At 48.8% G+C, this 57,671-nt stretch carries 44 protein-coding genes, 1 CRISPR repeat array and 1 riboswitch (2 of these 46 cut by a window edge); of the genes, 18 read left to right on the top strand and 26 right to left on the bottom strand.

What is annotated here, in order from left to right:
- A CRISPR array of direct repeats spans positions 1-6,876; the repeat unit is 37 nt; unit sequence GTCTTAATCCTTGTTTTAGTGGAAGTTGGTTAGTGAG (it extends 5,246 nt beyond the left edge of the window).
- A gap of 524 nt (positions 6,877-7,400) precedes the next feature.
- The 15 genes from IPM52_03390 to IPM52_03460 all read right to left on the bottom strand — a co-directional run bounded on the left by IPM52_03390 (position 7,401) and on the right by IPM52_03460 (position 22,567).
- Positions 7,401-8,726, bottom strand: coding sequence for a hypothetical protein (locus IPM52_03390; GenBank protein ID MBK9290663.1), 1,326 nt, complete (start codon positions 8,724-8,726; stop codon positions 7,401-7,403).
- 2 nt (positions 8,727-8,728) lie between these two features.
- Positions 8,729-9,214, bottom strand: coding sequence for a CRISPR-associated endonuclease Cas2 (gene cas2 / locus IPM52_03395; GenBank protein ID MBK9290664.1), 486 nt, complete (start codon positions 9,212-9,214; stop codon positions 8,729-8,731).
- Positions 9,198-10,235, bottom strand: a complete 1,038-nt coding sequence (locus IPM52_03400) for a hypothetical protein (GenBank protein ID MBK9290665.1) — start codon at positions 10,233-10,235, stop codon at positions 9,198-9,200. The genes cas2 and IPM52_03400 overlap by 17 nt, the downstream gene beginning before the upstream one ends.
- Before the next feature lies 1 nt (position 10,236).
- On the bottom strand, positions 10,237-11,223 hold the full coding sequence (gene cas1, locus IPM52_03405; protein ID MBK9290666.1) for a CRISPR-associated endonuclease Cas1: 987 nt from the start codon (positions 11,221-11,223) through the stop codon (positions 10,237-10,239).
- Positions 11,224-11,246: 23 nt separating this feature from the next.
- Entirely contained in the window at positions 11,247-12,701 is a 1,455-nt protein-coding gene (locus IPM52_03410; GenBank protein MBK9290667.1) for an AAA family ATPase, read from the bottom strand.
- Positions 12,702-12,997: 296 nt separating this feature from the next.
- Positions 12,998-13,375, bottom strand: coding sequence for a hypothetical protein (locus IPM52_03415; protein ID MBK9290668.1), 378 nt, complete (start codon positions 13,373-13,375; stop codon positions 12,998-13,000).
- Positions 13,376-13,406: 31 nt separating this feature from the next.
- Complete coding sequence (locus IPM52_03420) at positions 13,407-13,754, bottom strand: hypothetical protein (GenBank protein MBK9290669.1); 348 nt, start codon at positions 13,752-13,754, stop codon at positions 13,407-13,409.
- 11 nt (positions 13,755-13,765) lie between these two features.
- Positions 13,766-14,908, bottom strand: coding sequence for a DUF1887 family protein (locus tag IPM52_03425; GenBank protein ID MBK9290670.1), 1,143 nt, complete (start codon positions 14,906-14,908; stop codon positions 13,766-13,768).
- Positions 14,905-15,942, bottom strand: coding sequence for a DUF1887 family protein (locus IPM52_03430; GenBank protein MBK9290671.1), 1,038 nt, complete (start codon positions 15,940-15,942; stop codon positions 14,905-14,907). The genes IPM52_03425 and IPM52_03430 overlap by 4 nt, the downstream gene beginning before the upstream one ends.
- A gap of 3 nt (positions 15,943-15,945) precedes the next feature.
- Positions 15,946-17,037, bottom strand: a complete 1,092-nt coding sequence (locus tag IPM52_03435) for a hypothetical protein (protein ID MBK9290672.1) — start codon at positions 17,035-17,037, stop codon at positions 15,946-15,948.
- Complete coding sequence (csm4, locus tag IPM52_03440) at positions 17,028-18,065, bottom strand: type III-A CRISPR-associated RAMP protein Csm4 (protein ID MBK9290673.1); 1,038 nt, start codon at positions 18,063-18,065, stop codon at positions 17,028-17,030. The genes IPM52_03435 and csm4 overlap by 10 nt, the downstream gene beginning before the upstream one ends.
- A 2-nt stretch (positions 18,066-18,067) precedes the next feature.
- Positions 18,068-18,700, bottom strand: coding sequence for a type III-A CRISPR-associated RAMP protein Csm3 (csm3, locus tag IPM52_03445; GenBank protein MBK9290674.1), 633 nt, complete (start codon positions 18,698-18,700; stop codon positions 18,068-18,070).
- A gap of 28 nt (positions 18,701-18,728) precedes the next feature.
- Positions 18,729-19,130, bottom strand: a complete 402-nt coding sequence (gene csm2, locus IPM52_03450; GenBank protein ID MBK9290675.1) for a type III-A CRISPR-associated protein Csm2 — start codon at positions 19,128-19,130, stop codon at positions 18,729-18,731.
- Between the two features lie 19 nt (positions 19,131-19,149).
- Positions 19,150-21,858, bottom strand: a complete 2,709-nt coding sequence (gene cas10, locus IPM52_03455; protein ID MBK9290676.1) for a type III-A CRISPR-associated protein Cas10/Csm1 — start codon at positions 21,856-21,858, stop codon at positions 19,150-19,152.
- Between the two features lie 13 nt (positions 21,859-21,871).
- Positions 21,872-22,567, bottom strand: coding sequence for a hypothetical protein (locus IPM52_03460; protein MBK9290677.1), 696 nt, complete (start codon positions 22,565-22,567; stop codon positions 21,872-21,874).
- Positions 22,568-22,759: 192 nt separating this feature from the next.
- Here IPM52_03460 and IPM52_03465 point away from each other — a divergent pair, with 192 nt between their 5' ends.
- Positions 22,760-23,767 (top strand): WYL domain-containing protein, encoded by a 1,008-nt coding sequence (locus tag IPM52_03465; protein ID MBK9290678.1) that lies wholly within the window; start codon positions 22,760-22,762, stop codon positions 23,765-23,767.
- A 53-nt stretch (positions 23,768-23,820) separates the two neighbouring features.
- Here IPM52_03465 and IPM52_03470 read toward each other — a convergent pair whose 3' ends face one another.
- From IPM52_03470 to IPM52_03480, 3 genes are read right to left on the bottom strand one after another with little or no spacing between them, the layout of a single operon-like run.
- Positions 23,821-24,828, bottom strand: a complete 1,008-nt coding sequence (locus IPM52_03470; protein ID MBK9290679.1) for a DUF4407 domain-containing protein — start codon at positions 24,826-24,828, stop codon at positions 23,821-23,823.
- Positions 24,825-25,460, bottom strand: coding sequence for a hypothetical protein (locus tag IPM52_03475; GenBank protein ID MBK9290680.1), 636 nt, complete (start codon positions 25,458-25,460; stop codon positions 24,825-24,827). The genes IPM52_03470 and IPM52_03475 overlap by 4 nt, the downstream gene beginning before the upstream one ends.
- A 12-nt stretch (positions 25,461-25,472) precedes the next feature.
- Positions 25,473-25,751 carry an HNH endonuclease gene (locus IPM52_03480; GenBank protein ID MBK9290681.1) on the bottom strand — a complete coding sequence of 93 codons (279 nt, stop codon included), beginning with the start codon at positions 25,749-25,751 and terminating at the stop codon, positions 25,473-25,475.
- 977 nt (positions 25,752-26,728) lie between these two features.
- On the opposite strand from IPM52_03480, the gene IPM52_03485 reads away from it, so the two are divergent.
- Positions 26,729-27,262 carry a hypothetical protein gene (locus IPM52_03485; GenBank protein MBK9290682.1) on the top strand — a complete coding sequence of 178 codons (534 nt, stop codon included), beginning with the start codon at positions 26,729-26,731 and terminating at the stop codon, positions 27,260-27,262.
- Positions 27,263-28,165: 903 nt separating this feature from the next.
- On the opposite strand, the gene IPM52_03490 is transcribed toward IPM52_03485, so the two are convergent.
- The 6 genes from IPM52_03490 to IPM52_03515 form a co-directional block, all read right to left on the bottom strand.
- Positions 28,166-28,534 carry a globin gene (locus tag IPM52_03490; protein MBK9290683.1) on the bottom strand — a complete coding sequence of 123 codons (369 nt, stop codon included), beginning with the start codon at positions 28,532-28,534 and terminating at the stop codon, positions 28,166-28,168.
- Between the two features lie 12 nt (positions 28,535-28,546).
- On the bottom strand, positions 28,547-30,466 hold the full coding sequence (gene yidC / locus IPM52_03495) for a membrane protein insertase YidC (protein MBK9290684.1): 1,920 nt from the start codon (positions 30,464-30,466) through the stop codon (positions 28,547-28,549).
- Between the two features lie 74 nt (positions 30,467-30,540).
- Entirely contained in the window at positions 30,541-32,157 is a 1,617-nt protein-coding gene (locus IPM52_03500; GenBank protein MBK9290685.1) for a CTP synthase, read from the bottom strand.
- A gap of 105 nt (positions 32,158-32,262) precedes the next feature.
- Positions 32,263-33,714, bottom strand: a complete 1,452-nt coding sequence (locus IPM52_03505) for a glyceraldehyde-3-phosphate dehydrogenase (protein MBK9290686.1) — start codon at positions 33,712-33,714, stop codon at positions 32,263-32,265.
- 144 nt (positions 33,715-33,858) lie between these two features.
- Positions 33,859-34,725, bottom strand: a complete 867-nt coding sequence (locus IPM52_03510) for an RNA polymerase sigma factor RpoD/SigA (GenBank protein MBK9290687.1) — start codon at positions 34,723-34,725, stop codon at positions 33,859-33,861.
- Positions 34,726-34,899: 174 nt separating this feature from the next.
- A complete protein-coding gene (locus IPM52_03515; GenBank protein ID MBK9290688.1) occupies positions 34,900-36,378 on the bottom strand; it encodes a trypsin-like peptidase domain-containing protein in 1,479 nt (492 codons plus the stop codon).
- A 174-nt stretch (positions 36,379-36,552) separates the two neighbouring features.
- Between IPM52_03515 and IPM52_03520 the strand changes: the two genes are divergently transcribed.
- Genes IPM52_03520 through IPM52_03540 form a run of 5 tightly spaced genes read left to right on the top strand, consistent with a single transcriptional unit; the run spans position 36,553 to position 40,750 of the window.
- A complete protein-coding gene (locus IPM52_03520) occupies positions 36,553-37,356 on the top strand; it encodes a diaminopimelate epimerase (GenBank protein ID MBK9290689.1) in 804 nt (267 codons plus the stop codon).
- Between the two features lie 11 nt (positions 37,357-37,367).
- Positions 37,368-37,907 (top strand): GNAT family N-acetyltransferase, encoded by a 540-nt coding sequence (locus IPM52_03525; GenBank protein MBK9290690.1) that lies wholly within the window; start codon positions 37,368-37,370, stop codon positions 37,905-37,907.
- The gene (mltG, locus tag IPM52_03530) at positions 37,904-38,977 is read left to right on the top strand and encodes an endolytic transglycosylase MltG (GenBank protein MBK9290691.1); all 1,074 of its coding nucleotides are present in this window, start codon (positions 37,904-37,906) and stop codon (positions 38,975-38,977) included. Before IPM52_03525 ends, mltG begins: the two co-directional genes overlap by 4 nt.
- Positions 38,978-38,986: 9 nt before the next feature.
- Positions 38,987-40,330: a phosphomannomutase/phosphoglucomutase gene (locus IPM52_03535; GenBank protein MBK9290692.1), complete on the top strand. Its 1,344-nt coding sequence runs from the start codon at positions 38,987-38,989 to the stop codon at positions 40,328-40,330.
- A gap of 3 nt (positions 40,331-40,333) precedes the next feature.
- Positions 40,334-40,750 (top strand): tetratricopeptide repeat protein, encoded by a 417-nt coding sequence (locus tag IPM52_03540; GenBank protein ID MBK9290693.1) that lies wholly within the window; start codon positions 40,334-40,336, stop codon positions 40,748-40,750.
- An 11-nt stretch (positions 40,751-40,761) separates the two neighbouring features.
- Here the strand turns inward: IPM52_03540 and IPM52_03545 are convergent, their stop codons facing one another.
- Positions 40,762-41,199, bottom strand: coding sequence for a transposase (locus IPM52_03545; GenBank protein ID MBK9290694.1), 438 nt, complete (start codon positions 41,197-41,199; stop codon positions 40,762-40,764).
- Positions 41,200-41,298: 99 nt separating this feature from the next.
- Between IPM52_03545 and IPM52_03550 the strand changes: the two genes are divergently transcribed.
- The 3 genes from IPM52_03550 to IPM52_03560 all read left to right on the top strand — a co-directional run bounded on the left by IPM52_03550 (position 41,299) and on the right by IPM52_03560 (position 42,875).
- The gene (locus IPM52_03550) at positions 41,299-41,775 is read left to right on the top strand and encodes a thiol reductase thioredoxin (protein ID MBK9290695.1); all 477 of its coding nucleotides are present in this window, start codon (positions 41,299-41,301) and stop codon (positions 41,773-41,775) included.
- Between the two features lie 14 nt (positions 41,776-41,789).
- Positions 41,790-42,146 carry a thioredoxin gene (trxA, locus tag IPM52_03555; protein MBK9290696.1) on the top strand — a complete coding sequence of 119 codons (357 nt, stop codon included), beginning with the start codon at positions 41,790-41,792 and terminating at the stop codon, positions 42,144-42,146.
- Positions 42,147-42,212: 66 nt separating this feature from the next.
- Positions 42,213-42,875, top strand: coding sequence for a WbqC family protein (locus tag IPM52_03560; GenBank protein ID MBK9290697.1), 663 nt, complete (start codon positions 42,213-42,215; stop codon positions 42,873-42,875).
- On the opposite strand, the gene IPM52_03565 is transcribed toward IPM52_03560, so the two are convergent.
- Positions 42,863-44,953 (bottom strand): HDIG domain-containing protein, encoded by a 2,091-nt coding sequence (locus IPM52_03565; protein MBK9290698.1) that lies wholly within the window; start codon positions 44,951-44,953, stop codon positions 42,863-42,865. The genes IPM52_03560 and IPM52_03565 overlap by 13 nt on opposite strands.
- Positions 44,954-45,059: 106 nt before the next feature.
- Here IPM52_03565 and IPM52_03570 point away from each other — a divergent pair, with 106 nt between their 5' ends.
- The 8 genes from IPM52_03570 to IPM52_03605 all read left to right on the top strand — a co-directional run.
- Positions 45,060-45,821: a C40 family peptidase gene (locus IPM52_03570; GenBank protein ID MBK9290699.1), complete on the top strand. Its 762-nt coding sequence runs from the start codon at positions 45,060-45,062 to the stop codon at positions 45,819-45,821.
- Positions 45,822-45,983: 162 nt separating this feature from the next.
- Positions 45,984-46,337, top strand: a complete 354-nt coding sequence (locus tag IPM52_03575; GenBank protein MBK9290700.1) for a thioredoxin — start codon at positions 45,984-45,986, stop codon at positions 46,335-46,337.
- Between the two features lie 59 nt (positions 46,338-46,396).
- Positions 46,397-47,347 (top strand): thioredoxin-disulfide reductase, encoded by a 951-nt coding sequence (gene trxB, locus IPM52_03580; GenBank protein ID MBK9290701.1) that lies wholly within the window; start codon positions 46,397-46,399, stop codon positions 47,345-47,347.
- Between the two features lie 94 nt (positions 47,348-47,441).
- Positions 47,442-47,564, top strand: a riboswitch (FMN riboswitch).
- A 164-nt stretch (positions 47,565-47,728) separates the two neighbouring features.
- Positions 47,729-50,290 (top strand): TonB-dependent receptor, encoded by a 2,562-nt coding sequence (locus tag IPM52_03585; GenBank protein MBK9290702.1) that lies wholly within the window; start codon positions 47,729-47,731, stop codon positions 50,288-50,290.
- A gap of 237 nt (positions 50,291-50,527) precedes the next feature.
- Positions 50,528-53,836, top strand: a complete 3,309-nt coding sequence (locus IPM52_03590; GenBank protein MBK9290703.1) for a TonB-dependent receptor — start codon at positions 50,528-50,530, stop codon at positions 53,834-53,836.
- 74 nt (positions 53,837-53,910) lie between these two features.
- Positions 53,911-55,143 (top strand): alkaline phosphatase family protein, encoded by a 1,233-nt coding sequence (locus IPM52_03595; protein ID MBK9290704.1) that lies wholly within the window; start codon positions 53,911-53,913, stop codon positions 55,141-55,143.
- 1 nt (position 55,144) lies between these two features.
- Entirely contained in the window at positions 55,145-56,479 is a 1,335-nt protein-coding gene (locus IPM52_03600) for an alkaline phosphatase family protein (GenBank protein ID MBK9290705.1), read from the top strand.
- A gap of 51 nt (positions 56,480-56,530) precedes the next feature.
- A protein-coding gene (locus tag IPM52_03605; protein ID MBK9290706.1) for an MFS transporter crosses the window boundary here: on the top strand, positions 56,531-57,671 show its 5' portion. Its footprint extends 29 nt past the window's final position; the window shows 1,141 of its 1,170 coding nt (coding positions 1-1,141); its start codon is at positions 56,531-56,533; its stop codon lies beyond the right edge, outside the window.

Consider the following 57,671-nt stretch of genomic DNA (forward strand, 5'->3'; position numbering starts at 1 on the left):
AATCCTTGTTTTAGTGGAAGTTGGTTAGTGAGTTTTTACCGACGAGGTCATTAGAGACCTCGGAGGTCTGTCTTAATCCTTGTTTTAGTGGAAGTTGGTTAGTGAGCGTGAGAACGGCGAGGTTATAAACCTCGTAGACGTGTCTTAATCCTTGTTTTAGTGGAAGTTGGTTAGTGAGAGGCCTGTCGTGCTTCACAACGACAAGGCCGTTGATGGTCTTAATCCTTGTTTTAGTGGAAGTTGGTTAGTGAGAAAAGCTTGTCGAGTACCTATGCTCGACAATCAAGGGGTCTTAATCCTTGTTTTAGTGGAAGTTGGTTAGTGAGACCTCGGAGGTAGAAAGAATCTAAACCCATGGAACAAGTCTTAATCCTTGTTTTAGTGGAAGTTGGTTAGTGAGCCATACAGCCGGTTCGGGATAATAAATGGTCTTCAGCGTCTTAATCCTTGTTTTAGTGGAAGTTGGTTAGTGAGCCGATAAGGAGTTCTGCATCGTTTGCGGGGTAGACAGGTCTTAATCCTTGTTTTAGTGGAAGTTGGTTAGTGAGGTGATGGCGTCGTTTCTCCTACCGGAAACGGCAGACCAGTCTTAATCCTTGTTTTAGTGGAAGTTGGTTAGTGAGCCTGTTCCATGCCTTAGGCATAGAATTTGGGGAAAGTAGTCTTAATCCTTGTTTTAGTGGAAGTTGGTTAGTGAGTAATGTGAACTGGAAACCCCTATTCTATGCCTTAGGCGTCTTAATCCTTGTTTTAGTGGAAGTTGGTTAGTGAGACAGTCATGCCCATCTACGAAAACTCCGGTTCACGTAATGGTCTTAATCCTTGTTTTAGTGGAAGTTGGTTAGTGAGTTGTCCGAAAACTGGGAAGAGAAAGACCTTAATGGTGTCTTAATCCTTGTTTTAGTGGAAGTTGGTTAGTGAGGATATTATGACAACTGTAAAGAACTTGAAAGAGAAGGTCTTAATCCTTGTTTTAGTGGAAGTTGGTTAGTGAGATTTGCGCAGGAAGCCGCAAAATTGGCGCGCGCAAAGTCTTAATCCTTGTTTTAGTGGAAGTTGGTTAGTGAGAGTACCAGGTTGGGGACTTCTTCTTGAAGGACGGGTCTTAATCCTTGTTTTAGTGGAAGTTGGTTAGTGAGAGACCCTTATGGTCTGCACTTCCTCTTACACGTCTGAGTCTTAATCCTTGTTTTAGTGGAAGTTGGTTAGTGAGACAATATTGAGATACTTCAATCAAGTAACTACTCTGAAAGGTCTTAATCCTTGTTTTAGTGGAAGTTGGTTAGTGAGTTACTTCCCAAAGAAATAGAAATAAGGGGAGTAAAATAGTCTTAATCCTTGTTTTAGTGGAAGTTGGTTAGTGAGAAATTAAAGCTATGATTGAAAAATTAAAAAAATTCCTGTCTTAATCCTTGTTTTAGTGGAAGTTGGTTAGTGAGAGTTTTAAGAAAAAATCAGACAATTATCTTAGTAAAGTCTTAATCCTTGTTTTAGTGGAAGTTGGTTAGTGAGACGTTGGTTACTGATACAAAACCGGCTGGATCATCCAGGTCTTAATCCTTGTTTTAGTGGAAGTTGGTTAGTGAGTCTGCACTTCCCAGTACTACTCCGAATCGAAAAAGAGTCTTAATCCTTGTTTTAGTGGAAGTTGGTTAGTGAGTGAATAATCGTCGCAGTGAGAATGCCGATCTGGTAATGTCTTAATCCTTGTTTTAGTGGAAGTTGGTTAGTGAGAAAGACCTGTCGGACACTTTTCAATGAATTTAAAGACCGGTCTTAATCCTTGTTTTAGTGGAAGTTGGTTAGTGAGAGTCAGAAAAAGTAAATACGGGATGGATATCATAAGGTCTTAATCCTTGTTTTAGTGGAAGTTGGTTAGTGAGCTAACTGCATTGAACCGGAAGAGCTTACCCTATTAGTCTTAATCCTTGTTTTAGTGGAAGTTGGTTAGTGAGGCCTGTTTAACACAAGTGATGAACCCCTGCTGATTGAGTCTTAATCCTTGTTTTAGTGGAAGTTGGTTAGTGAGTTTTAACTGAAGAGCAGTATCAACCAAAAGAAAAGACTGTCTTAATCCTTGTTTTAGTGGAAGTTGGTTAGTGAGGGGAGTATATCGGCCTGATGCTGTAAAAAGGAAACTGTCTTAATCCTTGTTTTAGTGGAAGTTGGTTAGTGAGGAGGATAAACGAGCTCGAGCAAGAGCTTGCACAACGGTCTTAATCCTTGTTTTAGTGGAAGTTGGTTAGTGAGGGAAACCAACCAAAGCGCAAAAGAGAGCCTTTGCCGGTCTTAATCCTTGTTTTAGTGGAAGTTGGTTAGTGAGGTTGATTTATAGCCATCAATAAGTTTTTTTTAATTGTCTTAATCCTTGTTTTAGTGGAAGTTGGTTAGTGAGCGACAGAAAAGAAAAGGTTAGCAAACAAAATCGCCCGGTCTTAATCCTTGTTTTAGTGGAAGTTGGTTAGTGAGACGCGTATCAATTACTGGTACGTTAAGGCCGAGTGGTCTTAATCCTTGTTTTAGTGGAAGTTGGTTAGTGAGCAACGCTACCAACCACCATAAGCACCCCCTTATTAGCAGTCTTAATCCTTGTTTTAGTGGAAGTTGGTTAGTGAGTTAGAAATCCCGACAGAAAAGAAAAGGTTAGCAAAGTCTTAATCCTTGTTTTAGTGGAAGTTGGTTAGTGAGGGTGCATGTCATTTACAAATGCGAAACACCTATAACCGTCTTAATCCTTGTTTTAGTGGAAGTTGGTTAGTGAGATCGCCAACACGCTGTCGAAAGACATGCCGCACCTGAAGTCTTAATCCTTGTTTTAGTGGAAGTTGGTTAGTGAGAACTACCAAAATCATACGCTACAGCCCTGCGCAAACTTGTCTTAATCCTTGTTTTAGTGGAAGTTGGTTAGTGAGTTCGTACGGCTGGGGCGCGCTGTTCGCCAACGATCCGTCTTAATCCTTGTTTTAGTGGAAGTTGGTTAGTGAGACAGAGCAGGTCGCACAGCTCGAAGCCGACGTTCAGGTCTTAATCCTTGTTTTAGTGGAAGTTGGTTAGTGAGTCGACCTACAACAGCTATATCGCCTACCAGCTCGGAGAGTCTTAATCCTTGTTTTAGTGGAAGTTGGTTAGTGAGTTTGAAATTAAAACCGTAGGGCTACGCAGGGCTGAGTCTTAATCCTTGTTTTAGTGGAAGTTGGTTAGTGAGGAGCCTGTTATGACGCAGGAGGCTATTAATGAAGCTGTCTTAATCCTTGTTTTAGTGGAAGTTGGTTAGTGAGTAAATCGCCAGTTTACAACGTAAGACCTGTGCCGATCGAAGTCTTAATCCTTGTTTTAGTGGAAGTTGGTTAGTGAGCAAACCCGAGCTGTGCGGTGGGCACAGTCCCATAGTCTTAATCCTTGTTTTAGTGGAAGTTGGTTAGTGAGGAAAGCCTGTTAAGGCAGCTGTTGCGCAAGCATCAGGTCTTAATCCTTGTTTTAGTGGAAGTTGGTTAGTGAGACTCTTAACAAGTTCTATAACTGGATGAATAAATAGTCTTAATCCTTGTTTTAGTGGAAGTTGGTTAGTGAGCTCTGAAATGTTTTCAGATACAATTCAACGGAAAGGTGAAAATGTCTTAATCCTTGTTTTAGTGGAAGTTGGTTAGTGAGACTTAACGTTCCTATAATAACAGATACTAAACTATCAGTCTTAATCCTTGTTTTAGTGGAAGTTGGTTAGTGAGCCTAATTACGGAATTGCTAACTGTGTATTACTACTTGTCTTAATCCTTGTTTTAGTGGAAGTTGGTTAGTGAGTATTTTATACTTTAATTCAAAGAGATTCTTATAAAGCGTCTTAATCCTTGTTTTAGTGGAAGTTGGTTAGTGAGGAAATTTCCTTTGAACATAAAGAGATATTTCCCAACAGTCTTAATCCTTGTTTTAGTGGAAGTTGGTTAGTGAGGCTTTTCAGATTTTATCAAAAAATGTTTTTAAAGCAGTCTTAATCCTTGTTTTAGTGGAAGTTGGTTAGTGAGAAAAGATGAAAAAACACAAGCAGAAGTAAAATCAAACAGTCTTAATCCTTGTTTTAGTGGAAGTTGGTTAGTGAGACATTTCTACAAAGCAAAAAGTGATGGCTGCCGTTGTCTTAATCCTTGTTTTAGTGGAAGTTGGTTAGTGAGTTAACAGATCAGCCTTCAAAGGGGCAAAGTTGAGTAGTGTCTTAATCCTTGTTTTAGTGGAAGTTGGTTAGTGAGAGGTCGCTTAGAACTTTATAAAAGTATGTTGGATAGTCTTAATCCTTGTTTTAGTGGAAGTTGGTTAGTGAGCCCTGCACGCCTGCGACAGAAGGTGATGGCCTGGGCAGTCTTAATCCTTGTTTTAGTGGAAGTTGGTTAGTGAGAGCTCCAGGTGGGGGATAAAGTACAGCTGCGTAGCTGTCTTAATCCTTGTTTTAGTGGAAGTTGGTTAGTGAGCGCGGCCGTTTGAGATTAAGATAGTGACCAGACAGGGGTCTTAATCCTTGTTTTAGTGGAAGTTGGTTAGTGACCAGGCAATACCGCCTGGTGACAGGGTCTTAATCCTTGTTTTAGTGGAAGTTGGTTAGTGAGTGCAGCTGGGCACAAGTATAGCAGCCCAGCTGCACCTGTCTTAATCCTTGTTTTAGTGGAAGTTGGTTAGTGAGCAGATTAATAAACCCGGTTACATGCCGTAACCGGGTTGTCTTAATCCTTGTTTTAGTGGAAGTTGGTTAGTGAGAGAACTGGGGACTGCTCTATGAGGGAGCAGTCCGCCGTCTTAATCCTTGTTTTAGTGGAAGTTGGTTAGTGAGTGAGCCTAGGTACAGGCTTACCTTAGTGGAGGTTACTGAGGTCTTAATCCTTGTTTTAGTGGAAGTTGGTTAGTGAGTTAACGCTAATACTATTAAACAGGCTTTAGTAGATTTGTCTTAATCCTTGTTTTAGTGGAAGTTGGTTAGTGAGTTTAATTATTTAATTTTAAAAGTATGGAGAGGATAGGTCTTAATCCTTGTTTTAGTGGAAGTTGGTTAGTGAGCGACATTCACGCAAATGCACAGCTACTGTGCATCAGGTCTTAATCCTTGTTTTAGTGGAAGTTGGTTAGTGAGACTGTGCATCTGCGTACCCTGGAGGCAACGCAGCTGTCTTAATCCTTGTTTTAGTGGAAGTTGGTTAGTGAGGGGTGCAGATTAACAACACCCGGTTACATGCCGTAGTCTTAATCCTTGTTTTAGTGGAAGTTGGTTAGTGAGTGTCATATTAAAAATCCATATGCACTTATAGGTACAGGTCTTAATCCTTGTTTTAGTGGAAGTTGGTTAGTGAGTCAATGGTTATATTTACCTTTCTAGGTCCTATAGTAGTCTTAATCCTTGTTTTAGTGGAAGTTGGTTAGTGAGACCTGCTGGACGAGTTCGTCCAGCAGAACTGGGGACTGGTCTTAATCCTTGTTTTAGTGGAAGTTGGTTAGTGAGCAAGCCCGTTGGGAGCAACGGGCCCGCTCAGTTGAGAGGTCTTAATCCTTGTTTTAGTGGAAGTTGGTTAGTGAGTCCGAGGCCATTTGAGATTAAGATAGTAAGCAGAAAGGTCTTAATCCTTGTTTTAGTGGAAGTTGGTTAGTGAGAGATCAGGATAGTGACCAGACAGGAATAATCCTGTCTGGTCTTAATCCTTGTTTTAGTGGAAGTTGGTTAGTGAGAAGAAATTCCGAGGCCATTTGAGATTAAGATAGTAAGGTCTTAATCCTTGTTTTAGTGGAAGTTGGTTAGTGAGAACTAACCCTAAAGCCCGTTGCTCCCAACGGGCGCGGTCTTAATCCTTGTTTTAGTGGAAGTTGGTTAGTGAGACATATGAAACTAACCCTAAAGCCCGTTGCTCCCAACGTCTTAATCCTTGTTTTAGTGGAAGTTGGTTAGTGAGACCAACGGGCGCGCTCAGTTGAGAGATCAACTGAGCGACGTCTTAATCCTTGTTTTAGTGGAAGTTGGTTAGTGAGAACTGAGCGATCTAGTGCTTCAGCACTGGGGGCTGCTCTGTCTTAATCCTTGTTTTAGTGGAAGTTGGTTAGTGAGCACTGGGGGCTGCTCTATGAGGGAGCAGCCAGACTCGTCTTAATCCTTGTTTTAGTGGAAGTTGGTTAGTGAGAGCTACCATCACAAATGATGGTAGCGCATTCATCAGTCTTAATCCTTGTTTTAGTGGAAGTTGGTTAGTGAGAGTGAGCTCCAGCATGGATAAGTGTATTGAGCAGTCTTAATCCTTGTTTTAGTGGAAGTTGGTTAGTGAGGCGGCTGCGGAAGAGATTCCGCGGCCGTTTGAACTCGTCTTAATCCTTGTTTTAGTGGAAGTTGGTTAGTGAGGGCTTAGCCAGTTAAGGAACATGCTGGACGAGTTCGGTCTTAATCCTTGTTTTAGTGGAAGTTGGTTAGTGAGACACGCCGTAACCGGGCTAAAATATGCAGCTGGGCAGTCTTAATCCTTGTTTTAGTGGAAGTTGGTTAGTGAGTGCTCTATGAAGGAGCAGCTCGCCTCGGGGTGCACATGTCTTAATCCTTGTTTTAGTGGAAGTTGGTTAGTGAGATTGGGAGCTGCTCTATGAAGGAGCAGCTCGCCTCGGTCTTAATCCTTGTTTTAGTGGAAGTTGGTTAGTGAGCCCAAAGGGTGCAGATCAATAAAAACCGGTTACACGCGTCTTAATCCTTGTTTTAGTGGAAGTTGGTTAGTGAGATATACTTCTGACCATACACGATATAACATTTTGTCGTCTTAATCCTTGTTTTAGTGGAAGTTGGTTAGTGAGTACTGGGCACCCCAACGGGTGCAAATCAATAAAACGTCTTAATCCTTGTTTTAGTGGAAGTTGGTTAGTGAGGGTCTTACCTGTTTTAGGGTGTCTTACCTTGTTTTAGGAAGGTGTCTCTTGTTTTAGGAAGTGGTTAGGAGCGCTGGAGGTCTTAATCCTTGTTTTAGTGGAAGTTGGTTAGTGAGGGAGAGGATAAGTCTTAATCCTTGTTTTAGTGGAAGTTGGTTAGTGAGTGGGAGCAACGGGCGCGCTCAGTTAAGAAATCTGCTGGTCTTAATCCTTGTTTTAGTGGAAGTTGGTTAGTGAGACATTCAGGTGTTTACAAAAGTAGCGAGTCTTAATCCTTGTTTTAGTGGAAGTTGGTTAGTGAGGGAGTATCCTTGTTTTAGTGGAAGTTGGTTAGTGAACTGGGAGCAACATGAGGTCTTAATCCTTGTTTTAGTGGAAGTTGGTTAGTGAGAGCAAAATTTTCAATGAACTGATATACAACACTATACCATTGCATTTTAGGTAAGTGGCCCTCAAAAAAAGCCAAAAACAGGTACATTTTTTGGGCATGCAAAATTACTCCTTTCATCTTAGCAAGATAATATTTATTCCTTACACGCAAAAACTTTTTTTGCCCGCCAGGTCTCCTTCCCTTTCCGCATCTCTTTCACCGCCTTAAAGCTATACCTGGCACCCTCGATGAGCTGGTCGGCGGGCACCTTGCTTTGCGCAAACCTGAAATAAACCGTGCGACCATCATCCGAGGTAATAAACCCGTCGCCATTCTCCCCGGCATGCAGTATGCGCGTCAGCCTGCCCGTCCCAACCCATTCTTCTTCAGCAGCTGTTTGTTTCAACAACCCGGCATGCTCCATCAGAGCCTGATACATCTGCGCTGCAGTCGTGTTTTCGGGCAAAGGCACAGCCTGCAATTCGTACGACAATCGCCAGCCTGCCTCTATCCTGCTTCTGGCTGCAAGCGCATACCACTGCACCGACTTTTCCCCATCGCTGTCTTTGAGCATCCTGCCCAGGAGTTCGAACAAACCTGTTTTGTAAGCAGAGTAACCTCCCAGTCCTGCCGCTGAGGTGGCCAGCGCAATGGCTTTTGGTATCTGCCGCACTTGCTCGTATAGCTCTGCCAGCTCCTTCATCACAAACCATTCCCTGCGTTTGCGAAGCACAAGCTCAAGGTGATGTATGGCCTCATCGAGCTTACCTGTCTGACGGTACGAAAGCGCCATATACCGGGCAATCCAGATCTGGTTGCCATAGTGAAATTCAATACCCGATTGCAGGGTTTTGTTGCAAACCTCAATGCATTCGCCATACTGCCTTAGGGCATATAATGCCTTGATAAGCAGCATCATGGCCTGTTCGCGCGCCGAAGCCAGTTCAACCTCTTTTTCTTTCCCCTTAAGCCGGATACTGATCTGCCTTGTCTGGGTATCAAAGGTTTCCGGCCCCAGCATCTGCAACACTTCCAATAGTTTTGAATATCCAGCCTCTCCCCTGCCCTTTTGTTTTTCGGTCCAGGCAAAAAACAATCGCTCAGCAATTGACCTCGACGCTCCTGCCCCAAGCTTAACGATCAACATCTCCGCAAATTCAAGTTCACTGTCGGCCACCTGCTGATCCGGTTGCTGAAAGTAAAAAAACAGCAGCCAGGCCATATTGACTCCCAGTTCGTTCTGAACCACCATTTCAGCATCCATTCCTAACCAGTTGAGCACAAAATGCACAGCCTCCCTGGTTTTTCCGGTTTCGCGCAGGCAGTCGCATATGGCTGAAATCAGGCGCGGATGTTCCATAATTTGTTTACGTCCAAGGGGCGCCAGCTTTGTTTTAAAAAGATCGAGCGCCTGCTGAAATTCCTTGTTCCAGCGGTGGTTGATTACTGCGCGGACTACATCCTGAAGTTCATGCTCCATAGCTAAAAAAATAAGGTTGTCCGGTTTCCGATCACCAAATCAAAATCCATACTTTGGCCCACTATCTTCATTGCACGGAGCTGATCGGCCGAAACAGGCACAAAAAAGATGCTGTCGGTATTGTCGTACAGCTCCTGTATCGTCTTCAGGTCGTGATAGATACGGTCGAAAAGCTGCCGTTCGGATTCGGCAAAAAAGACAGATTTCTGCACCCTGAGGCAACCGTTCCGGATCAGGTATTTGGCTATCTGGTTGCGCACTTTGTTGTTTTCGATGTCGTAGAAAATAAAATACAACATACGCTCGGGATTTGCGTGATGACGTCTGTGAATTTCGAGCAATGCGGCTATGCGTTCGTCGAGGGGTGCCAGCGGATCGGCAGGCGGTGGCGTTTTGAGACCAGCTGAACGATGGGTCAATCCGGCCCGTTTCATGCCCAGCATATGCTCCACAAAGCTGACTTCCTTACGTTTACGCCTGGGGCTCATCGTACAACAAATTCATAATGACTAAAGCCACAGCCTCTGTGATGCGGTCGTCGCTGCCCGACTTGGTGCTCTTGACAACCGAAAATCCTTTCTTACCATAATGCAGGTTTACCTCACCCCACAGGTTGCCCAGGTTCACCTTGATTTGTTTACCGTAGTGGATATTCTTCACTTCGGTCATGGTGAGTTTTTGCGCCTGAAGTGCCGATGCTATCCGTGGCAACAACTGCTCTACCTCCGGTGGCACATAGATGCGCTTTTCTTTCTGGGCCGCACGTGCAGGGTTGAGCTGATCCTTTATTTTTTGCAATATCTCGTCGGGCAGGTCCTGGGCCGTCAATGTGCGTTCGTCCTTCACTTCGGGTGCCACCATTCTGGCCTTTTGCTGCGCTTCATCCGTGGCATCGAGCAACTCGTTCAGGCTCAGGTGATTTTCAAAATCCACATACAATGCCCACTTCACAGGTTCGGCCTCAGGATTAAAATAAACCTCCGGATCGTAACTTACAAAGCAGGCCCGGCTGACATCCGAAGTACTTTTGTCAATCACCTGATGCACATTGTATTCGGCAGCCAGACGCGTCGCAAACAGCTTGTAGAAGATGCTGTATCTGGCAGGGTCGGTAAATTTTGGTTCGAACCTGAACATCACCTTGAGTCCATCGCCCGAGGGCGAACAGAAAGACAGAAGCACCCGCGGGTCGGCATTGATTTTGCGCCTGAGCTCCTGCATATTGATGCCTTTGGCCTGCAGATGGTCGAGGTCGATGATCAACGCACTGCACGAAGCAAAGTTTTCGATGCGCCGGTATGGCGGATTGAAGCTTGCCGCCACCACATAGGGAAGATGGGTCTTCATGTCACGATATCTCCGTGGGTCGATCGACAGCAATATGCGCAACTGGTTGATAAAATCCACAAAAGCCTTGTCGGGCTGGCGGATTCGTCGCGCCAGATCGGCTACTTCTACCGTACGCAACACATCGTTGGGTTGTTTGATGTTGTATCCGATGCTGATCATATCATCCCGGGATTGTTTTCTGTACCCTGCTGGCTAATTTTTGGGCATACAAACTGATGTGGTTCTGCCTGCTTCGGCTGGCCCCATCCATCTGGATCACTTCGTCGAAGTAGTCGTTAATGCTTTGAATCAGAATGCGTTTGCCAAGCGCCTCCAGCCAGTGGCTCCCGTCCTCGCGCACGCTGTAGCAATCGCTGTTTATCGCCTTTTGCATCAGCAGTTTCATCACCACATAGTCAACCCACACGCGGTATTTTTCAATCACATCAAACACCAAAACCGGCCGGTTGTAATCTTCGCGGTGCATCACCCCCACATAGGGGTCGAGGCCTGCCTTGATGAGCTCGCCTTCAATTTTGCCATAAAGTATGCCGTATCCGTAGTTGAGCATGCAATTGAACACATCCATAGCCGGGTGTTGGGTGCGGCCTTCCGAGCGGTATTCTTCGGGCAGGAGCAAATTGAGCACTTCAAAATAGCGCCTTGTGGCCACACCTTCCCATCCGCGCAAGCTCGGCGCAATGTCGCTGATCACTTCACCCTTGATGGCCTGTATCTTGGTTTTGTAGTCGGATATGGTGCCGACCACCTTTTCGAGCGTAGCCTGATGTTCCCACTGGAGTGGCGCCAGCGAATAAATGAGCGCGATCTGATTGTCGAGCTTTTGGCTGAGCAACTCCTTGATCCATGCAATGGCATCCTGCGAAAAGGTAAAATCAAGTTGCTTGCGCCTGATGGTAGATATCGAACCAAACTGAACGCTCCACACCCTGCCTTTGGGCCGGCCCACATCGTCGACAAACAAAATGTCCACCTCGTGTTCGATAGCCAGCAAAGCTGCATCCGAACTGATGCGCGCCCCTTTGCTGACCGTGATGGTTCGCAATTTATCCAGGGGTATCACCTGCTTACCCTCGGGATGCACCACCACAAGCTGGCCGTTTTCTTTTACCAGACTTGTGCCAAAAGTATTCAAAACCAATTCCATATGCAGCTATCTTTTAAGCTGATTTAACGGATAAACGATTTTTTCAGCATGTAAACGGTTTTTGCCGAACGCGTGACTGCCGTGTAGGCCCATCGCAGATAAAAGTCGGACGGATTGTTCAACAGGCTGTTTTCGACGTCCACAAACACTTCGTCCCACTCGCCACCCTGCGCTTTGTGACAGGTGATCACATAGCCAAACTTCACCCTCAGCGCATTGAGATAATGGTCTGTAATCTGCTGCCTGAAAAACTCCTCCGTGTTTTCTTTGACCCCCTTATTTTTCATCCGGATCATAAAATCAACCATCAGCTCGGTTTCCTGCTCATTCGACAGACCTGGCACCGGAGAATAAAGCAAATCCTCGATGAGCAGCCCCTGAATGGCCCGCTCACCCTGAAAATCGTTCATCCGGGCAGTGAAGACCCTGAATGTGAGGCCTGCCCTGCGCGTGGCCGATCCGAGCTTTTCAATCACAATATGCTCGCCATTGGTGATGTTGTGCAGGTAGTTGTTTTGCACCACAATCAGTATCTCGCCCGGGTTGATTGTGCCCGCGTTGCGGAAGAGTTCGGTGCGCACGGCCTGCGAGTGGTTGAAGGCTGCCTTATTGGTAAAGCAAATCCCGACGCACTGGTCGATGCCATACGTTTTGATGCGTCTGGCCAGCTCGCGTGCCATGTTGCCCGCATCGATCACCGTGTGCACATCGCCGAACTGGGCAGTATTGATATTCAGCGAAAGGGTTCTGCCCGCATCTATGGCGCGTCGCCATTCGTCGGACAACTTGAAAATCCCGCTCTCCATCGAAAAGCGCATTTGCTCCGTAAGCCGGAAACGCATGGGATCGATTTCAAACTTCCGGTTGAAATAGTCTGCCTCGAATACAGGCGGATAAGCCACATTCACAGGTGGCAACTGGCAACTGTCGCCCACAAAAACAACCTTTCGTTTTCCGGCAAACGTCAGAAAATCGGCCAGCAACCTGCCCGAACCATAATTCAGAAACTGCCCTTTCGACGGATGATCGGCTATCATCGAGCTTTCGTCAACCACATACACCGTGTCTTCAGGGGTGAAGTTGGCTCTTATTTTAAAGACCAGGCGCTTGGTTTTGCGGATGTGATCTACTTCCTGAATTTCAAGAATATAGATGTGCCGATGGAGGGTCTCGGCCGGAAACCTTGCTTTCTGCGAAAGAATTTTGGCTGCACGGCCGGTCGAAGCCAGCAAAACCACCGGTTGTTCCCTGGCCTGCAAATACCTCACAAAAGCTGCAATCATGGTTGTCTTACCCGTGCCTGCATAGCCATCCACCACCATCACCTTCGCATCGTTGTGTGCAAACTTCATCAGTTGATCGCCCAGCCTTCGCTGCTCTGCCCCTGGAACTATCCTTCTGGCTACATACGGAATAAGTGCCGAGTGATCGGGTAACGACCTGCCCGGATCGCCCTTCGGTGGAAATTGTTTATTCATTGTCATATTGGTTTTTTAGTTTTTGCCATCCATCCGACGCTATCTGATTTGATGCTGGTGACCGGTTGATGATGCTCCCATAAGACAACAATTTGAGCAAACCGTAAAATGAACATCGAAAACAAGCCTGCGGCAAGAAAACCCATTACCAGGCATTTAACATCATGCCTGCACGCCGGCTGAAAACACAAAATCAGACTTTCCTCCTGCCGGAAAACCTGATCTGTGCAGCAAAACTCCTGCTTGTGCGGGAGATTTTGATTGAGGGGGGACATGGAAAGTGTGATTCTAAAAACTTATGCCGGGGCATAATAGTCGCGGAAGCGCACAAAACGGAACTTCGAGAGTTTGCCTTCTTCGGTGAATACAGTTTCACGCGTAGTAGTGCTTGCAACGCAACGTATGTTGCTTTTTCTCAGCAAATCAACAATCTGAAAGTTAATCGTAAGCTCGCCCATCACGTGCACTGCAAACGAGTCATTATTAACGTTTTCTTTCAGATCGAGGATTTGTTGAACAATTTCAGCAGCCAGGTGCGACACCATGGCAAGGTCGGCTACGGGATCTACATTCGGGAAGGGCATGTCGTGCACCTGCCCGAATTGTTCCATTGCGGCATTGCGTTGTTCTTCAGGCCAGTATTTAAATGGATGGTTGCTCAGATTGACCAGCATGATCAGAAAATGAAAAGGTTAAGTAAAAAAATTAGTGGTAATAGGTTGACCAGATTTCTTTGGCTTCGGGATCCCACGGATCCAGTCCCTTCTGCTCAATTTCTTCCATGAATTCATCCCATTTCGATGTGCCGCGATACTTACGGTAATCATCCAGGTATAATGTTGAACCCTTTTTCTTCAAACGCTTTACAGGCACCTTGCCGTCGGCACGGGGGTCGATGGGCGGAAGCCATTCTTCCTTTTCCAAGGGTTTTAGTGGCGACAAAACACCAATCCATAATGGAATAGCCAACATCAGCGTAATGAAGATGCTGATGGGGTCAGGCCTGGCCCTGGGGCTTCTGTTGTTCTGATAGTAAGAGTTATCCGAATACATAGTTGACTAACTTAAATCCTGATATGTAACAGTTCGGTCAATTTGCTGTTGTTCAGCAGGTCGCGGCGTGTGATTAATTTGATGCGGCTGAGGTCTGCCCGATCGAAATGTTGCTTGTATTCATTTTTTGGGTTCCCGTCGGCTTCGCGCAGCTCGCTCAAAGTGAGTATGGCAGTGCTTGCCATCAGGCCGAACTTTGGGCGCAAGGCATCGGATTTGTAAATCACTTCGCCCAGAATGGTGACTTCTTTCAAATTACCATCAGGCTGTTCTCTTAGTTCTCTCACCGAAGTTTTGCATTCTACGGTGTACAGGTTATGCCTGTACACAAACAGCACATCCATTTCGTTGGGCACCCCACCCTTTTCTAGCGTAACCCCGGTGGATATATGGGCCTCATCGAGCTTGAGTTCTTCCTTGATTTTATAATAAACATATTCTTCCAGCCATTCGCCTGAAAGGTATTTGATATCTGATTTGTGAAGAATGTTATCTTTCGCAGGATACCCAAGGGTAGTAAGAAAATCTGCAACGCTCTCTCCCAAATCCACGAGAGCTTTTCTATACCTATCTTTCTTGAACTCTCTTGTTTCCCGTTCCAACCATATCTTTTTAAAAACTTCGGCCCTTTCATTGCCTGCTTCCCTCATGCAATATTCAAAAAGGCGTTGAGCAATTTCAAAATCATGCAATGGTTTATTGTATTGTGCCTTCAGACCATATACCTTCAGGTACTCGTCAAGAGTTATGTCGGATTTCAACTTTAGCACCCGTTCACCTTTTAGCGGAAAGATTTTCAGCAGGGTTTGGTCGCGTCCGGTGAGATAATACACCTCGGCACCCAGATTTTTGAATTGCTCCAGAAAAAGCATGATCCAAAGCTTCGTCCCTCCTGTCATGTTAAGCACAAAATCCCGATCGCCGTAATTAATTTCACGCAGCTTCCGGTTGATGGCCTCAAGATCGAAAGCATCCACCTCGTGCCTCACTACAGCTTCGGCCGGGAGTTGGGCGGCATTGACAATCCAATCGACCTGTTGGCTGAATTCTTTGGAATGGAAAAACCAAAATTCCGTTGCATCATCTTTTAATTCCTTGATAAGCTGAAGGTTAGGCAATGTTTGCTCGCTAACCAGGCTGACAATTGTTTTCATAATTGTATCTTATTTGTGAAAAATGATTTCCAGTCGAAAGTGCCCGACATAAAATCGGTTTTATCGGCTATGTTGTACAGATTGTAGAACTTGATTTTGTTGCGCATGGTTTCGAAGAACTTACCGCTTGCCTGGCCCCTGAGCAAACCTAAGGTGATCACATAGGTCTGCACGTTCAGGCCGAATTTCTGACGCAATGCACTCATTTTCATGATATCATTCAACACTGGTTCACTGCTTTTGCCCTTGCTCACCTTGAGCTCGAGCATATGCAGTGTGTTGTTCATCACAAAAACAAAGTCCACTTCCTGATTGGCCGGTTCGGTTTCAGTCTGGGTGTAAATAAAAACACTGCGGCCGATCTGCTGGTCGTCCAGGTCTAACTTTCTAAGATTGTGATAGACATAATCTTCAAACCAGGTACCGGGCAGGTTTTCCGGATTCACTTTGAATTTGCACGCATCCTGCGCCATTTTTAGCGGAAAATTTTCAAGCTGAAATTTTTTTTGTCTGAATGCCCTGAAAATTTTTTCTGAGTCATTGGCATCAAAAAACGGTTCCAGGCTGTCGTTGTTGTAGAGCAGGCCACACGCAGTAAGGTATTCGTCCAGATTGAGCCTGACAGTGAGCGGCACTGTCAGTGTCCGGAACTGAGGATTGAGCTGAAGATAGGCCGGCTGACCCAGTGGGAGATAGATAAACTCGCTACGCTCAGCAGGAAAGCTGCTGTAAACAAGCATACTTAGCAGTTTGGTTCCACCCGTAATATTGACCAGAAAACGGGTATCGGCAGGAAACAATCCTACAAAAGCACGCAGTTTCTGCATCCCGTTTGCAAGATTGTTCGTATCAATCAGGCGGGTTTTGCAGGATTTTGCGGGCAATTGACACGCCTCTATGATGGCAGCGGTTTTTTTCCGCGCTTCCATTTCGGCCGTGGTCACAAACAGCCACGTATCCACCTCATGCCGCTTTTCCTTGATAAGCAGCACATTGGGGATGGTTTGTTCCGATACAATGCTTACGAGTACCATACATCAATCCGGCAAGTAAGTGAGCAGGACGTAGCCCATCGGTAGCATGACAAGCCCATCCTCGGTGTCGTAAAATGATATCCGGCGCGATTTATACCTCCTTCCATTAAGCTGATTAATCACTGTTGATGTATGATCCGGTCGCTGCCAGTCGCCGGTAATGGCATGAAAACCACTTCCACTGGCCAATCGGAACAAGCAACTATCTTTTTCTTGCAGGAAATCAAGCAGATAATCTATATTTTCGATGATTCCATCAATCCTATCAGCCTGATTATAGTGATCAAAAAACCGCTTTTCAGCCATAAGAAATGATCGTGTATGGCCATTGATTATATTGAAAAGATGTCGGATATCAGCATGAATCAACTGATTCTGCGATTCATATCGCGCTGGCCTGCGTGCATTTTGTTGCCTGTAAAAAAGATCGAACAAAGTATCGCTGATCATAAGGTCGAAGGTGGAAGGTTCTTTTATTCTGATGGTTTCGTAGGTTGTAACAAAACCGTTGGGACTGAAATTACGTGTAGTATTGTGATGTAACGCATGTTTCCATCCACCTACCCACTGTCCTCCTTCCGTTCGGAGGTTGAATATTTTTGCATTGATGAGGCTGGTGTTGTTGAATTGCACATCACCCACCCTGATGAAACGCATAAAATCATTGTTATCGTTCAAACGACCGAAAACTTCCTCATTTGTTATTTCCTGTCCACGCAAATGCTTGAACAATACCGAGCGCAAGGCCCCTTTGATTGAGCTTCCGGGCACGATTGGCTTTCCGGTCAGCCCGTTGCGCACATGGGCTTTAATACTTCCCCCGGGTTTTCGCGTTACGGGTACGCGCCTGAGCACAAGTTCCGGATTTTGCTGAACAAGATTTTTGATCTGGTTTTCATCAGCATTAAGCAGGTAAGTTGTGTAGCGGTCCAAAAACTTTGCTGCTGCTTTCTGTTGATTGATAAATATGACTTGTCGTCCTCTTTCGTCATAAAAATAATCAATCCCTTGCTGGTAGTGTTTCTCGGAGGCGGCCCCCACATGCAGTGGGGTGATCACCTCCATTTTGATGCGGTATTTTCTGTTTACACCCATGACGACTGGTTTTTGATGGGAACGAAAATGGTTTTGCCGTTTCGATAGATGCGGTGTTGCAGTTGCTGACGGATAAAGTCAGCTTTCGGGGTCAGGTCGGCAATACGACCCAGTACGAGCGGTCTGTCAGCCGTTTTGTGTTTTAATACCGTGCCCAGGTCGAACGCATGAATATCGTTTTTGCGAGAGGTAATGGCCGGTGGTGTGGTAATCCATCCGCCGCGCCGGATAATGCGGAAACCCATAAGCCTGGAGGCCATAATTTTGTCGGTAACAAGCTCCTCTTCAGGGATGTACAGTCCAAGGCTCATCAGGCAATCCGATTCAGGAAGGTTGAGCGACAATTCAGCTTTCGACCACTCAAACTGTCCGTTGCCCACATTTCGGTCCGTACCCAGGCCGGCATCCTTCAACACCTCCAGGCCTTTCTCGAGCAGGCTGAGGCTTTCCGGCTGCCCCATCGCCAGGAAGTAAAGACCGGCATCGCTGTCGAACATGATTCTTTCCATATAAAACGGACGCGGCTGTGCCTGTTCATCATGATCGGGCGAATAGCGTGGCACCTGCACCCTGGCAGCCACCCAGCGGGCATATGGTGCGGTTTTGGGCTCCCTGACCGACAGGAAACCACCCTCGCGGATATGGGCTTCGTCCGCAATCCGATACAAGGATTTGCCCTCCAGCAGCTGCTCAAAATAGTACTGGTCAACCCAGGTAATTTTTTTAAGTTTTTTGTGTTCGGCAAGCCGTTCTTTAGGCATTTCGTTGAATAGCAGCGGCTTAGGGAAGTAATGAATTACCGAGTCGTCGCTGGCTTTCACAAAGGGAAACAACGAAGAGATGGTAAAACTCTCCTGAATTGATTCAGACATGTCCGTACCCACCGCAGCCAATGCTGCGGTGAGGGCGGCATACATGCTGTCGGAATGATAGGTGCCCAGGCTCCGGCCATAGTCGTCCATGGCATCGCCAAAATGCACCGGCGCTCTGAAACGCAATGAGTAAAGGCTAAATTTATGCACTGCCATAACTATCGGGTAAAATAATCCTGGAATTGCACCTCCTGTTCATGCACTTTGGTCAACTTTACCTGACCATAGCCTCTGGATCCATTACCGCCCAGGTAATCGTTTTCGAGCGCCCTGATCCCACGCTCCAACAGTTCTTTTGAGCGCTGACCATCAGCGTCATTGTTCCAGACATTGATGACTACTTCTACATTGAATTTTGCTCCGGCCGGCACACGTTCCACCTGCCTGGGATTATCAGCGACGCCCCTGACCCTGTCAATGCTATTTTCAAACTTGACTTCTGTGACGTCGAGGTCTGTAAACTCTGATTTGCTAAGGGCTTCAAAACTTTCCGGAGTAAGGTAAGCATCTCTGAAAATCAGCTTTGAAGGAAGGTTGTCCTGCGAATAACCAAAAACCTGATTTATTTCGCCATTGCCTCCAACGCTGGCACAACCTGCAATCTGTTCGAGCAGGCAGCGGATTTTTCCTTTCAAGCTACTTCCGGGAATGTAGGGCTGGTTATCCAGTCCACGCCGGATGACGGTTTTGTCCAAACCGCCGATTTCAACATTTTCTTTGCTGCCACCAATGTGCATTCCGGTGAGCAATTCAAGATTGTATCTGAGAATGATTTTTTTAATGAGTGCCATAATTTTTGCTTTTTAAGGTTATTAATGATTATTTGCCGCCATGAAACTTATGATAAGCTACAACTGCCTCAACCAGTTTGACAAAATTTGTATAATCGTCCTTATTGCCTGGGCGCACGTAACCAAGACCAGGGACAATCTCATCAAAGAAATCTTTGATTTTTGATGTATAGACAATATTCGTACCTTGTTTGGAGGCTACTCTTCCGACCGCATAAGCCAGCTTGGGTTTAAGCATCCTGATATCATCCTGGTACCTAAGTGGATCAGCCTGGATGCGCTTGAGTTCTCCGAAAAACTTTCTGATCTGTGAAGTGGTCAACGCATGCCTTGGCCCTGCAGGCACTGTAAGCTGTTGCCCAAACTGGTTTGCCCAGTTAATGGCATCATCGGTGATGCCTTCCTGAATCCATTCTCTTCTGATTGGCATAATTTTAATGTTTTAAGAGTTAGTTAAATCTTAATTCCAGTTCTGCCCATCGGGCTGCGATACCCAGCAAATCGTAGTTTCGGCCGCGCCCTGCAAACAAATCAAGGCGTAATTGCGCGAGCAACTCCCTTACGCTTTGCTGATTGTGGTATTTACTTTCCAGACGTTTGATAGCATAAGCTGCCTGCCATTTGTATGAAAAATCTGGCTTTTCGCCGGGATATCTTGCTTTGAAATCGTCAAGCCTGCGCTTACGGTTCGAGTAGGCCATAATCCTGTGCAGGATATTTTTGGGTGTGCCGGGTTGAGAGAGCACATGCAAAAATTGATTCTTCCATCGCTGGACGTAGCCGAACTCTTCGCTCCAGCTAAGCGGCACATCGAACACGGTAACAGCATTTTTCTGCTTGTTGTTGAAGCCTTTGGCCTTCTTCTCTGCCTCGTCCGCCATATCGGCAGCTTTGCGAATGGGGAATTTGCCGTGCACCATCACCAGTCCACCGGATATACTCAGGTCGTTGCGCCTTACGAACAGGGCAAACTTTTGCCGGATCGTCGCTGACAGTTCAAGCACCTTGTCCCATCGGCCAAAAATGAAGAGGTCGTCTCCGCCGCTGTAAAGGATGTTCACATGGTCGCGGAATTCTGAGCTGTTTCTGATGGTGTTCAGGTAACCACTGAAGAACACATCCAGAAGCGAGGAGAGCGTGGCGTAGAACGAAAAAGTGCGCATGCCATCGGGGATGCGGTTTACAAAAACATCGCCCAGGCCGTCAACGTCCATGCGTAAAATTCCCAGGTACGATTCGGAGTCTTTGACGTATTGCTTGTAGCGTGTAAGTTCATTGGCAGTTTTTGCCCTTTCAGGCGCATTCGCGCCACTGAATCCGGCCTGCTCATTGCCACCATAAAACCTGAAACCATAACTTATACTGCTTCCTTTTTTGCCAACAAGGAAATCCGTATTGTTCAGGCGGGTAATCCGGCTATTGTCGGCCGAAGTGATTGATGCAAAAACTTCTTCGCTTATTATGTAATGCCTGTAGCCAAGCAATTCGATGAAAGGCAGTTTGAGGCCGGCAAGCTGTGTCTGTTCGGTGTTGGCAGTGATGATGAAATCAGCTTTTTTCAACGCCTTCCCCAGTTCAATTTGTTCGTAAACCGACTTTTCGACATACGATTCAAACTCATCTTCCTCGTCCTTGTCGAGTTTTCTGGCTTTTCCTTTTTTGATAAGCACGCCTGTAACTGCACAGACTTCTCCATCAGGATCATACTGCAAGGCTTCGTGTTCTTCGTCGAACAAGCTGGCGGGATCATCTTTCACCACTTCCAGAAACACCCTTGTTTTGGCTTTCTGCAACTTTTCGCTCAGGGCTTGCCACAGTTCTGCAAGTCCGCTTGATTTTTCATCAATAGCTGCAGCTGAAGCATTGTCATCGGTTTTGAACATCACCTTGCTGGCGCCGGATGAGGTATCATATTTAAATGGTATCCACTCGAGCAGGAAGGCCACCTTGCCATGATGCTTTGCCCAGAGCTCCTTTTCTGCCATCCGGCGAATCTCTGCAAGGGCATTGCAAACAGCTTCGGTATTGGGCAGCACCATATAGAATTTTCCACCCGAGGCATACACTACGTGTGCGTGGGAGGCTTTAATACGCTCGTGCTCAATAATTTTGAGCAGGATGGTGTCGATGAGCATCTGCAGGTAAAACGATCGCCCTTTGAGACTCAGGGCTGCCCTGCGGCTCGAGATGTTGTAAATGAAATCCTGAATGCCTGAGATGTCGCCCCCGACCAGAAGCACGGGAAAGACATCCTGCATTGGGCTCCAGCGATTCGTGGACTCCGATTTCTGCCAGTCCTGCCCATTCTCCTGGAAATGCCTGTAGAGCGATTGCGCGAAAGCTGCTGTGAGCCTGAGGTGGTCGTACAAACTCACGTGTGCCATGTCTTTGGTATTCGACGGGATGCACCAGCAGTATTTGCGCAACAGATTGAGCAGGCTCTCAAAGAAACATTCAAATGATCCTTTAGGCAGCTTTTCAAACTCCTCCTCAAACTGTTTCCACAAATTGTTGTAGAGGTCCTGGCTGAGGAGGTTGGTTTCGCTCTCTACGGCAAAAGGGAAAATAGCATCTGCCTGGGCAATGTTCAGCGGTTTGAGTGGAAACACATGTTCCGAAGCTTCGGGATTGGGTTTCTCGTCTGGAGTTGAGATGAGGTCGAACACCGAGCGCAAAGGTCTACGCTTGTGAAAATCGCGCCCAAATTTGATTTTTGCTGCCTCACCCTCTTCTTTTTCAAAGGTTGTGTCAACAGTGCGGTCAATGCCGGCGCTCCACCAGTCAGCCAGCCGGACAAAGTCCTGCAGATCGCTTTTGGGTTCGTGGTGCCTGCAGGCAAGATTGATCACATTGTCCGATTGATCCTTGCCCGAAAAGACACTCTCGGTCATGCCGGGAATCTCGTTCAATTTTTGCCTGATGCGGTCGTTTTCGAAAAACTGGCTGGTCCAGACCACATGATGGTATCCGAACCTGCCCGTTTTGTTGGGAGGACACATTTCCTGGGCAAGGTTAAAGGAAGTATCCTTCACCCCGCATTCCGGATTCTTTTGCTCGCCCTTGAAAAGCGGGGCATCTGCACGTTGGTAAAACTTGCCAATATCGTGCAGCAGACCAGCCAGAAGCAAGCGCTGTTCGTTGGTTAATGTTTCATTCATATGCGCCATTTGGTTATGAATTGTTTTCCGATAGTTTTTCACGTTTGCGTTGCACCACCCCAAAACCAGTGCTTGCGCCTTTGCCCAGCCCAAGGTAATTGGGGAGGAAAACGTTGGTGCGAAAATCCACACTGAATCCCATGAGCTTTTGTCCTTTATAGGTTACCAGGCGGGGTTCGCGCATGTTGGTGATGAAAAGTTTCACAGGTTTTTCGATGGTCCAGTCTATGCCTTTGGCAAACGAGATGATGTTGCCGGTGAGGGTGCGCTGCAAAAGGTCAATTTTTTCGGCCAGCCCATCCATCTCCTGATAACGTTGATAGTTTTCGCTGTTCAGCGCCAGCCAGTTGTCAATGCGGTAATCCCACAACTTATCCCACACCTGCATGGTTTGCTGATTAAGGTGAAGGTTGGAAATTTTCAGCTCATAGGGTCGCTCGCCCAGAAACAGACCAAGCTGCATATGCTCGAAAAAATGATGGATCTCGTCCACCCCTTCGTCCAGGCTCATAATCATGGGCTTATTGCGCACCTGCTTGTATTGTATGAGCGGATAAGAATACCTGTAGCTTTCTTTCAGGTGGTTGTGAAAAAGCACATGCTCCCTGCCTGCAGTTGCGATAACCGCCCCCCGGAAGGCAGGCACCTCCCAGGGGTGAATATCATTTTCGAACTGCACCTGCAACAAACGTATCTTCTTGAATGACATTAAATTATGTATTGATGAACACTTGATTCGATTACGCTAAAGAACTCATGCGCTGTTTTTTTTGGTTGGCCTCCATAAAGATAGGAAATAAAGTAATGGTTTAGTCAAGAAGTATTCGGAATTTAGAATCATTCCATTTTAAGGAATCTGTGCACAACTTACATAGGTAGTATATTTGTGAAAAATAGTCTTATGCCCCAGTCAAAGAACGCTTCATTTCGTTACCGTGTGATTGATGAAGTGCTTCGCAACAGGCGAACAGGAGTAGATTTTCACAAGCTGCTCGAGATTGTCAGCGAGCAAATGAACGAAGCTTTTGGCAGATACAGACAAATCTCGGAAAGCACCCTGCGAAAGGATATCAGCCTGATGAAAAAGGAACCACCTTACGGATATGGCGCACCCATTAAGTGCCGGGACGGAAAATATTTTTACGATGATCCCGATTTTTCCATTCACAAAAAACCACTCAGCCAGAGCGACCTCAACATCATCCGTAAAGCCAGCGAGCTGATGCGAAGCGTTTCGGGCATGCCCATGGGCCACCTGCTCGAAAATCTGCTCTCCAGATTCGAAAGCACCGAAGTGCATAATTCAGCAGGCCCATTGATCCTGAGCGATTATTCCAGCAATGTCGAGGGATTGGACCATATCGACAAACTGCTCGATGCCCTACTCAACCGTTACAAAATCAGGTTCAACTATGTACCTTTTAAAAACACCTCTTTTGTAGGGCTCATTGTCGATCCCTGGTTATTAAAGGAGTTCAACGGACGGTGGTTTCTGATCGGCAAATCATCGCATCGCGAAGGGGTTAGCGTATTTGCCCTCGACCGCATGACGATGCTCGACGTATTTAAAGATAAAAGAGCCATTGACCCCGACTACACCTTGCTTGCCCGCTACAAAGATGTGATCGGATTGTCGTTTCCCGACGATGGCAAACGGGAAGAAATTATTCTCAGGTTCGACAAGGAAAGGTACAAATACGTTAAGAGCAAGCCTATACACAAAAGCCAGAAATTGATTGGCGACGATGCCACGCACTGCCTGATTTCGTTGCAACTTGTGGTGAACAAGGAGCTGATCTCTTTGATACATTATTTTGGTCCGGACGTGGAAGTGCTTGCCCCGGCGCATTTGCGTGCCACGATAGCCCGGCACATCAATCAACTCAAAGAACGTTACGACAAACAATAAGCCAATAGGAAGCAGCAGCGCCCGGGAGGGCCACTGCTGTTCCGGCGGGCTGCTTAAGCGAAACGGGCCTGACTTTTGGGGGCCGGCATGCCGTTTCGGGTATGGATCCGGCCAGAAAACTGGCTTTCACCGGGAAGGTTGTTCATCAGCATGGTATTCAGGTTACGCCTGCGCATCTGGTCTTCAAGTCGGGAAGTGTAGTCGTAGCTCGATTCGGGCAGGTTGAACTTCAGCGTGACAGGCATGATTTCGATGATAAACATCAGCAGGAAGAACATAAGGTAGGCAACCAGGGCAAACCTGTTTTCGAACACGAGCTGGTGAAGCGCCTCGATGCGCAGGAGCAATCCGGGATTGTCAAAACGTGCCAGGGCAAGTTCTTCTTTTTCATGCATTGCCTTTTCAGTCAGACTTTTAGCCTGGGTATATTCACCAAGTGCACGCAGGTAATCCTGCTCAAGTTGTTCGGCAATCTGCATTTTTAGCCTGGTGATGCTGTGCACCCCTTTGATTCCGCTGCCGCTGGTACCCTCAGCCTCGCGCCGTGCAACATCGAGCGCTTTCATCCATTCCACACGGGCAGTTTCGGTCCGCTGTTGCAAAAGTTCGAGTGCATCGCTTTGCGCCGTGGCAGCCACAAGGCGTGCTTCGTGCGCTTCATGCTGCTTCATCCTGTCGAGCTGAAGGCGGATATCGTGATCAAATACAACGCTGTCGATGGCAAAAGCTCCAAGTAGCGCCACAACAAACCCAAGTATCCAGCGAAATGTCTTGATCCAACGCTCCGACCTCTTGCTGTCGGTCTCCGACATCACAATCGACCGCTCGAGGATGAACACCACCACCGAGGCAACCAAAGCGGCGAACAAACCCGTTTTCAAAGAACCACCAAGTACATGATGCACCAGAAAGTAGGTGCTGAGTCCCCAGATCAGGGTAGGAAGCAGAACAATCATCCCGAGCAGGGAAACCTTTTGCAGGCTCCAGCCAGATTCCAGACGCAGGCGCTGGTAATCGGCACCGGTGATGAAACTTGAAATTCTGTTGAAAAGCTTTGTCATAAACTCTGCTGGTTTTTTTCGGTTAATAATGTTTCATTGCGCAAAGCGAGGTTGGTGCCACGGGCTATCAGAATCTCATCAAGCCTTTGCATTGCACCTCTTAAGAATCCATCCGTGTAGTCGTGCAGGCAAACTGCAATCAAACCTTCGCCTTCAACTGTCAGCTCCAGTTCTCTGCTCATAAGCTCCACACGGGCACGGGCCTCAGCAACAGCAGCCAGGATTTTTTCTTCCGAAGGCGCATGCAGGCCACGGTAAAGGATGAGTTCACCTTCAAGCTTTTGCAGGTTGTCGCGCTCCTCCTGAATGCAATCCCTCAAAAGGTTGCGGAATTCGGCACCTATACGCCTCAGCGTGTTGTCCTTAACCTCGGCTGTACGGTACCTGTATCCGTCGTTGTATCCCGACTGGAAGAAGTCTCTGTCAATGAACGTTTGCAAAACTGGGTGCAGATAAACCGGATGCTTCAGGGCAGGTGCTTCAGGCATCGCAGGTACCGGAGGCTTTGGATTCACAAACAATTCGTAGGGCGGAGCATTCACGTCAACTGGTTCTGCACTGGCCTGAGCGGTGGCATTTCTGGCACTGTTTTTTCCGAAAAGCTTGTTAAAGAAATTTTTTAAAACAGTCATTTTTCCTTTTTTTTAAATGTTAAACTTTGGAACTTCATACAATTCATGTCCTTTGCTGTGGCAGGTATCACACAAGGTGATGAGGTTCAAATCGTCGTAATCCCAGGGGGCTTTGAATCTGGCTTTGGCCGTGTCGTAGATGTATTGGCGGTGGTGAACCTGCAGGCTCCGGCTGCTGTTGCAGCTTAAGCACCGGTACCCATCCCGCTGCAGTATCTTTTCACGTTTCCTCTGCCATTCAGGGGTAAGAAGCAAATCATCATATGACTCTGGCAGAATTAAAGCTCTCATAGCAGCCTCCTTTCTTTTTTAGTTGTATCTATATTGTTTAGCAGTTCTTTTTCGGTCAAGCTTTGCATTAGTTGTCCTTATTGCATCTGCAAAATTTTAACCTGTGATTGTAATCTTTTTACAATTTTCTTTTTCACTTCAATTTTTTTTTTTGCGTTTTTCCGTCGGCAAAATTTCAACCAGTCATTGTAACCTTTTTACAATTTTATTTTTGATTTATTTTTTTTGCATTTTCCGAATATTGGGGTTACCATGACACCTTTATATTATTAGACTTGGGTTGAAGTCTTCACAACAAATCCCGCAGGTAACCTTACCGACCTGTCACGAAGCTTTACCGACCTTTCACGAGGTTTTACCGAGCTGTCACGAGGTTTTACCAACCTGTCACGAAGGTTTACCGGGTCGACAAATCCTTACTTCAAGCTGTCATGTTGTTTCAAAACTCTGATATTCAATATGTTAAAAACGTTACAGGCTTTAAATCGTTTTTTTTCAACAGTCCGCCACAAAATTTTCAACAAGGTAGATTGCGGAACTCATGTAAGAATGCGCCTCCCGAAAAGAGCAGCTAATTACTGATTTTCATAGCATTACATCACCACCGGAACCAAGAACCCGCAACCCGAAACCAAGAACCCTCTCTCCGTCACCCCCTCTCCCCCTCTCCAAGTCGCCCCGTCTCCCTCACCCCCTCTCCCCCTCTCCAAGTCGCCCCGTCTCCCTCACCCCCTCGCCCCCTCGCCCCATCTCCCAGTCTCCCCCTCGCCCCGTCTCCCAGTCCCCCAGTCGCCCCCTCTCCCCCTCGCCCCATCTCCCCGTCTCCCCCTCGCCCCGTCTCCCAGTCCCCCAGTCGCCCCCTCTCCCCCTCGCCCCCTCGCCGAAGTCGCCCCGTCGCTTTTTTTCCTCAAACAGCAATAATTTTCACCAGATTCGTTATTTTGTCGACGGTTTGAATCTGAAATTTGAAAGGTATTATGGAAAACATCACTCTGGGAATCGGATCAAGGGTTAAGCATCCGCAATATGGAAAAGGCGTTGTGATTCAGGTATATGCCGACTCATACGAGATAACGTTTATCGATTTTGGCACCAAAACCATCCTGAAATCTTTTGCAGGTCTCGAAGTGCTCGACTATGTGGGCAGTGAGACCGACCTGCTGAGTTTTGAAAAAGTCGAAAAAATTCTGGTGAAAGTGCTGCGCAGGTTTGCCGATATACAAGAGACCGTACCCCTTGGCAACCGTTGGAAAGGCGGCATGATGATTTTGCAGCCTGCCGACAGGAACCTCAAAGCCAAGGAAATTCCCATCGAGACTTTCTTCCATAAAATTGTGATGGTCCGCGACCGCCTCCGGGTCATGGAACAGCGCATCAACGCTTCTGAGCTGTCTGATGAGGATAAGGTAAACCTTCAGCAGTACATCACCCGGATATACGGCAGCCTTACGACCTTCAATATCCTGTTTGCCAACAAGGAAGATCAGTTCGAAGGTGAATCATCCAGGTAACCGGATTCTATCTTTCTAGCAGAGCATATACCTAAAACCAGGACATATAAGTTTGGAAAGTAGGCGTTTATTTACAAATCAATGGACACAGTCGTTCACTGTGTATCTCTTTAATTCCACTAATAAAAGAAAATCAACTTATTAAGATTTTTTCTTGTTCTTTTGCTTGATCAAAAGAACCAAAAATCAAGGGCGAACGAAGCTAGCTCCCCGCTCTGCATCAAGGGCGCAAATCTAAGTGAGGAGTGCATTACAGCATGCAAAACCTCTTCTCTTCTACCCTCATTGCGCAGGAGCAAAACACTTTACCAGAATTTCTTGCCCGCATGCTGTAACGCAAACAGCCCGCGCTGGGGCGCGTGCTGCCTCACAAGATTTGCTGCCCTTGCTGCATTCACACCGGGCGCTTCCCGCCGTTCGCCCTTCCTCCCCGCCCGACCCGGTGAAGTATGAAGTGTTTCTGCTTAGGCACATTACTTAAATTTTTTTGTCAAGATTGAAACTCTGTTTCGTCAGCCCCACTTCCACCATTACTTCATCTCAAACAGCTTACTGGCGGGGAGGCAGGCCAGGGCGCGGGGACGATGAGGCGGGAATTTCCAAAAACGTAGAAATCCGTGGGGCTGGACACGCGACAGCGTGGCCATCGCGGCAAGCCTGCCGCACGCCCCACTGGATTTCAAGTTTTTGGAAAGGGCGGGGAGCTTTCGCCCGGGCTTGATCCGCCGGAGGCGGACAATTCTTTGCCTCACTTTGCGTGCTTAGCTACTTACTGGCATCAGGCAACAAGAGCAATACAAACAGCATCGAATCAGCATGCTTGCAGGCAATGCTTTATTTATATGCTCCTGAGAATTGTTGCTAAGCAGGCAGTTCGAAGGTGAATCATCCAGGTAACCGGATTCAACCCCTGTTCCGCAGAAAATCTGCCGTATTGACGAAGTAACTCCACAAAAAAGCCCTGCATTCGGCATCCATCTCCACCTGGTCCATGGCATGTTTCATGCGCATGAGCCAGTGGTCGCGCGCCTTTTCGTTAATCGGAAAAGGTGCATGGCGCATGCGCAGGCGGGGATGTCCGCGCCTTTCGGAATAGGTGGCTGGTCCGCCCAGGTATTGCACCAGGAATAAAAATAAACGCAACTCAGCGGCTTCCATATCTCCTTCGTACATAGGACGTAGCACCTCATCCTGGCGCACACCTTCATAAAAATGTGCCACCATGGCCTTGAGTGTGTCGCGTCCGATGCGTTCGTAGTAGGTCAGTTGCATACCTCTGTCACATTATTTAATCCCGCGCTGGCGGGCAGCCTCCTCGAGCCTGCGCTGAAAAGCAGATTTTTTAACGGGTTTCTTTTTGTTCTCCTGTATCTGCCGGTGCAACTTGTCTTCGTTGATGGCCAGACGGAAAATGTACATCTGCCCGAAAGTGATCAGGTTGGCAAGCAGGTAATAATAGCTCAGTCCGGAAGCATAGTTATTGAACAGTCCGAGGAACATGATGGGCATAATGTACATCATGGTCTTCATTCCGGGCAGTGCATTGCTCTGCGATCCCATCATCTGGTTATTCAGGTAGGTATAGGCAATGGTGCTGGCAGTCATCAGCAGGGTAAACAGGCTGACATGCGAACCATAAAAAGGTATGTTGAACGGCAGGTCGAGGATGCTGTCGTAGCTCGAAAGGTCGTGTGCCCATAGGAAAGCCTGCTGTCGCAACTCGATGCTTGCCGGGAAGAACCGGAACATCGCAATCAGGATGGGAAACTGCAGCAACATGGGCACACATCCGGCCATGGGATTCACCCCGGCTTTTTTATAAAGTTCCATGATGGCCTGTTGCTTTTTCATGGCATCTTCCTGCTTGGGAAATTTGGCAGAAATTTCGTCGATCTCGGGCTTCAGCACCCTCATGCGGGCCGATGACAAATAGGTCTTGTATGCAATCGGGAACAGGATGATTTTGATGATAAGGGTAAGCACCAAAATCACGATGCCGTAATTCCAGCCATAGCTTCCCAGCCAGTTGAAGATCGGGATCACCACATACATGTTGATCCAGGCCAGCAGGAAAAAGCCCCAGCCCAGCGGGATCTGACGCTCAAGGTCGAGCTTGTAGGCCCGCATCTCGCTGAAGCTGTTCGGTCCGATGTACATCGACATGCCGATCACCTCATCCACGGCAGGATTGTAAGGCACATCCATGGCTGCTTCGGCGCTGCGCAGATAGCGGGGATGGGGTTGTTTTTCCAAAGTGTTAACTTTCAGCAAGGCATTATCGAATGCTTCATCGGCAATCAGGCTCGTGCTGAAAAACCGCTGCTTAAACGACACCCACTTCACCTTGGTTTTGATGACCTTTTCGTCAGGTTTGGTCTCGCTCAGGTAATCCACATCATCTTTGTAGTGCTTGAAGTAGATAGTGGTGCCATTGAACTGGTCCACCGTGCGCTCCTGCTGCAAAATGTCGGCTTTCCAGTCGAGATTGATATACGAGGTGTTTTGTGCAATCAGCCCGTTCATCCCTCTGGTCACGATGTCGAATTTGAGCATATACTCATCCTTGCGGATGCCGTACCGAAACTCGATATAACTGTCCTCCAGCTTATTGCCTGAATCGTCGCTGGCATAAAGCCGCATTGCTATTGTTGCGCTGTCCGAAATTTCGTAACCGGTATTACCTTCAACGGCTTTGCCGTTGATCAATGGTTCGAAGTAAAGGTTTGCGGTATTGATGATCCTGTTGCGCGAGAAAAACGAAACATCGAAGCGATGGGTATTCGGATCGAAGAGCAGGAGCGGCTGACCATCCCAGGTTTTGTATTTTGTGAGTTCGGCCTGACGGATAAAGCCGCCCTTGCGCGCAAAGGTGAGGCTAAAAACTCCGTTGCCCACAACCAGGTCTTCATCCTGACCTATGGCAGCAGCCGCAAAAGGACCAAACCTGTCGAGGAGTAAAGGAATCACTGCAGCTGAATCAGAGCCAGCAACTGAGGCAATATCAGGTTGTTGTGCCACATCCTGTTCATTCGCCAGCATCCTGAGCGAGTCGAGCTGCGCCTGTTGTTGTTTTCTAACCTGTGCAATGGAGTCAAGCTGCTGGCGGCGGCGCTCCATTTCTTCTTTCGAGGGGGTCATCCAGATGGAATAGCCTATCAGGATGGCCGCAATGAGTATAAACCCGATGAGGGAATCTCTGTTCATCGACTGAAATTTAAGGGTGCAAAAATAGGCAAAATGCCGGAGCGCCCTGACCAAAGGCCACAGAAATCGGCCGGTCAGCCCCGCTTGCCGGTGTATTCTTTCACTGCAGCCACAAATCCCACAAATAAGGGATGCGGACGGGCTACCGTGCTTTTGTATTCGGGATGAAACTGTACGCCCACAAACCAGGGATGGTTGTCGAGTTCGATAATTTCGACCAGATTTTCGCTGGGATAAATGCCAACGGCACGCATGCCGGCCTTTTCGTAAGCCTTGCGGTAATCGTTGTTAAACTCATACCTGTGCCTGTGACGCTCCGAGATCATCGCTTCCTTGTAGAGTGCATACACCTTGGTTTCCGGCTCGAGCTTGCAGGGATAGGCCCCCAAACGCATGGTACCGCCGAGGTTTTTAATACCTTTCTGCGTATTCATGATGTCAATCACCGGATGGGGAGTGCGGGGATTCATTTCGGTAGAATGGGCATCGCGTAGTCCTAACACATTGCGCCCGAACTCGATAACTGCGCACTGCATCCCCAGGCAGATACCAAAAAACGGCACCTTGTTCACCCTGGCCCATTCGATGGCTGTGATCTTTCCTTCGATGCCCCGCCCGCCGAATCCGGGTGCCACGAGCACCCCACCAACATCATGAAGCTGCTCGTGCACATTGCCACTATCCATATGTTCGCTGTGCACATACTTTATCTTCACCCGGCATTCGTTGGCCACACCGGCATGTATAAATGCCTCATTGATCGACTTATAGGCATCTTTGAGCTCCACGTACTTGCCTACCAGAGCCACAGTAATCTCCGATTGCGGATGATGCAGCTTATGCAAAAATTCCTGCCATTTGCTGATGTCGATCTTATCCGGGATGGGGGTGTCTGTTTTGCGCAATACAGCAATATCGAGCTTTTCCTCGAGCATCAGCATGGGCACATCGTAAATGGAGGCTGCATCGATGCTTTCGATCACACTCGTAACCTCCACATTGCAAAACTGGGCAATCTTACCCCTTATGCTTTCGTTCAGTGGCTTTTCGGTCCGGCAAACGATGATGTCGGGCTGCACCCCCTGTTCGAGCATGGTTTTCACCGAATGCTGTGTAGGCTTGGTTTTCAGCTCACCAGCAGCGGATAGAAAAGGAACCAGCGTGAGGTGCACCACCGCACATTTGCGCCCCATTTCCCAGCGCATCTGTCGGATGGCTTCGATAAAAGGAAACGACTCGATATCCCCGACAGTACCACCAATCTCGGTGATGACAAAATCGAAGTTGCCGCTCTGACCAAGCAACTTGATGCGCCGCTTGATTTCGTCGGTGATGTGGGGAATCACCTGAACGGTACTTCCCAGGTAGGTCCCGGCCCTTTCCTCGTTGATCACGTGCTGATAAATCCTGCCCGTGGTAACGTTGTTGGCCTGTGAGGTGGGCACATTCGAAAACCTTTCGTAGTGCCCAAGGTCGAGGTCGGTTTCTGCACCGTCTTCGGTCACATAACACTCTCCATGTTCGTAGGGATTGAGTGTGCCCGGATCGACATTGATATAGGGATCAAGCTTCTGGATTGTAACCGAGAACCCCCTGCCCTGCAGCAACTTTGCCAGCGAAGCCGAGATAATTCCCTTGCCGAGCGAGGAAGTTACACCACCGGTAACGAAGATATACCTGGTATCTTTCATGGCTTATTGAATGTTCAACAAGCGGACAAAATTAAGTCGTAAAATCCAACAATGCCAATCCGGCGGTTAGCTGAGGCCAAATTTAAAGTTGCGGGCTTGTTTGCCTTAATAGTATCTGTAGCTCTTTACCCTTCCGATATGCCGGGCCAGTCGCACCACCTGGCTGGTGTAGCCAAACTCATTGTCGTACCATAGATACACAATGATGGTACGGCCATCGTTCGAAACCTTGGTGTTTGGGCTGTCGAAGATGCAGGCGCACGAATCGCCTATGCCATCCGACGACACAAATTCGGTGGCATTGCTGTAGCGTATCTGCTCGATAAGCGGTCCGCGAAGCGATGCATCCAGAAACAACTGGTTCACCTCGTCCACGGTCACCTGCTTGCGCACATCCAGCGTCAGTATGGCAAGCGACACATTGGGCACCGGAACGCGTACCGCATTGGATGTCAGCTTTCCGGCAAGGCTTGGGATGGCTTTGGTTGCGGCCGAATCGGCTCCGGTTTCGGTAATCACCATATTGAGCGGTGCAGCCCTTCCGCGGCGTGTTTTTTTGTGAAAGTTATCGAGCAGGTTCTGGTCGTTTGTGTAGGCATGAATGGTTTCGATATGCCCTTTCTCGATGCCGTAGTTTTCCTCGATGATCTTCAGGCCGGGCACTATGGCATTGGTGGTGCAGGAGGCCGCCGAAAAGATGGTTTCTTTGTCAATGTCCACCGCATTCTGGTTCACACCATACACAATGTTTGGAATGTCGCCCTTACCCGGAGCAGTCAGCAGCACCTTGCTGACGCCTTTGGCCTGCAGGTGTTGCGACAGGCTCTCACGGTCGCGCACCACCCCGGTATTATCAATCACCAGCGCATCGTGTATTCCGTAGGCAGTATAATCAATTTCTGAAGGACTGTTGGCCGATAAAAATTTGATGATCTGCCCGTTGGCAATCATGGCCGAGTTTTCCAGGTCCTCATTGGCCACACCATTAAACGGGCCGTGCACGCTGTCTTTACGGAAAAGCGAGATGCGCTTTCTGATCTCCTCCGGCTTGTTGCTGCGCGTCACTATGGCCCTCAGCCTCAGGTGCGAGCCGTTGCCCGCAAAAAGAATTAGCTCACGGGCAAGCAAACGACCTATGCGTCCAAAACCGTAAAGCACCACATCCTGGGTACGCGTACTGCGTGGAGGCGCTCCGATGAACTCCCTTAGTTTATCCTTTACGAATGAATCCACATCGGGATACTTGTCTTTCTCGTCCGTCCACTCCGAGTTTAGGCGCCCGATGTCTATTCTGGCAGGCGCAATATCCTGGTTCAGAATGGCTTTTGCAATCATCAGCGAGTCTTGTACCCGCACAGGCTTTTTGAGGATGGTTTCGGCACGGATGTGCTTGTTGAGGATCTTGCCTGTGCCGCGGTTCACCAGCACTGAGCGCAAAAGAATGAGTTCAACGGATTTCTCGTACCACAATCGGCTTACCACATTGATGAGCTCGGCAGCTGCCTGCTCATGATCAATCCAATGGCGGAGTGATGCATCAAACTGTTCCATAGGCATTTGGCTAAACGGTTTTGGGTTAACATTGGTTGTGAACAAATGTATAACCTTAATGCAAACGTTTGCACCAGCGTTAAAAAAAAATCAGCAAAAAAAAAAACTGCCATGGGTGGCATGGCAGTTTTTATCTCAGGTTTGCAGATGTTATTGTCCGAGATAGGCTTTAAGGAGCCTGTTTCGCGCGTTGTGTTTCAGTTTGCGGATGGCCTTTTCCTTGATCTGGCGCACACGCTCACGGGTGAGGTCAAACTTGGCGCCGATTTCTTCGAGGGTGTAGGCGTGATTCATCCCGATGCCATAATACATATTGATCACCTCTCTTTCCTTGTCGGCCAGCATGGCCAGCGAACGCTGTATTTCCTGACCGAGGGATTCGCGCATGAGGGGCTCATCCGTTTCCTCCACATCTTCGGGCACATACTGATCGAAGAACATCATGTCTTCGTCCTCAATGAGGGGTGCGTCGGTCGAGATGTGACGCGAATTGATTTTCAGCACGGCTTCCACCTTTTGTTCCGGCAGGTCGAGTTCTCGTGCCACTTCCTCGGTCGAAGGTGTGCGTTGCAGCTGTTGTTCGAGCTGCGACGATACTTTTTTCACCCTGTTCACCTGCCCCACCTGGTTCAGTGGGAGCCTGATGATGCGTGCCTGTTCGGCCAGGGCCTGCAGAATACTTTGCCTGATCCACCAAACGGCATAGGAGATAAACTTAAACCCACGGGTTTCGTCAAACCTGCGCGCGGCTTTGATCAAACCAAGGTTGCCCTCGTTGATCAGGTCAGGCAGACTCAGCCCCTGGTTCTGGTATTGCTTGGCCACCGAAACCACGAAACGAAGGTTGGCATTAACCAGCCTTTCCAGGGCCTTTTCATCGCCCAGCTTGATGCGCCTTGCGAGCTCCACCTCCTCCTCGGCAGTAATCATCTGTTCCCTGCCAATGTCCTGGAGGTACTTGTCAAGCGATTGGTTCTCGCGGTTGGTGATTGATTTGGTAATTTTGAGTTGCCTCATAGAATCTATAGTATGTTTAAAATTAACAGTTTACTTAACAATTTGTTCATTAGCATTATTCCCTGCCGGCAGGGTTTCGCTGCCCGCAGGGAATGGGGATGTATTTTTGTTTTGAATGGTATGTTGATTGCCTGGTCGTTCCTTTTACGAAGATTATTGCCTAAGGTTTCATTATTACCTCACAAATTCGAAACTTATGCGCATTCCGTTGGGGTACATACCCTGAACCCTGACTGTGCGCGAACGACTGTTGCCTAGCGCCGACTCAAGCTCCTCACGGCTGTCCACGGGCATGCCATTGATTTGCAGAATGATGAAGTCTTTTCCGATACCACCGCGACGCAGCACACCATCGCGCACATCTGTCACCTTCAGACCGGATTTGATTTTCAGCTCATCTTTTTCCGACTGCGAGAGCCGTGCAAGATTGGCGCCAAGGTCGGCATTGAAAAAGCTGGCTTCACGGGTAACTACTTTGGTATTCCCGTCCTGGTTGCGCAATTTGACATTCACCGTACGGGTCTGGCCATTGCGAAGGGTGAGAATCTCAACCACATCGCCCGGTCGGTACTGGCCCACAACTTCAAGCAGCTGCGAAAGCGAATTGACGGGTCGTTTGTTGATTTCGAGGATCACATCGCCCGATTTGATGCCGGCTTCGGCAGCCCCGCCGTTCTCGGTTACCCTGGCCACATACACCCCCTTAATGTTTTCTTCACCTGTTTTGTTGGCCAGCTCCTCATCCATTTCACGGATTTCCACACCAATGAAAGCGCGCTGAGGTTCGCCGAAACGGATGATGTCGTCCACGATCTTGCGCACAATATTGCCCGGAATAGCAAAGCTGTAGCCTTCGTAAACCCCTGTGCGCGAGGCGATGGCAGCATTGATGCCGATTAGCTCGCCGGAGGTATTGACAAGCGCACCCCCGCTGTTCCCACGGTTAATCACCGCATCGGTCTGAATGAAGGAATCGATGGACGAACGATTACCCAAAATATTGATGTTACGAGCCTTGGCACTCACAATACCGGCTGTTACCGTGGAAGTTAGGTTGAATGGATTACCCACCGCAAGCACCCACTCCCCAACCTTTACTTCGTCGGAATTGCCAAAAACAAGGAAAGGCAGGTTGCGACCGTCCACCTTGATGAGTGCAATATCGGTAGTGGGGTCCGTACCCACAATTTCGGCTGTCATGCGGCGCCTGTCGTTGAAGGTAACCTCAATTTTGTCGGCGCCTTCCACCACGTGGTTGTTGGTCACGATGTAGCCATCCGACGACAACACCACTCCCGAACCAAACCCGACCACACTGCGCTGATTCTGATGAAAAGGACTGCCATAGAGGTACTCGCGCAACGAACCAAAGAAATCGTCGTAGGTTGAGGTGCGTGTGCGCATTTCCGTTCGAATGTGCACCACAGCATTTACAGTGGTTTCAGCAGCTTCCACAAAACTGATTTCGGCCGGCATGGCTGCCAGACGGGCCTGATGTATGCTTGGCATATCAGGCTGCACGGCAGTGCGGGGCAACTGATTTTGCAGTATGTCGCCCTGCGGTTTGCTGTTCGAGGAAACAATGAGATAAATCAACAGAATGATTCCTCCGCCCAACATGCCCCAGAATAAGTCTTTAACTTTCCTGCTCATATCTGTCTTTTTTGATGAAACGTAATTGTTTGTTTTCTGTTTTTTTGTCAATGTTAATTCGTGTTAACACCTGATAAAAGAAATTTAAAGGGTTCGTCAAATCTGTCTAAATTTGCTACAAAAAGCGCACCAGGCCACACACAATGCCTTGCCCTTAACGTAATTTAACGCTGCATGAATACTTCCCGCCCTCATGAGTTAAAGTTCTGGAAATACCATGGTGCCGGCAACGATTTTATCATGGTTGACAACCGGCAGGATGCGCTTGATTTCGGGCCGGAACTCGTGCGGTTTCTTTGCGACCGACATTTTGGCATCGGGGCCGATGGCCTGATACGTATAGAAAACGCTGAAGGTTGCGATTTCAGGATGATTTATCACAATTCCGATGGTTTGGAGGGCAGCATGTGTGGCAACGGAGGGCGCTCCGCAGCGGCTTTTGCGCTCGAAAATGGCATTGCACCTGCCCACAGCCGCTTTCTGGCATTCGACGGTATGCACGAAGCCTGGGTCGAAAAAAAAGATAACGGACTGTTTCACGTGCGGCTCAGCATGGCCGATGTGGCTGCATATCAGGAGCATGGCGATGACCTCATCATCAACACCGGCTCACCGCATTACATCAAAAAAGTAGCGCATGTAGATGCAGTGGATGTGAATAACGAAGGCCGCCGGATACGGTACGACAAACAGATCTCGCGCGACGGGGTGAACGTCAACTTTGTTCAATTTGAGGGAGCCTCGCTGAAAGTGCGCACGTACGAGCGTGGTGTGGAGTGCGAAACCCTGGCCTGCGGCACAGGCGTAACCGCATCAGCCATAGCCAACTGCATCTGGAACGGCATCACCAGCTCGCACATCCGGACACTGGGAGGGGAACTGAAGGTCAGCCTCTTAAAGGATGGTGAGCTGTTCAGGGATATTTACCTCGAGGGGCCGGTGCAGAAAGTTTTCAGTGGCTCAATCTGTATCTACTAATCTCACAGAAGATGTTTGCCTCATCCGACAAAATATCACTCAGGGCAGTTGAGCCTGCCGATGCAGCCCTCATGTACGCCTGGGAAAACGATCAGAACGTGTGGGTACATGGCGACAACCTGCTGCCCTACGCGCTTTTCGAGATTGAACAATTTATCCTTGAGGGGCATGATTTTTACCGGAACAGGCAGGCCAGGTTTATGATTGATTATCAAACCAATGGAAGCAAAGAAACTGTAGGCATGGCCGACCTGTTTGATTTCCACCCGCACCACCGCCGGGCAGGTGTAGGAATATATGTGGCACCGGCATTCAGGCATCGTGGTATTGCCAAAACGGCCATCGGGCTGCTCAAGGAATATGCCTTCGAAACGCTCGAGCTTCATCAGATCTATTGCCATGTACTGGCTGAAAACAACATCAGTTTGAAACTGTTTGAATCTGCCGGATTTGAAAAAACCGCTGTCATGAAAGCCTGGATTTTCAGAAACGGCGACTTTCACGACCAGGTGCTGATGCAGTTGTTCAACCCTAAACACAAAGAACCATGAGTGCATACTATACTTCGGGCAGAGACCGCAGACGGCGCATGCTGAGACGAAGTTTAGGAATAATCACGCTTTTTTTGCTGCTTTTGTTTGCTGCAGCCGTACTGGTGTATATCACATTTTTCCGTCCTAACACCTACACTTCGGGACTACCGGTGGCCGAACTGATTATTCCCACCGGAAGCGACTTCGATAAAGCCAAAGAAATCATTTATGGCAAAGGCCTGGTCGAAAGCCGGACAACCTTCGAGTGGGCGGCATTCTGGTTGCAATACCACAAAAGTGTACGACCGGGTTACTACCTTGTTTACCCCGACATGAGCAACCTCGAGCTGTTGCGTATACTCCGTTCGGGGAGGCAGACCCCGGTCAAAGTCACATTCAACAGCCTGCGCGATGTGTATCAGCTTGCAGCAAGAGTTGGCGGACAGATTGAAGCAGATTCCGCATCCATAGCCAGCCTGCTGAGCGACTCGGCATATCTGGCTTTTCTGGGCTATAACCATCAGACTATTCCGGCCCTCTTCATACCCAACACCTACGAGTTTTACTGGACGACGACTGCAGAGGGTTTTGTTTCGCGCATGTTTCAGGAGCACAAACGTTTCTGGAACGAATCGCGGCGCGCCAAAGCCGAACAGATACCGCTCAGTCCGCTTGAGGTGAGCATTTTAGCTTCGATTGTGGAAAAAGAAACCAACAAAAACGACGAAAAACCCATTATAGCCGGGGTTTACATCAACCGGCTCCGCGGTGGCTGGAGGTTGCAGGCCGATCCCACCCTGGTTTTTGCCACACGCGATTTCGAAGCAAGACGAATTGTTGATTTTCACCTCAATTTCAACTCTCCGTACAACACCTATATGTACCCTGGTCTGCCCCCAGGCCCCATCTGCATCCCCTCAATCAGCTCCATCGATGCAGTGCTGAATCATCAAAAGCACAGGTTTCTGTATTTTTGTGCACGCGACGACTTGTCGGGCTACCACGCTTTTGCCGAAACATACGAGCAACACCAGTACAACGCCTGGAAATACCGACGGGCGCTCGACAGGTTAAACATCAGGAGATAAAACCTTATGATAAAAGCCTTTAAAGCCTACGATATCAGAGGAGTATGGGACAGAGACCTGAATGCGGACATGGTTTACCGCATCGGTTTTTTTCTGCCACAGATACTCGAAGCCAACCATATCCTCGTGGGCCGCGATGCCCGCAATTCCTCCCCTGCCCTTTTTGAAGCGCTCTGCAAGGGCATAACCGATGCCGGTGTTTCGGTATCGGATGCAGGCATCACCACTACCCCCATGATTTATTGGGGAACTGGCAGATATGGATTTCCAGGGTCGGTAATGATTACCGCCTCGCACAACCCGCCGGAATATAACGGCTTGAAAGTATCCGCCAGAAACGTAGTCCCTGTGGGCTACGACAATGGCCTCAGCCGTCTGGAAAAACTTGTCGAAAACGGGACAATCGAATCAAAAGCCAGGAAAGGAGAAGTTAAGCAATTCGATTTCAGGGAAGCCTACCTCGAATTTCTTTCCCAATACAAGAGCGACTTTTCCAATCTGCGCATCGGGGTTGATTGCAGCAATGGAATGGCCTGCCTGTTGGTTAAATCCCTGCTCGACAAAGATGCGTTCTACATTAATGACCTGATCGACGGCAATTTTCCCGGGCATGAACCTAACCCTTTGGAACCTGAAAACCAGGAACAAATCAAGCAACTAGTTGTCAACCGCCGTTGCGATATCGGTCTTATCTTCGACGGGGATGCCGACCGGGTGATGTTTATCGACGAAAACGGCCGTTTTGTTTCGCCCGACCTGATCATTGCCCTGATGGGGCATTACTTTTTCGAGTTTAAAGGAGGCAAGGGGCCGGTGCTTCAGGACATCCGCAGCAGCCGTGCCATTGCCGAATACCTCAGCCAATTTGGCGCCGAAGTGCACACCTGGCGTGTTGGCCGGGCCTACGGAGCAGGCAAGCTCCGCGAGATAGACGGAATCTACGGTGGCGAGCTCGCCGGTCATTATTACTTCCGCGATTTTTATTACTCCGACTCGGCCATGCTGGCAGCGCTCATTGTGCTCAGGCTGGTCAGCCAGTTCAAAGAAGCAGGTTTTTCGTTCTCACAGCTCATCAGGCATATCTCGGCCTACCACAGCACAGGCGAAATTAATTTCAGGATAAGCAAAAAACAGGAAGCCATGGATGCGGTACTGGAGCACTTTATGACCAAGGAAAAACCTGTTTCTTTCATGGATTTCGACGGTTACCGACTCGATTATCCGGATTATTGGTTCAACATCCGCCCCAGCAATACCGAACCCTACCTGCGTTTTCTGGCCGAAGCCCGCACAGCAGAAAAATTGCAGGAGATCGAACACAGGGTAAAAACCATCGTATCACAATTTGACTAACACATGTATCTGAATATCAAACTAATCGCACCTTTTCTACTGATGCTCGTCCTGGTGAGTTGTGGCACTAAGGAAGAGAAATTTCGCCATCACCTCGAAAACGGCATCGACCTGATCTATCAGGCCAGACATCGCGAAGCAGAAGCTGAATTGACCAAAGCCCTGAAATACAAACCCGACTCACACGAAGCGGTGTATTATCTGGGTGCATGCCGCCGCTCGCTGGGCGATGTGGAAGGCGCCAAGGCCCGGTTCGAAGAGGCCATCCGGCTCAATCCGCAATATCCTGACCCCTACCTTGGGCTTGCACTCATCTATCAGGATGTTTATCAGGACAGGGATATGGCCTGCCATTACTTTGTGATGGCCGAAGACCTGGGCATGAAAAGCCTGATGGACTATACAAAAAGGTGCAGGTAGCTCAGCGATTGTCAAACCTGGGTGGCCAGCCCCTGAACAAGTTTTTTCAGCGCCTCGGCTTTGCTGGCATCACCAAGGCATTCCATCACCTTGTGCTTAAACTTCCAGCAGGTCATCTGTCGTTTTGACATTTGTCTGCTCAATTCGTATGACGATATGTCCGGATTGCAACAAACCGAGACAGCTATCCGGAAGGCCTCATTGAGCGGAATCTTGCAGCGGTGAAACACAGTGTGCGCCAGCGCCGATTCCTCGGTCTTGCACCTGGTGCAGCGACGCGAATGCGGACGCTTTCCTTTGCAGAAATTGGTGTGACCACATTTGCGGCACACAAAACCATCACGCCATTTAATGTCGGCAAGCATGGCCAGCAGGGCATCCTCCGTGGGCTGTTCATCAATGCCGTTTTCAACGGAATTTACCTGAAGCTTGTCTGCCTCAACCATCATTGGTTATACCTTTGGAACAAAATTTGCTGCAAATTTAACAAAAGTGATATTCAAGCGATTTAAAATTTTATACTTTTGCACAAACTTTTAATAATGAACATGGCCAATAATTTCAGCATCCTGATTGCTGCCCTGCTACTGATGACCACGGCATGCAGCAACACGACCGGAAAACAGACCAATACCAATGAAAACCTGAATGTTTCAGGCAAACCTGAGTACCTGACATACGACACCTTCCTGGAAAAGGTGTGGAACTTTGAAAAGAACCCGCAGACCTGGGTGCACGAAGGCGAGCTTCCTGCCATTGTGGACTTTTATGCCGACTGGTGCGCACCTTGCCGCCGCATTGCCCCGATCATGGATAAGATTGCCAAAGATTACGAAGGCAGGCTCAAGGTTTATAAAATCGATGTGGACAAAGAACAGCGGCTCGCCAGTGTGTTTCAGGTGCGCAGCATCCCCTCGATCCTCTTTGTGCCCGTTCAAGGCCAGCCCATGATGCAAGCCGGCGCACTCACCGAGGAAATGTATATCAAAATCATTGAGGAAGAATTACTTAAAGCTAAAAATTAAACACAAACCAAATTATGTTGGAGCATCTGACCAAGCAAACCTTTCTTGAAAAGGTTTTCAATTACGAAGAAAACAGAGATTGGAAATTTGAAGGCGAACTGCCATGCATCATCGATTTTTATGCCGACTGGTGCATGCCTTGCAAGATGGTAGCCCCCATCCTGGAAGAGTTGGCCAAAGAATATGAAGGAAAGATCAACATCTACAAAGTGGACACAGAAGAAGAGCAGGAACTTGCAGCCGTTTTCGGCATCAGGAGCATCCCGTCGCTCTTGTTCTGCCCCAAGAATGGCCAGCCTCAGATGGCCATGGGTGCACTACCTAAAGAAACCTTCAAAAAAGCCATTGAAGACGTGCTGCTCAAAAACTGAGCTTAGATACGACAAACAAAAAGCCACGCCAATGGGCGTGGTTTTTTGTTTGGTATTTTTGCCGCCATGACAGATCAGGATTTGCCCATCGTTTTGCCGGTGGCCTACTTTCCACCCTTATCGTGGATGGCCATTTTTTTGGCAACCGAGGTTCCTTTGCTCGAGATCAACGAAACTTACCCCAAGCAAACCCTGCGCAACCGGTGTTATATCCTGGGAGCCAACGGCCCCCAGAGGCTCAGCGTTCCGGTGAAGAAACCACATGGAAATCACACGAAAACGAGCGACATCATTATCGACCCAACCCTGCCCTGGGCAATGCAGCATGAACGGGCTATTGCTTCGGCTTATCGCAGGACTCCTTATTATATGCATTACGAAGCTGAGCTTGCCGGCTTTTTCAGAAAACAACACAGCAGCCTGAGCGATTTGTGCCACGAGGGACTTGCACTTTGCCTGCGCATGTTGCGTACGGACAAAACCTGGGACTACACAAAGCAATTCAGTCCACACTCCCGCAACCTGGCGCTCCACTTTCCGTTTGAGACAACCAATCAGCCTGCCAAAATTTTTCCGGCTTATTTTCAGGCATTCTCCGACAGGCTTGGTTTTGTGCCCAACCTGAGTGTGCTCGATGCGATTTTTAATCTCGGGCCGACCGAAACCATGCTTTATCTGCGCCGTCTGGCAGCAGAAATCGGGAAAACATTCCCGGCCTATTCGGGATAAGCTATTCTTACATGGTAGATATTCAGCAGTTTTCGCTTGAATATCTTTTTCACGAGGTTGATGTCGCGAAGTGTGATATCGGCATTCACAAATTGCTGGTCAGCAAGTTGCTTGCCGATGATGTACTCGATGAGGTCGTTGATTTTTTGTTCCGTGGGTTGGCGCAGGCTACGTGAAGAAGCTTCCACCGCATCGGCCATCATCACAACAGCTGTTTCGCGCGAAAACGGGATGGGGCCATGGTACCTGAACCCCCGTTCGTCGAGCTGCACACCGGCCTGCTGGCGTTGAGCCATGATATAGAAGTAATCCACACGCGAAGTGCCATGGTGGGTGCGGATAAAATCGATGATCTGTTCCGGCAGTCCTGCCTTGCGGGCCATCTCAATTCCTTTAAGGACGTGGCCAATGATGATTTCGGCGCTTTCGGCGGGGGTAATGTCGTCATGGGGATTGTATCCACCAGCCTGGTTTTCAATAAAATAGTAAGGATTCTCCATTTTGCCAATGTCGTGATACAGCGCACCGGTGCGGGCCAGCAACACATGGCCTCCAATGGCTGCAAGCGCTTCTTCCGCCAGATTGGCCACCTGAATGGAATGCTGAAAAGTGCCGGGTGCGCGCAAAGCGAGTTCCCTGAGCAAAGGATTGTTGGTATTGCTCAGCTCGAGCAGACTGAGGTCGGAGATTACGCGGAAGATGCGCTCAAGCAGATAAATGAGTGGCAAAGAAAAGAGTGTCAGGGCACTGCTCGCTGCAAATCTGGCAACCATTGTCAGATCGAAGTGTGTCAGACCGGGAAGCTGCATCAGGCTAAATCCGGCATATACCGCAAGGTAGGCGAGAAAAATCAGCAAAGAGGTACGGAAGAAAAACAAGCGGCGGCTGTGACGCTCCAAACCAAAAACCACTACATAACCAACGACGAATTGCAGAAAGACAAACTGAAATGCATTAGGGACTGCGATGGCTATGAGGATGGTGGCGAGCAACTGGACAACAATGGTAGTGCGCGAGTCGAAGAAAGTGATCAGGATGATGGGCAGGATGCCAAACGGAAACAGGTAAAAATAACCTGGCGCTTTGTCGAGCAGCAACAATGCAGACACAACCGTAGAAAGCATGAGCAGCAAAAGCATATTGACTTTGCGGAGCTGGTCAAAAAGATCTGCCCTGAACTGCCGGATATAGAAGAACAGGATAACAAAGATGATTACTATCAGGATCGTTTCGCCGGCCCGCTGGCTGGTACGGCTCCATTGGTCGCCGGCCCTGCGGTCGTATTCCAGCCGCAATGAATTGAGTATGGTTTCCTTTTCTTCGTCCACCATCTCACCCTCGCTGATAATCAGCTCTCCTTTCTGAATCAGTCCAAAAGTAGGCGAGATGCGTTGCCAGGCCTGCTCCAGCTCCTGACGCGACATGGTTTCGTCATATATCAGGTTTTGCGTAAGCGATTTGGTGAGTAGGGTCAGGGCAGTCTGTCGGTCGCAGTAGCGCATGGTATCGGTAGCCTTGCGGAAACGGTCGAACGCATGCGTCAGGCTGTACACGTCGTCGATCGACTTTACCGCTACCGTGCGGTTACGGACAATATTTATGCGACCAGGAAAATCCTCCCTATCAAGTATGCTGTGGTGCTGAACGATCCCGACCTGATGTACCTGATCGAACAATGCGAGCAAAGAGCGGATGCAGATCCTGACTTCACGCGAAGGTCCGCGGAACTGCTCCATGGCAGCCTGCTCGAGCCTTTCCCTGCTCCTTGCAGTTTCAATTTCGTCGAAAACGAAGTACGGATAGACCTGCCGGCTCAGCTTTTTTCGCTCCGAGGCCAGCTGCGACTCAGTTTTATAGATCGTAAAGTCGAAAGGTGCGTAGAGGTGCGAATGCTGCCATACCCGTCCCCGCTGATATTCAAAGCCAAAACGCGCAGTGCGGGGCATAACCAGCACAACCAGCAAGGCTGCCAAAATAAACGACACCAGCATAACCACCGGATAGTGGATCCTGTAGAAGCTGTCGGTCAGCCTGTTTCGTAGTTTCTTTACCATGCGCAACGAAATTACATATTTCATGGTATCGGAGCATGCAACATATGTAATCAGTCCCGCACATTTGGCTGGCTTGTCATACCTTTACCCCAGATATCTGATCCATTATTACCGAAGAAACCCATTGATTATGTGGTATGTAAACATGCTGCCTGTTGCCAGCCTGCGCAAGGAACCCTCCGAAAAAAGTGAATTGGTCAGTCAGCTCCTTTTTGGAGAAGCCTACCAGATCCTCGACCGCCTTTCCGACTGGATGCTGGTAAAATGTCATTTCGACAACTATGAAGGCTGGATGAGTCAGGCACAACTATCAACCCATGAGCTAAACCCGGCAGATGCCTCCAGCGACTGGCTCGTGGCCGAACCTGTTATGCAGGTAAAAAATAACGACGGAAACCAAATTCTTCTGCCGATGGGAAGTTGTGTGGCGCCTTCGATATGCGACATATCGGCAGACACATTCGAAGAATGGCAGAAATCAGGACGTATTGTCAGCGCCGGAGATCCCAGCCCGGACAAGCTCATCCGTTTTGCAGCTCAATTGCTCGGAAGCCCCTACCTCTGGGGAGGTCGCAATCCGCTCGGCTACGACTGCAGCGGTTTTGTGCAGGTGGTATGTAAACTGGCCGGCCTGAAATTGCCAAGAGACGCCCGCGACCAGGCGCTCGTTGGCGAAATAATTGATTTTCAGGACCAGGCACAAGCCGGCGACCTCGCATTTTTCGATAACGAAAGCGGAAATATTATCCACGTGGGCCTGCTCGACGGCAAGGGAGGAATTGTTCACTGCTCGGGCAAGGTGCGACACGACAGCCTGGATGCATATGGCATATTCAACCGCGAAACAAAAAAACACACCCACAAATTGCGGCTCATCAGACGGCTGTTGTAAGTAGGCCTCATCAACCTCAAAATTATCACATTGAATTATAGCGATTTACACCTTTCATCCACAAGCATCCAGGTAGCTTGTGAAAATTTTAAATCGCTTTAGTATCACTATTTGGCATAATTTATGATCTTTGCAGCGTGAAACGTTTAAAAACACTGAACAATGGTACTACCTACAAATCTTGAACACGTTGCAACGGCAAAGGAGCTTCAGCAACTGATTGAAACACATGAAAATGTAATGGTATGTTGCGGCCGCATGGGGCCGATGTGCATACCTGTATATGGAATAATGGAAGAGCTGCGCGACGAATATACGCATGTGGCTTTCCGCGACATGGCATTCGATTCACCCGAAGCTGCGGTAATCCGTAATTTGCCCGAGTGCCGCAATTTTATGGGACTGCCGTTTACCGTTTACTACAGGAATGGTAAGGTAGTTGCCGCCACAAGCAGCATTCAGACACGCGACCAGATTACCACCATTCTCGATCGCGAATTCGGGAAACCTGAATAAAACAAATATTTAGCCCGGAACGATGTTCCGGGTTTTTTTAACCCAAACAAAAGCAAGCCATGCAAGCAACACATTTCGACAGCATCATCATCGGTGCAGGTCCGGCAGGACTAACCGCAGGCATTTACCTGTCGCGCGCCAAAGCAAATGTGCTGATTCTGGACTCCGGAGTGGCCGGAGGTCAGATGGTGCTGACCCACGAGATTGCCAACTATCCAGGATTTGAATCCATTTCGGGCTACGAGCTGGCCACCAGGATGAAAAACCAGGCCAAAAACTTTGGCTGCAAGCTGATGAGCGGTGTAAGCATCGAAGCAATTGATTTTGAATCGGAGCGAAAATGGTTACGGTTGACCAACGGCAAGGAATTTACGTCCGACAGCATCATCCTGGCCACCGGAGGCAGGTCGAAAAGCCTGGGCGTGCCAGGTGAAGACAAGTTTCGGGGAAGAGGCATCTCCTATTGCGCCACCTGCGATGGCGACTTCTTTACCGGAAAAACCATTGCCGTTGTTGGCGGAGGAAACACTGCCCTGGAGGAAGCCGACTCGCTGACAAAATATGCCTCGCACGTGACCATCATACACATGCTCGACACTTTCCAGGGTTTCAGGCATGCACAGGAGGTAGCTTATAACAACCCAAAAATCGATATCCGGATGCAAAGCCGCATCACGGAGTTTCTGGGCGACGACAAGCTGGAAGCTGTGATGGTCGAAAACCTGCTCACAGGCGAACACTACCGCATGGAGCTCGATGGTGTATTCGTTTTCATTGGTTATGAAGCCAATACCGATTTTCTGAAAGGAAAATGCATCGCCCTGAACGAACGTGGAGAAGTGATGGTGGATTCGGCAATGCAAACCAATGTGCCCGGAGTATTTGCCGCCGGCGATGCCAATGCCAAACGCTACCGCCAGATTACCCTGGCAACAGCCGACGGCACAATAGCTGCTTTGAGTGCGATGGAATACCTCAACAAACTGAAAATGAAACACGTAGAAGCATAAGGCCATAGCAGCCATTTTAATAGCTTGTATAAACTGATTTTAAATTGAGGTTGCAAAAAGAATGTTAAAAAATTAACACTATATTTGCAGCCGAAAAGTTCTTCGGGGCAGGGTGAAATTCCCGATCGGCGGTAAAGTCCGCGACTCCTGCGAAAGCAGGACTGAACCGGTGAAACTCCGGTACCGACAGTTACAGTCTGGATGGAAGAAGAACGAGTATCTGGAAACCTGCGTTGGGTAGCGTCCCGGCGTGGCATGATGTGTCAATACGACAGCATTCGTTTTTGTTGTACTCGTTACTTTTTTGGTTGAATGGATCCTGAGCCCCGGAGAATCTTCGGGGCTTAGTTTTTTACGTTTAAAAAAACCGGATAGAGTAACATGAGAACAACAACATTTTTAGCCTTATTCGTGATTTTGCTCGGATTGCAGGCAAGCGGCCAGCAACTTACAGGCAGGATATCCGACAAAGAGAGTGGTCTTCCGCTGGTGGGGGCGGAGATCAGGCTGCAGCATGGCAAAAAAGGCACCCTGAGCAATGCTTCAGGATTTTTTCAGCTCGCCGTGGATTCTGCAAGTGGCAGGCTAACCGTAAGTCACATCGGCTACCGCACACAGGAACTTGCATACCGTATTGCGGAAAGTCCGCTCCATATCATGATGGAGCGAAGCATTACCCAGCTGGATGAGATACAGGTGATGGCCCAGACGGCGCGGGAAGGACACACGCCTATTGCCTTCACCCGTATAGGAGCGGAAAAAATTGCCCTCACACTTGGCGACCGGCCTTTGCCAGAGGTTATGAGTTTCAGCCCCGGGGTGTATGCCAGCCGTGACGGGGGCGGATCGGGTGATGCTACCCTCAGCATCAGGGGATTTCAACAGGAAAACCTGGCGGTGTTGCTCAACGGCATACCGATCAACGGAGCCGAAAACGGATTGGTTTATTGGAACAACTGGATGGGTCTCACCGAAGTGGCGCGGAGCATTGAGTTTCAGCGTGGCATCGGGGCCAGCAAAATAGCCCAGAACTCTGTAGGAGGCACCGTAAACATCCTCACCACAGGCACAGGGAGCGAAGCCGGAGGCGTGCTGGCGCACCAGCTGACAAGTTATGGCAACACCCGTACATCGCTGAGTTACAACTCAGGCGAGCTGAGCAATGGTTGGTCGTACAGCCTGCTTGGTTCGCGTACGGCTGGTCCGGGCTATGTTGACGCCACTTATGTGGATGGCTGGGCCTATTTCCTGAGCATTGGCAAACAGATCGGGCCACACCAAAGGCTGTTGTTTACAGCCCTGGGCGGTCCGGAACGACACGGGCAGCGCAACTTCAAACTCAGCCAGGAAGAAATTGATCGATTTGGCCACAAGTACAACAAGGAGTGGGGACACGACAACGGCAGGATCAACAATGCCAGCGAAAACTTTTACCACAAACCACATTTTGGGCTTACTCATTACTTGCAGGCAAACAATAAAACCTTGCTGGTGAACACTTTATATTTCTCACCTGGTTGGGGTGGCGGAAAGTGGAACGATAGCTACCAATACGGTCCGGGGGTTTTTGCTTTCAGGAATGCAGCCGGCCAGATCGACTGGGATGCGATATACAGCTACAATGCAAACAATCAGGACACCGCCACACTTGCCAATGGCACACAGGTGAGTGGTTTCAGCAAGGTGGTACAAACCCATTTCCTGGCAAGTCACGTATGGGCAGGTGCGCTCAGCACACTGGAAACCGATCTGGGCAGCGGACTTCGGCTCACTACCGGCCTGCACTATCGCTATTTCAGCTCCACACTCCGCCAGGAAGTTGCCAGCTTGCTAGGTGGCAGGTTTTATATTGACGATTACAGCTGGTCGGCAGCCGGAGTTGCCGGCAGGCCTCAGATCCGCATGCCCGGCGACAACATCAGGCTGCACAACGGGGCAATTCTGAATATGTTAAGTGCCTTTGGTCAGCTGGAAAAAAGTTTTGGCAAGCTCAACACCTTTATAGCAGGCACCGTTTCGGGTCAGACCTACAGGCGCCGCGACCTGTATAACAATCCTGATCAACCGCTGAGCGAAACACTTGCACTTGGCGGCTTTGATCTTAAAGGTGGCATCAACTACAGGTTTGGGACGATGAGCAAACTGTATCTCAACATGGCCCATTTCAACCGTCTGCCCTATTACAAGTTTGTGTTTGGCAATTTCAACAACACCCCGGTACGTGATATCCGAAACGAAAAAGTAAACACCATCGAGGCAGGGTACGGGCTTACCGCTGAGCTGCTTAGCCTGAACCTTTCGGCTTACAATACGATTTGGAAAGACGTTTCATTCCTGACGCAGGAATACATCCAGCTCGAAAACAATACACAAACCCGGGCCATGGTGCGCGGCCTTGATGCTGTGCACAGAGGTCTGGAAGCGGATATGAGCCTCCGTTTAGCTGACAACCTGCGTCTTGGGCTGATTGCCGGTTTTGGCAACTGGAAATGGAACAAGGATGTTGAGGCCCGACTGTTCAACGACAGGGATATTGTGGTGGATACTGTGCAGGTGTTTGCCAAAGGTTTGTATGTGGGTGGAGCGCCACAACTGCAGGCAGGCATGCAACTCGAGCTCAGACTGTTCGACAAAATGAAATTCGAATGGCGCACCATGCACTTCGACAGACACTATGCATCTTTTGATCCTGCAGGCCGGCAAAATGCACAGGATCGCAGTCAGGCCTACAAACTGCCGGCAGCCACGGTAACAGATATTCATTTTTCCATGCCCCTGCGCCTGCTCGGGCACGAGGCAAAAGTTTATCTGAATGCAAACAATGTTTTTAACCAGGTGTACATCCTGAAGGGTGAAGACGGACAAAATCATGACCTGCAATCATTCAGAGGTTTCTGGTCGTTTGGCCGCCATTTCGACATGGGCCTGAGGCTTGTACTATAATCGAAGCCCAGTCGCCTACAATATTAATTTTGTGTTAAGAAAAGCCCATCCGTCCGACAAAAATTTTTCGACATTTTTTCAACACATATTGATATATAATAATCTGTCAATCAAATATTTAATTTAAAATTTTCAGATTCTTTCCTCATATGTTAACATTTACTTAATCAAAGAACGAATCTGTCTCCATACTTTTGTGGCCGTGAACAAACTATTCATTCACCAATTAAACCGTTTATGAAAAAAAACCTACTTTCAGGCATGATGACCATGCTGCTGATGTTTCTATTTCAGGCAGCATTTGCTCAGGGTGTAACCACCTCAGCACTGAGCGGAAGAGTAACTGACAGCAAAGGCGAAACCCTTCCTGGGGCTACTGTGGTTGCTGTGCATAATCCTTCTGGAACTGTTTACGGAACCATCACCGGAGCCGATGGCCGCTATTTTATCCCATCGATGAGGATTGGCGGGCCTTACACAGTTACGGTCAGCTTCGTTGGTTACAAAGAATCGCAGTACAAGGACATTTTCCTCGCGCTGGGTACTGCTACCAATCTGAACGCAGTGCTTTCGGAAACTGCCCTCGAACTGGGTGAGATTGTTGTTACCGGCAAGAAAGATGCCGTTTTCAGCTCCGACCGGACAGGCGCCGCCACCACCATTCCTAACGAAGCCATACGCACGCTCCCCTCGCTCAGCCGTTCCATCAACGATTTCACCCGCCTGACTCCCCAGGCCAGTGGTCGCTCGTTTGCAGGTCAGGACTCAAGGCTGAACAACATCACCATCGACGGCTCGATCTTCAACAACAGTTTTGGTTTGGCTGACCAGCCCGGCGGCCGTACCGGCAAAGCCCCCATTGCCCTGGATGCAATCGAAGAGATTCAGGTTAACATTGCTCCTTACGACGTTCGTCAGGCAGGTTTTGTGGGCGCCGGCATCAACGCTGTGACCAAGAGTGGTACCAACGAATTCAAAGGCTCGGCATACTTTACCAACCGTAACGAAAAACTGGTTGGTTCGAAAGCCAATGGAAAAGAGGTAACCTCCACCGACTTCAACGTCAATCAGTTTGGCGCCAACCTGGGCGGCCCAATCATCAAAAACAAGCTCTTCTTCTTTGCCAGTGCAGAGTTTGACCGCGATGCCCGTCCTGCCACACCTTTCCGCGCCAACAACGGAGGTGAACCCGTTGGCGGCAACGTTACCCGTGTGCTGCGCAGCGACCTCGACAACCTGCGTTCGTTCCTGAAAGAAAAATTCAACTACGAAACAGGACCATACGAAGGCTACAACAGCGAAGCCTTCGGAGACAACCTGATTGCAAAGCTCGACTACAACATCTCCAAAAATCATAAAGCCAGCCTGCGTTACAACTATTTTAACTCGCAAACCGACGTGCTTGCCAGCAACAGTTCTTCGCTTGGTTTTGGTAACCGTCGCAGCAACACCCAGGCTCTCAACTACCAAAACACCAACTACATCCAGAAAGAAAAAATTCACTCCATCATCGGTGAGCTCAACAGTGTTTTCGGAAAAGTAACCAACAACCTCATTCTTGGTTATACCTATCAAAATGAAGACCGTGGTTCGCGCGGTGATTTCTTCCCACTTGTAGAAATTCAGGAATCTGCCAATACTTACATCTCCTTTGGTTTTGAGCCATTTACTCCCAACAACAAGCTGCAATACAGCACCCTGCAATTGCAGAATAACGTAACCTATTTCGCTGGAAAGCATGTATTTACGGGTGGTATAAACGTTGAACGCTTCTCGTTTGAAAACGTATTCTTCCCTGGTTCGCAGAGTGTTTATGTGTACAACAGCCTTGCTGACTTTTACACCGACGCCAATGCACACCTGGCCAATCCGAACCGTGGTGTGGGCGATCCAAACTTTGAAGGACCTGTTACCCTGCGTCGCTTCCAGCTTCGTTATTCCGCCCTGCCTGGGGGAGCCGAGCCTGTGCAGCCCACCAAAGTTACCTATGCTGGCGCCTACATCCAGGATGAGTTTTCACCCATCGAAGGCCTGAACATCACTGCCGGCGTGCGTATTGACGTACCTTTCTTTGCCGAAACAGGTTACTACAACGAAACTGTCGCCAACCAGAACTTCATTGACCGCGACAAAAACCGCAACTACAAAATCAGCACCGCTAAATTGCCCGATCCAAAGCCTTTGTTCTCACCCCGTTTGGGCTTCAACTACGAAGTGCTGAAAGATCGCAAGCTTCAGGTGCGCGGTGGTAGCGGCCTGTTCACCGGCCGTCCGGCATTTGTCTGGATCTCGAACCAGATTGGCAACAACGGTGTACTCACCGGTTTCACCCAGGTGGACAACACCAAGAAGTACTTCTTCAGCCCCGATCCAAAGCGCTGGATCCCCGCCAATGCTTCGCTGCCCTCGTCTTACGAACTGGCCATTACCGATCCCAACTTCAAGTTTCCCCAGATCTGGCGTTCGAACCTGGCTGTTGACGGCAAACTGCCTTTCGATCTGATTGGTACTGTTGAGTTTATCTACACCAAAGAAATCAACGGTATCGGCTACTTCAACGCCAACCTGCCCGACAGCACCCAAAACTTCGCAGGCCCCGACCAGCGCCCGTACTATCTTGCACGCCGCATCAACAACAATGTGGTGAATGCGATTGTCCTCGACAACGAAGGCAAAGGCAGCAGCAATATGCTGGCATTGAGCCTTGAGCGTCCTTTCAGCAATGGCTTCTTCGCCAAAGCCAGCTACTCGAGGGGTGTTTCCAAGAACACCGTGAACCCCGGTTCAATTGCCGCCGGCTCTTACAATAACAACGCCATCGTGTTCGATCCCAACAACGCACCTGTTGCCTTCTCCGACTACGATCAGCCCAGCCGTTTCTTCCTGGCCGCTTCTTATCGCAAAGAATACGCAGGCTTTGGTGCCACCCAGGTGGGTATCTTCGTCGAAGGTCGCGATCAAGGACGTTTCAGCTACATTTACTCGACCGACATGAACAACGACGGCAACCTCAACGACCTGATGTACATCCCCAAGGATAAGTCGGAGATGAACTTCCAGACTTACAAGCCTTCGGTTAGTGGCTTGACCGCAACAGCTGACTACACCGCCGAACAGCAGGCCGAAGATTTCGAAAAATACATCCTGCAGGACAAGTACCTCAGCAAAAACCGCGGCAAATATGCAGAGCGCAACGGTGCGGTCATTCCTTACATCTGGCAGATTGACCTCAACATCACCCAGGAATTCTTTGTCAATGTGAATGGAAAGCGCAACACCATCCAGCTGAGCGCCAACCTCTTCAACTTTGGCAACCTGCTCAATGACAAATGGGGCGTAGGTTATGTGGTGAACAGCAGCCGACCCGTAAGGTATCAGACACGCGACAACCAGGGCAATCCTGTGTATCGCATGAACGTACTGGGTGTAAGGAAAGTTAACGATACCACCAACGAAATCATCCCGATCACCGAAACCTTCAGCCGCCGCAACAGCCTGTCTGACGTATGGCAAGGACAAATCGGTATCAAGTACATCTTTAACTAAAACTTAAAGTTGTAACCTGACAAAGCCTCCCCCACCGGGAGGCTTTTTTTATTTTTGTCCGGAATCAGTCCAAAATGAAGCTTCTTCACAACTTTCTGCTTGTCAACGTTGTAGCTCTTTTACTCGCAGCGAATTTTCAATACCCCGAACCCAAACACAAACCCGGCCAATATCTAGTAGTACTTTCGATGGACGGATTCCGTTGGGATTACCTTGAAAAGGCACGCACCCCCAACCTGGATGAGATTGCAAAATCAGGCGTTCGTGCCGAACGTTTCATACCAAGTTTTCCCACAACCACCTTTGCCAACCACTACACCATGGCCACCGGTCTGCGCCCCAGCAAACATGGTATCGTAGCCAACAGCTTCTACGATCCGTTGACCGACAGGTATTTCAACCGCCCTGGAAACAGAAAAAGTGTTGAAGACGGTACGTTCTACGGTGGCGAACCCATCTGGGTGACGGCAGAATTGCAGGGCATCCGCACTGCCACTTGTTTTTGGGTAGGCAGCGAGGCCGATGTCAAGGGCATCCGCCCGACTTATTGGAAGCTTTATCAACACAATATGCCCTTTGCCGACCGCATCGACACGGTGCTCTACTGGCTTGGCCTGCCAGAATCGCGGCGTCCGCAACTTGTGATGTGGTATATGGATGAGCCGGATTCGAAAGGACACCGCCTTGGCCCGGAAAACGACAGCCTGATTCCGTTGATTGAAAGGCTCGATAGTCTGGTGGGCGTTTTTCACGCCAGACTGAAAGCCCTTCCTTTTTATGACCAGATAAATATCATCGTGGTTTCCGACCACGGCATGGCCCAACTCAATCCCGACAAGAAAGTCGTTCTCGACCACTTTGTTGATACTACGGCAATCATAGGCTTTGATGGCGGGAGTCCGGTGATGAATTTCAGGATAAAACCGGGCCGGCTGGAGGAATTCCTGGATCAACTTGCCAGGGTGCCAAATATTCGTTACTGGAAACGCGGCCATGCCCCGGCATATCTCGAAGCAGGCGACCATCCGCGCCTTCACGATGTGACCGTGCTGGCCGACAACGGCTATACCCTCAGCTGGTCAGGTGAACGCTGGCGGCTTAGGGGTGCACATGGTTACGACAACACCAACCCTGATATGCACGGCATTTTCCTGGCCAAAGGGCCGGCGTTCCTGAATGACGGATATACCAAAAAGCCATTCCACAACATCCATCTTTACCAGCTTATGGCCGAAATATTGGGACTACAACCGGCCCAAACCGATGGATCGCGGGATTCAATACATGATTTACTCAAAACACGTTAACATGAAACACTTGCTCCACCAGCTGACATTGTTTGTTTTTTTGTTTTTGCCCGCAATGGATGTTTTTGCCCAGCATCCAAAGTTGCAGTCCGGTCCCATGCCAGGCTACAGCGAAATGCGCGAAGCCGTGGTCTGGGTGCAAACCACCGAAGCTGCCACAGTTCAGATGCGCTACTATCCCCTGGATAACGCAAAAAACGTTCGATTATCCGACCCGGTAAAAACTGAAAAACAACGTGCCCACACCGCTGTTCTGGTTGCTGATCAGGTTAAACCCGGCACACGCTATGTGTACGAAATTCTTATTGATGGCGAAGCAGTAAAACTTCCCTACTCTACTGAATTTCAGACACAAAAGATTTGGAAATGGAGAGGCAATCCACCCGAATTCAGCTTTTTGACTGGCAGCTGTGCCTACATCAATGAGGAAGAATTCGACCGCCCTGGCAGACCTTACGGAGGTGATTACCGTATTTTTGAAAATATGGCGACACATAAGGCAGATTTCATGCTTTGGCTGGGCGACAATATTTACCTGCGCGAACCGGACTGGAACAGCCGTACGGGGATTCTTGCCCGTTGGACCCATACACGTTCCACAAAAGAGCTGCAGCCCTTCCTGGCCTCGACCCACCACTATGCCATCTGGGACGATCACGACTATGGCCCAAACGACTCCGACCGTGGTTTTTTCAATAAAAACCTGACCCTTGAAGCTTTCAGCTATTTTTTTGCAAATCCTACCGTGGGCGTGGGTGACATCGAAGGCGCAATCACGAGTTTTCAATGGGGCGATGCCGACTTCTTCCTGCTCGACAACCGCTGGTACCGCGACCCGGATAACCTGATTGCAGAAAACAAAAGTATCCTGGGCGAGAAACAACTGCAATGGTTGCTCGACAACCTGGTAAGCAGCTTAGCTACCTTTAAAATAGTAGCCATGGGTGGTCAGTTTCTGAGCACTGCCCGGATGTTCGAAACGTATATCAACAATGGTTTTGAGGCCGAGCGGCAGAAAATCATCGACTTTATTCACCAGCATAACATCAAAAACGTCGTTTTTGTGACCGGCGATGTGCACTTTACAGAGATGTCGAAGCTGGAAATGGAAGGCAAGCCCACGATTTACGACCTCACGTTTTCGACCATGACAGCCGGTGTAAATGCCAGAGGAGGTGAATGGAACAACACCTTAAGGGTACCCGGCACAGTGGTCACCAAACGTAATTTCGGAAAGGTAAGCTTCCGGGGTGAGAACCGCAATCGCGAGTTGGTGGTGGAATGTTACGACACCGACAACCAGCTCCAATGGCAGCAAATCATCAAACAGGAATAAAACTGAATTAATTCTTTGGTCCCAAGGGAGACTCGACAACACCGCCCTCTAATGAGAAACAAAATCATCACCCGGAATGTCTGGTACCTGGCATTGGTAAGTTTGATGGCCGATGTGGCCAGCGAGTTGCTCTACCCTGTGGTGCCGGTATATCTCAAGACCATCGGATTTTCTGTTTTCATGATTGGCCTGCTCGAGGGCATAGCCGAAGCTGTGGCCGGACTGAGCAAAGGTTATTTTGGTCAGTGGTCTGATCGCCGTGCGAGCCGGATGCCCTTCGTGCGCACAGGATATTTGCTGTCGGCCGTGGCAAAACCTTTGATGGTAGCTTCGGTGCAGCCGCTGATAGTGTTTCTGGCCCGTACAGCCGACCGCTTCGGCAAAGGCATACGCACCGCACCCCGCGATGCGTTGCTGGCGGCTGAGGCTGGCAAGCAACACAAGGCCAAAGTATTTGGTTTTCACCGTGGTATGGATACCCTTGGTGCAGTCTTCGGCCCTTTGCTTGCGCTTGCTTTCCTGTCAGCCTATCCTGGGGCGTATGTCAGCTTGTTTCTGCTGGCAGCCATTCCGGGTCTTATTGCCGTTGGCCTTACTTTTGGCGTGAAAGAGAAAAAGGAAGAGGCTGCTGTTAAAGCGCGTCCGGGTTTTCTTGAGTTTTTCAGATACTGGAGACAAAGCCCTGCGACTTTCCGGCGGCTTATAGCGCCCATGATTTTCTTTGCCCTGTTCAATAGCAGCGATATGCTGCTCATTCTCAGGATGCGCGAGCTGACCGGCAGCGATCAGACGGCTATCATGGCATATATTCTTTACAACCTGGTTTATGCGCTGGCCTCGTATCCCCTTGGAAGCCTGGCAGATAAAATTGGCCTTAAAACCGTATTCAGCCTTGGTCTGGTGATTTTTGCCGCAGCGTATGCCGGCATGGGATTGCAGGCCACCTTGGTTCAGGGCTTTATATTGTTTGGGGTGTATGGCATCTATATGGCAGCCACCGAAGGCATCTCCAAAGCCTGGGTTTCGAAGGTTGTTCCACCCGACGAAACCGCAACAGCTATCGGTCTGTTCTCGGCATTGCAAAGCCTGGCCCTCATGCTCGCCAGCAGCATAGCCGGCGCAGTTTGGGCACTTTATGGCGCAACTGCTGCTTTTATGCTCACCGCCGCTGCCAGTATGATCACTTTGGTAT

The organism is Bacteroidota bacterium (assembly GCA_016715945.1).
In the GTDB taxonomy this organism is placed as follows: Bacteria; Bacteroidota; Bacteroidia; order Bacteroidales; family F082; genus JALNZU01.

Coding starts and splice junctions, on each gene's coding strand:
- yidC (MBK9290684.1), bottom strand. CDS start 30,466: ATGAACAGAGATTCCCTCATCGGGTTTATACTCATTGCGGCCATCCTG.
- IPM52_03460 (MBK9290677.1), bottom strand. CDS start 22,567: ATGTCATTCAAGAAGATACGTTTGTTGCAGGTGCAGTTCGAAAATGAT.
- IPM52_03520 (MBK9290689.1), top strand. CDS start 36,553: ATGAATACTTCCCGCCCTCATGAGTTAAAGTTCTGGAAATACCATGGT.
- trxB (MBK9290701.1), top strand. CDS start 46,397: ATGCAAGCAACACATTTCGACAGCATCATCATCGGTGCAGGTCCGGCA.
- IPM52_03425 (MBK9290670.1), bottom strand. CDS start 14,908: ATGAAAACAATTGTCAGCCTGGTTAGCGAGCAAACATTGCCTAACCTT.
- IPM52_03600 (MBK9290705.1), top strand. CDS start 55,145: ATGAAACACTTGCTCCACCAGCTGACATTGTTTGTTTTTTTGTTTTTG.
- cas1 (MBK9290666.1), bottom strand. CDS start 11,223: ATGGAATTGGTTTTGAATACTTTTGGCACAAGTCTGGTAAAAGAAAAC.
- csm3 (MBK9290674.1), bottom strand. CDS start 18,700: ATGGCACTCATTAAAAAAATCATTCTCAGATACAATCTTGAATTGCTC.
- IPM52_03435 (MBK9290672.1), bottom strand. CDS start 17,037: ATGGGTGTAAACAGAAAATACCGCATCAAAATGGAGGTGATCACCCCA.
- IPM52_03590 (MBK9290703.1), top strand. CDS start 50,528: ATGAAAAAAAACCTACTTTCAGGCATGATGACCATGCTGCTGATGTTT.
- IPM52_03560 (MBK9290697.1), top strand. CDS start 42,213: ATGACAGATCAGGATTTGCCCATCGTTTTGCCGGTGGCCTACTTTCCA.
- IPM52_03475 (MBK9290680.1), bottom strand. CDS start 25,460: ATGACTGTTTTAAAAAATTTCTTTAACAAGCTTTTCGGAAAAAACAGT.
- IPM52_03515 (MBK9290688.1), bottom strand. CDS start 36,378: ATGAGCAGGAAAGTTAAAGACTTATTCTGGGGCATGTTGGGCGGAGGA.
- csm4 (MBK9290673.1), bottom strand. CDS start 18,065: ATGGCAGTGCATAAATTTAGCCTTTACTCATTGCGTTTCAGAGCGCCG.
- IPM52_03595 (MBK9290704.1), top strand. CDS start 53,911: ATGAAGCTTCTTCACAACTTTCTGCTTGTCAACGTTGTAGCTCTTTTA.
- cas2 (MBK9290664.1), bottom strand. CDS start 9,214: ATGAGCCCCAGGCGTAAACGTAAGGAAGTCAGCTTTGTGGAGCATATG.
- IPM52_03540 (MBK9290693.1), top strand. CDS start 40,334: ATGTATCTGAATATCAAACTAATCGCACCTTTTCTACTGATGCTCGTC.
- IPM52_03510 (MBK9290687.1), bottom strand. CDS start 34,725: ATGAGGCAACTCAAAATTACCAAATCAATCACCAACCGCGAGAACCAA.
- IPM52_03410 (MBK9290667.1), bottom strand. CDS start 12,701: ATGAATAAACAATTTCCACCGAAGGGCGATCCGGGCAGGTCGTTACCC.
- IPM52_03390 (MBK9290663.1), bottom strand. CDS start 8,726: ATGGAGCATGAACTTCAGGATGTAGTCCGCGCAGTAATCAACCACCGC.
- mltG (MBK9290691.1), top strand. CDS start 37,904: ATGAGTGCATACTATACTTCGGGCAGAGACCGCAGACGGCGCATGCTG.
- IPM52_03465 (MBK9290678.1), top strand. CDS start 22,760: ATGCCCCAGTCAAAGAACGCTTCATTTCGTTACCGTGTGATTGATGAA.
- trxA (MBK9290696.1), top strand. CDS start 41,790: ATGTTGGAGCATCTGACCAAGCAAACCTTTCTTGAAAAGGTTTTCAAT.
- IPM52_03400 (MBK9290665.1), bottom strand. CDS start 10,235: ATGATCAGCATCGGATACAACATCAAACAACCCAACGATGTGTTGCGT.
- IPM52_03525 (MBK9290690.1), top strand. CDS start 37,368: ATGTTTGCCTCATCCGACAAAATATCACTCAGGGCAGTTGAGCCTGCC.
- IPM52_03480 (MBK9290681.1), bottom strand. CDS start 25,751: ATGAGAGCTTTAATTCTGCCAGAGTCATATGATGATTTGCTTCTTACC.
- IPM52_03420 (MBK9290669.1), bottom strand. CDS start 13,754: ATGTATTCGGATAACTCTTACTATCAGAACAACAGAAGCCCCAGGGCC.
- IPM52_03565 (MBK9290698.1), bottom strand. CDS start 44,953: ATGAAATATGTAATTTCGTTGCGCATGGTAAAGAAACTACGAAACAGG.
- IPM52_03575 (MBK9290700.1), top strand. CDS start 45,984: ATGGTACTACCTACAAATCTTGAACACGTTGCAACGGCAAAGGAGCTT.
- cas10 (MBK9290676.1), bottom strand. CDS start 21,858: ATGAATGAAACATTAACCAACGAACAGCGCTTGCTTCTGGCTGGTCTG.
- IPM52_03500 (MBK9290685.1), bottom strand. CDS start 32,157: ATGAAAGATACCAGGTATATCTTCGTTACCGGTGGTGTAACTTCCTCG.
- IPM52_03470 (MBK9290679.1), bottom strand. CDS start 24,828: ATGACAAAGCTTTTCAACAGAATTTCAAGTTTCATCACCGGTGCCGAT.
- IPM52_03550 (MBK9290695.1), top strand. CDS start 41,299: ATGGCCAATAATTTCAGCATCCTGATTGCTGCCCTGCTACTGATGACC.
- csm2 (MBK9290675.1), bottom strand. CDS start 19,130: ATGCCAATCAGAAGAGAATGGATTCAGGAAGGCATCACCGATGATGCC.
- IPM52_03415 (MBK9290668.1), bottom strand. CDS start 13,375: ATGCTGGTCAATCTGAGCAACCATCCATTTAAATACTGGCCTGAAGAA.
- IPM52_03430 (MBK9290671.1), bottom strand. CDS start 15,942: ATGGTACTCGTAAGCATTGTATCGGAACAAACCATCCCCAATGTGCTG.
- IPM52_03485 (MBK9290682.1), top strand. CDS start 26,729: ATGGAAAACATCACTCTGGGAATCGGATCAAGGGTTAAGCATCCGCAA.
- IPM52_03545 (MBK9290694.1), bottom strand. CDS start 41,199: ATGATGGTTGAGGCAGACAAGCTTCAGGTAAATTCCGTTGAAAACGGC.
- IPM52_03570 (MBK9290699.1), top strand. CDS start 45,060: ATGTGGTATGTAAACATGCTGCCTGTTGCCAGCCTGCGCAAGGAACCC.
- IPM52_03490 (MBK9290683.1), bottom strand. CDS start 28,534: ATGCAACTGACCTACTACGAACGCATCGGACGCGACACACTCAAGGCC.
- IPM52_03505 (MBK9290686.1), bottom strand. CDS start 33,714: ATGCCTATGGAACAGTTTGATGCATCACTCCGCCATTGGATTGATCAT.
- IPM52_03585 (MBK9290702.1), top strand. CDS start 47,729: ATGAGAACAACAACATTTTTAGCCTTATTCGTGATTTTGCTCGGATTG.